The following is a 56753-nucleotide window of genomic DNA, read 5'->3' on the forward strand; positions in this document are numbered from 1 at the left end:
TCATCCTCCATGCCTGGCGCGAAGGCCAGCCCCTGTCCATCCACGGCTGGGTCTATTCCATCGCAAATGGTCTGGTCACCGATATGAATATCTCGGTGCGCAATCTGGCCGAACGCGAGCGCCTGTTCGGAATCTAATCCGCGAGCCAGTCTTCACAGCGCAGTCCGTCAACCCGGCGAAACTCACCCAGATTGCCCGTGACCACGATCAGGCCGCGACTGCGGGCGTGACCGGCGATCAGCACATCATACCCGCCGATCATGCGCCCCTGCCGTTCCAGAACCGCACGGATATCTGCGGCATGATCAGCGGCAGCGGCATCAAACGGCAGGACGTCGAGGCGGCTGGCGAAATTTTCCACCGCCTGACGATGGTCCAGCGGACGGGCAGATTTCGCCGCCCCATACAAAAGCTCGTTCAGAACGATGGTCGAGAGACACATGCCCGCGGCTTCGGCATTGAAACGCTCGCGCAAGGCCGCGGGCCGATCACGCAGCACGCGGATACACAGATTGGTATCGAGCATATAACGTAGCATCAAAAGCTTTCGCGCGTTTGAAGCGATGGCTGCTCGCGTTCCGACAACTCTATGCCTTTCGCCGCAAAGAAATCGTCCCAGACGGCATTGGCGGGTACGATAATCCGACGCTGGCCTTCACGCAGGATGGTGACTTCGCGAACGCCCTCCGGAAAGGCGACATCCTTCGGCAAACGGACGGCCTGTGTGCGGTTGGACTGGAACAGCGTGGTCTGGGTCATAACGGCCTCTTGGATATACGCATTATATATACAAAGTGCGTTCGATGCAAACTATTCGGAGGGCACGTTCGCCCGCAATTCCTCCAGCCACACGGTCGCTGTCGAATCCGACGGGGCGCGCCAGTCGCCCCGCGGGCTGAGCGCCCCGCCGGAGATCAGTTTCGGACCATTGGGCACGGCCGAGCGCTTGAACTGTGAAATCGTGAAAAAGCGGAACAGGAAGACCTCCATCCACTTGCGGATATCGGCGATGGCATAGGCGCGGCGGTCGGCTTGCGGATAGTCGGGTGGCCAGTCGCCGGCGGCCCCATCCTTCCACGCCTGATACTGGAGAAAAGCGATCTTGGAGGGCTTCAGGCCATAGCGCGTCAGATAGTAGAGCGTAAAATCCTGTAGCGGATAGGGGCCGACCTTGTCTTCGGTGCGCTGAGCCTGACCGTTCTGTACCGGCACCAGTTCCGGCGAAATCTCACGCTCCAGCACCGAGCGCAGCACACGCGCGGCCTTGGCATCGAACTCGGTGCGCGCCGCCCAGCGGATCAGGTGCTGGATCAGGGTCTTGGGCGCGCCGCAATTGACATTGTAGTGGCTCATATGGTCGCCCACACCATAGGTGCACCAGCCGAGCGCCAGCTCGGACAAATCCCCCGTGCCGACGACAAAGCCGCGATGTTGACCGGCAAGCCGGAACAGAAAGTCGGTACGCAGCCCTGCTTGTACATTCTCAAACACCACATCATAGACAAGCTCACCCTGACCATAGGGGTGGCCAATATCCATCAGCATACGTTTTGAGGCCGGTCGAATGTCGATTTCTTCCGCCGTGACGCCTAAGGCGCGCATCAGCTTATGCGCGTCGGATTTCGAGCCTGAGGTCGTGCCGAAGCCCGGCATGGTGTAGCCGCGGATCTGCGAGCGAGACCGCCCCAGACGGTCAAAGGCCTTGCATGCCACGATCAGGGCATGGGTGGAATCGAGCCCGCCCGACACGCCGATGACGACGCTTTCCGATTGCGTGCTCTCAATGCGACGCATCAGACCGTGCACCTGTATATTGAAGGCCTCAAAACAGTCTTCGTCAAGACGGTCGCGGTCATTGGGCACGTAAGGAAAGCGGTCTACCGTGCGATAAAAATCGGTCAGGCTATGCGGCTTATGATCGAACAGACAGGTTTGTACCGTTTCCGTCGCGCTGAACCGGCGCGCATCGGCGAAGGTCGCCGTGCGCAGGCGCTCCTGTGCAATGCGCTCCACATCGACATCGGCGAGTGTCAGGGTATCGCTGGCGAAGCGCTCCCCTTCGGCCAGCAGCGTCCCCAGTTCATAAACCAGCGATTGCCCATCCCAGGCGAGGTCGGTCGTCGATTCCCCCGGCCCGGACGCGCTGAAGGCATAGGCGCACATCAGGCGCTCCGATGTCGCCTCGCAAATACGCTTGCGCACCCGCGACTTACCCACCGTCACGGGCGAGGCTGACAGATTGACGATCACGGTCGCCCCGGCCAACGCCAACCGCGTCGAAGGCGTGTCCGGCGACCACATATCCTCGCAGATTTCAACGCCCAGCGTAAAGCCCGCATCCCCGCGCGCCTGAAACACCTGATGGCTTGTCACCGGCACCGGCACCCCACCGATTTCGAGTTGGGTATTCAGCGCGTGACCGCTGGCGAACCAGCGCTTCTCATAAAACTCGCGATAGTTGGGCAGAAAGGTCTTGGGCACCAGCCCCAGCAGAGCGCCTCCCTGAATCACCGCCGCGCAATTATACAGCGCGCCTTCGATCCACAGCGGTACCCCACAGACGACAACGGCCCGCCAGTCTTGCGAGGCGACAATCAGGGCCTCCAGAGCCGCCTTCGCCCCCGCCTGAAGCGTCTGTTGCAGGAAGAGGTCCTCAAGCGTGTAGCCGGTCAGGCTTAATTCGGGAAACAGGACGACGTCCGCCCCGGCTTCATCGGCCTTGTGCGCCAGTTGCACGTGCTCGGACATATTCGCCCTGGGGTCGGCAATGTGCACATTGGGCGTTGCACAGGCGATCCGGACAAAGCCATGCGAAGCGGGCGAATAAAAGTTTTTGCTGGAATTTGCCATTTCTACCTAACGTGACGAACGCCTATGAGCCGATATAGGCGCTTTTTGGAAAAACTGACACACCTCATTTCAGCAAATGCGCGTAAATTCGATAATAAGCGACACTGGCGATCTCCAGATTTGAAATAATAGTTTCATCTGAAATTTATTATGACATTCACGACCCTTTGGTTCCTTTTTGACTTGGGTTCCGGGGGATGGGTCTGATATGGGAACACACCTGTCATCGTGTGTGTCCGTCATGAGCCTCAATCTGGAAACGATCCAAGCCGCCGCCAGCCGGTTAAAGGGTCACATCGTCGAAACCCCCTGCGCCTTTTCGCAGAAGCTGAGCGCGCTGACGCGCACCCAGTTGTGGATCAAGTACGAGAACCAGCAATATACCTCGGCCTTCAAGGAGCGCGGCGCGCTGAACAAGCTGGCGACGCTCAGCGCGGATGAACGCGCGCGCGGCGTCTATGCCGCCTCGGCTGGCAATCACGCTCAGGGCATTGCCTATCACGCTCAGCGGCTCGGTATCCCCGCCACCATCGTCATGCCGCACGGCACCCCCTTTGTGAAAGTACAGAAGACTCAAGGCTACGGGGCGCGTGTGGTTATCGAAGGCGCGACCTATGACGATGCCTCGGCCCATGCTCAGACCCTGTGTCGGGACGCCAGCGCCGTCTATGTGCACCCGTTCAACGATTACGAGGTGATGGCCGGACAGGGGACGCTGGCCATCGAAATGCTGGAGGCCGTGCCGGACCTCGACGTGCTGCTGGTGCCCATCGGCGGCGGCGGGCTGATTGCCGGTATGGCGACGGCGGCCAAGGCGCTGAAACCCTGGATCAAGATCATCGGCGTCGAAGCGGCCATGTACCCCTCCTTCGCGGCCAGGCGGCGCGGCCTGAACATGCCGACGGGCGGTTCGACCATCGCCGAAGGCATTGCCGTGCGCGAAGTCGGCGAACTGAGCTTCGCCGTCGCCAATCCGCTGGTCGATGATGTGCTGGTGATTGATGAGGCCGATTTTGAGCGCGCCATCGCCGCCTTCGTCAATGTCGAAAAGACCGTGGCCGAAGGGGCCGGTGCCGCGGGTCTGGCCGCCGTCATGCGCTATCCGGAAAAGTTCGAGGGGCAAAAGGTCGGCCTGATCCTGTGCGGCGGCAATATCGACATGCGCCTGCTGGCCTCGGTGCTGCAACGCGAGCTGGTGCGCGAAAAGCGGCTGGTCACCTACCGCATTCTGGGCGACGATCGGCCGGGCATGTTGTCGCTGATGGCGGATGTGATTTCGCGCAAGGGCGGTAACATCGTCGATGTGGCGCACAATCGTCTGGTGCTCGACGTGCCCGCCAAGGGTGCTGAGTTTGACATACTGGTGGAAACGCAGGACGCGCGCCACGCCCATGAGATCGCCGATGGCCTGCGCGCAACGGGCTATGCGCTGAGAATGGAATAGAGGATACGCAATGGTTTCGAACTGGATAAGACCGGTCTGTCTTTCTTTGATGCTGGCTTCAGCCATCTCGCTTACGGCCTGTAACCGCAGCGATCCGGCCGCCGAAGCGGCGGCAGAGGCCAATATAAAGGCGGGCGAAACCTTCCTGGCGGAAAAGGCCAAGGAACCTGGCGTGCAGAAGCTGCCCAAGGGGCTGCTGTATAAGGTCATCACTCCGACGACCGATCCCAATGCGCCCAAGCCCACCGTGCGCGACACGGTGAAAATTCATTATGAAGGCCGCCTGATCGACGGCACCGTGTTTGATTCCAGCTATGACCGGGGTGTACCGGCGGCCATGCCGCTCGATGGTCTGGTCGAAGCGTGGAAGATCGCCGTACCTCAGATGAAGACGGGCGAAACCTGGGAACTCTATGTTCCCGCCCAACTCGCTTACGGCGAAACCGGGGCCGGCCCCATCCCACCCAACAGCGTGCTGGTCTTCAAGATTCAACTGATCGGTATTCAGCCTTAAAGATTGCCAACCTTAAACTGGCTTCGCCGCCGCGCGCGCCGACATCAGGACCGAGCCTACGGCGGTCATGGTGTCCGGCGCGGCGTCGTTGGCGCAGGCCGCAGCGACCGTGCCTGTCTTCGCATCGACCAGCACCTCGCCGTACCACATCGTGTTCGACCCATTGTGCCAGAGCGCGCCGTCCGGACGCACCACCCAACCCAGCGCGTAATTGTCGCCAAAGTGCGGTGTGTGCAGCGCGTCCCAGCTTTCGCCTTTCAGCAGGCTCACCGGACGATCCCGGTGGGCACGCAGATAGAGCAGCATATCCGCCATCGACATATGCACTCGTCCCGCCGGCCCAAGCGCTACAGGATTGTCGGTGGGCAGGCCCGGCCCGACCGGCATGGGTTTGCGCTTATGACCATTGACGGCGTGGCCCAGAGGCTGATCCACCTGACCCGGACGCCCCGGCGCGCCGAACCCGGCGTTGGTGAGGCCCAGAGGCGTGAACAGCTCTGTCTGGATAAGAGTTTCCCAGCTTTTGCCGCTCAGTTGCTCCAGCATGGCACCCGCAATGATATAGCCATTATTGGCATAGACGTTTTGCGCGCCCACCGGGCCAACCGGCTTTTGCTTCAAGGCCGCCAGCGCCCATTTGCGCCGCTCCGCGCGCGGGTCAGGCAGCGGATCACGGCTATAAAAGACCATGTTGATGCCGTCGAGATTGGGCTGAAGCCCTGCACGGTGGCTCAGCAGATGCAGCAGGGTGGCCTCACGATAGGCCGCTGGAACGGGGCTGCCGCGCTCATCCAGCACTTCGCCTACTTTGGTCGTCCATTTAATCGCACCGGCATCGACCAGACGGGCACACAGGGTCGCCGTCATCGACTTGGTGATCGAGCCCCAATGCCATTGGTCTTCCATCTGCACGGCGATCTCGTCTTCGCTGGAGCGCGCCCCGGCGGCGAAGATTTCGCTTTGTGTGCCACGTGACCACGCGGCCGCCATGCCGGGCGTATAGGCCGCCAGCCGCTTGTCGTTGAGCAGTTCGCGCATCAGCGGCGGATAGGCGGGCTCTGGCGTCGCTTCGGCCACCTCGCCGCGCGTGAAGCGCAGCGGCAGGGGGGCGCCCTGCGTAAAGGTGCCGTCGATATGGCGCTCATCCGTCAGCGCCCCTTCGAAGGTCGCCTTGATCGCGGCAAAGGCCAGTTTGATCCGCTCGCCCTCAATGGCGACGCGGGAAGCCGGGATGCGCGCATTGCCCTGATCGACACTGAACAAGGTCACCCCCTTGGCGTCGATTTCCAGCCGCAGGGTCAGGCGTACCGCCCCTGCCGCAAGCACGCCCGTCCAACGCCCAAGGAACGGGTTGTCGGCCGCCAGTGCGCGCGTTCCCGCCATCAGGCCAAAAGCGGTCATCAGCGATTGCATCTGCCGGCGTGTCATCATCGGAAATCCTCCCCTATGCGTACCAACCATAAAGAATTGCGGCATGGGGTCGCTACTGAAATAATTGTAATGCAGCCCCCTTTGACAAAGGCTAGACTGAGACCATGAACACGCAGGCTGATCTTATCATCGTTGGGGCCGGTATGGCCGGTATGACCGCGGCTCTGGCTCTGGCCAAAGGCGGCCTGAAACCGGTACTGGTCGAGCGGCAACCCCTGTCCGAGCAGGTAGAACCGAGCTTTGACGGTAGGGCTTCGGCCATCGCCTATTCGTGTTTCCGCCAATGGCAGGCCCTGGGCGTCGGTGACGCGCTGGAACCCCTGGCCTGCCGCATGGACGAGATTATGGTCACCGACGCCCACCTGCCGGGGGCTTCGACGCAGCGACCGTCGCCCTTCTTTCTGCATTTCAATGCCGGAGAAATCTCCGATCGTTCGGGCAACGAGCCTCTGGGCTATATGCTGGAAAACCGCCACATCCGGGCGGTCTTGTACGAGGCCGTGCAAAAGGCCGGTATCCGCGTGATCTGCCCCGCCAACGTTACGGCGATCGAGGAAACCGCCACCCGCATCCACCTGACCCTCAGCACGGGTGAGACCCTGTCCGCCCCCGTCGCCGTGGCGGCCGAAGGGCGTAAATCAGGCCTGCGCGAACATGCGGGCATCCGCACCATCCGCCGCGACTATGGCCAAAGCGCCGTTGTGGCGACGGTGAAGATGCAATACCCGCATAACCACGTGGCCTACGAGTATTTCCTGTCGTCAGGCCCCTTCGCCATACTGCCGCTAACCGATAATCGCGCCTGCCTCGTCTGGTCGGAAAGCCATGCCAAGGCCAAGGCGCTATTGGACGTACGCCCCGAGCTGTTCCACGCCCACCTGATGCAGCGCTTCGGTGATTTTCTGGGTGAGGTCGAACTGACCGGCCCGAAATTCATCTACCCGCTGTCGATGGCGCTGGCCGAGCACATGTATCGCGGGCGTATCGCGCTTCTGGGCGATGCGGCGCACGGCATCCACCCTATTGCCGGTCAGGGGCTCAATTTGGGCCTCAAGGACGCCGCCGCCTTTGCCGAGGTCGTGATTGAAGCGGCGCGGCTGGGCGAAGACTTGGGTTCGGAATTGGTGCTGGAACGCTACGCCCAATGGCGGCGTTTTGAAAACGTCTCAACCTCGATGATCATGGACGCCTTTGTGCATCTGTTCTCGAACAACAATCCGCTGGTGCGGCCGCTGCGCGATCTGGGCATGGGTATCGTCAACAATATCGCTCCGGCGCGACGCTTCTTTATGGAAGATGCCGGTGGCGCGACCGGCGACCTGCCGAAGTTGTTGCGCGGCGAATTGGTTTAGGTTTTCCCGATCACACCGGCCAGCAGGCGCGCTTCCGCAGAGCGCGAAGACCCGGCGCGCCAGATCACCACAATATCGCGATAGGCGTGGTCGGAGCGCAGATGGCGGATGGCCACAGACGAGCGTTCGACCAGTCCGGACTCCACCGCCATTTCGGGCAGGAGCGAGACGCCCAGTCCCGCATCGACCATCTGCACCAGCGTATTGAGCGAGGTGGCCGCAAAACCGCCATTGAGGGCCTGATTGACGTCGCTGGCGCCCGGCGCATTCCATTGGCAGGCCGCAAGCGCGTGATCGCGCAGGCAGTGCCCGTCTTCGAGCAGGATCAGCTCGGCCGACTTCAGCGCCTCAGGCTCGACCTCAGTTTGCTGCGACAGGGGATGGTCCTTCGGCATGACCGCCAGTATCTCGTCCTTGCAGATAAAGGCATGGTCGAGCCCACTCAGGTCATACGGCAGGGCAATCACCGCCGCATCGAGACTGCCACTTTTCAGCGAGGCGATCAGGCGCGAGGTCTGATCTTCGCGCAGGAACAGCCGTAACTGCGGAAACTCCTGCCTCAGCTTCAAAAGGGCCTGCGGCAGTAAAAACGGCGCGATGGTGGGAATGACCCCCAGACGGAACCGCCCGGCCAGCGGCCGATTGGCCCCCTTGGCGGCCTCCACCAGATCTTCAGTGCGCGCCAGTATGTCCTCAGCCCGACGCAGCACATCTTCACCGATGGCGGTCATGATGACCTGCCCGCGCGAGCGGTCGATCAGGCGCACCCCCAGTGCTTTTTCAAGCTCGGCAATGCCGGAAGACAGGGCCGGTTGCGACACAAAGGCGGCTTCGGCGGCGGCGACGAAACTTTTGTGCTCATTGAGCAGCTTAAGGTACTGGAGCTGGCGCAGGGTCGGTAACATGCCGACTATATAAGCAATTTTTATTTAAATCGCAAATTTCCGACATCGGCCTTATGCAATAGACCTGATGGCATAGTGAAAACTTAGCTCACGGGTGTCAGGGTCGCCTAGATCATAATGATCTAGATTTTTGTTTTGCCCCTCGCCGGGCGGTGGCTTGCGCCACTTTGGCCGCCGCCTCAATGGCGGCTTGAGCGGAATGATTCTATTTGAAATCATTCCGCTCTAGATTGAAAGGAGGCGTCGATGTCAGACCGCTTCGAGCAGCAATCACAGTCCCTGTTGGATTATGCCGAACCGCCAGCAGAGCCGCTTCTGGCGCGCCCGTTGAGGGAGACAGACACGTCTGCCCCACAAATCTTTCCTATCAAGAAACAGAAAGTCAGGCCTAAAATCAAACTTTCTGTGGCTCGAAACGGCGGGCCTGATCGACCAGCATAATCGGCACGCCGGAACGGATCGGGAAGGCCAGCCCAGCGGTTGGCGACAGCAGTTCCTGCGCGACCTTGTCGTAGGTCAGAGGACGCCGCGTCACCGGACAGACCAGCGCTTCGAGCAAGCGCGGGTCGATTTCCGAGGTGTCGGGAACGGGCGAGTCGCTGGCCGGGGTTTCGATTTCAATTTCAGACATGCGCTTCCCTCTTAGCTGAACAGCAGTGACGACAGCTTGCGACGCCCGGCCTTGGTGATGTCGGACATCTGCCCCGCAGCCGCGAAAATCTTGAACAGGTACTCGCGCGCCTTCTGGTTTTCCCAGTCGGGTTCGGCCTTGATGATAAACAGAAGCTCATCAATCGCCGCGGGCAGTTCGCCCTGCCCCGCCAGACCGCGCGCCAGATCGTAGCGCGCCGCGTGTTCAGCGGGGTCGGCGGCCAGACGCGCGCGCAACCCGTCCAGTTCCGTCGGCGCACCATCAGCCAGTTCGAGCGCTGCACGCAGGCCCTGAATATCGGCATCTTTCGCATCCGCCGGAGCCTGATCGAGCACCGCCCTGGCCTGTTCCGGCTGTCCGACCTTCATATACATCTTCGCCACACCGGCGATAGCCTTCAGATTTTGCGGGTCCTGATCCAGCACGAAGGAATAGGCCTCCATCGCGCCGCCCAGATCCCCCTGCTCCAGCGATTGCGCCGCCAGCGCCAGCGCGTCGTCAATCGACGGTGCACCATCATCACCACCGACGCCCAGCTTTTCGATAAAGGCCTTCAGCTCCGATTCCGGCTTGGCACCCATAAAGCCATCAACGGGCCGCCCGCCCACAAAGGCATAGACGGTCGGAATGGACTGCACGCGCAACTGACCGGCAATGACCGGGTTCTTGTCCACGTCGATCTTGACCAGCTTCACCTTGCCATTGGCCTCAGTGACGACCTTTTCCAGTGCCGGGCCCAGTTGCCGGCACGGCCCGCACCACGTCGCCCAGAAATCGACGATGACCGGCACGGTCTGCGAGGCTTCGAGCACGTCGGTCACAAAGGTGGCGTCGGAACCGTCGATAATGTGGGGGCTTAAGGCCATGATCTGCTCAACCTTTTTTCTGTATCGTCTTCCTACTCAGGATGGGAAGCGAAGGCAATCGGCGCAAGGCATCGCGCCCGAATTATTCCGGGGTCGGTTCTCGTGAAAGCTCTCTGGGTGGCTCACCCGGCGCTTCGCCCAAGGGCTCCGGATCGCGGAAGGCTTTGAGCGGCAGTTCCGGGATCAGGGCGGTGGCCAAAAGCCCCAGAATCGACACCAGAAAGCCTGCAAACATCACGCCTTTGATGGCATCCGAGATCGTATCGCGCACCACCGGATCTAGCGGTGCCCGGCCGCCCGTCCCTTGAACAGACGTTTCTGTCTGACTGGCCAGCGCCATGCGTTCCAGTTCCGCCAGAGACAGGACCTGCTCATGCGCCGCGTTGGCCTTCGGGGCCATGACCATCAGATTGTGGGTCAGGACCGCACCGAAGACCGCCACCCCGATGGTCGAACCAATCTGACGGAAGAACTGACCGGCGCTGGTCGCCACACCCAGCTCGCGTCGTTCGACGGCGTTCTGAACCGCCAGATTGAACAGGCTTTGTGCCGGCCCCAGATCAATCCCGATCAGGGCGACACGCCACACCACGTCCCACACGCCGGCCGTGTTGGGAAGCGTTGCGAGACACAGGGCCCCAAGAGCCGTCAGGGCCGCCCCACCCAGCATGATCAGGCGATACTTGCCGAACCGGTGCACCAGAAGACCGGACAGGGTGGCCGAGGCAATCAGGCCTACGGTCAGCGGCATAAGCGCCAGTCCCGAAGTCGTGGCCGACAGCCCCAGCGCCAGTTGCATCAGCAGCGGCAGGAAGGAGACCAGACCCATAAAGGCCATGAAGATCAGCACCGAGGCCAGATTGGCGCTGGCGAAGGTGCGGTTACGGAACAAGGACAGGGACAGGATGGGGTTTTCGACCCTGGCTTCAACGACCAGAAAGGCGATCAGGGCAACCGCCGCACCGATAAACAGGCCCAGCACCAGCGGCGAGGTCCAGCCATCCGTTCCGCCCAGACTTAGGCCCAACAGGAAGGGAAGAAAGGTCGCCAGCAACAGAATGGCACCGGCAAAGTCGATCTTGCCCCCCGTGCGATGCAGCAGCTTGGGCGTCTTGACCAGAATCATGAACAGGGCCAGCCCGGCCAGCGGCAGGTTGATATAGAAGACCCAGCGCCAGCCCGCTATGGGCAGACCGAACAGGTGGACCGTGCCCATATCGGTAAAGAAGCCGCCGATCAGCGGGCCTACCACGCTGGCAATCCCGAAGGTCGCGCCGAACAACCCGCCCAGCTTGGCACGTTCGCGCGGCGGGTAGAGGTCAGCGATCACCGCAAAGGCCGAGGTCATCAGCGCGGCACCCCCAAGCCCCTGAATGGCCCGAAAGACGATCAGTTGCACCATACCGCCGCCCAGCAGAGGCAGGTCGCCAAACTCTCCGGCCATACCGCACAGGCCCGACCCAATAATGAAAATCACGACGCCGATGACCAGGATCGGTTTGCGACCATAGATGTCCGACAGCTTGCCATAGATCGGCACCATGACGGTCGAGGCCAGAAGATAGGCCGTCGTCACCCAGGCGTAGAGATCGAGCCCGGACAAATGCGCCACGATGCGCGGCATGGCCGTGGAGACGATGGTCTGATCAAGCGCCGACAGCAGAAAGACGATCATCAGCGCAATGACCGTGACCCGGCGCTCGGCAGGCGAAAAGGTTTGCGGCGTATCCATGCAGCCCTCTGATGTGCGTTCCACACACCATACCGGCAGTCAGAGCGATCGCGCTACTGCAATCGTTTCGATTCACTCAGGAAGCACGCCAGCGCCTTCTGCGCCGCGGCCTCTGTGGTCAGAGCGGGAGAGCGCAGGCGGTCGTGAAAGACAGGCCGGGCGTGCGGCCCTTTCAGGGGTGCCGAAAAAAGCTCAAGCCAGCGTAGCCCGGCAAAGACGGGCTCCTGCTGAGGCAGGATCAGGTTCGGGCTATCGAGTCGTATCCGCGCCAACAGATGCCAGGTATCGGGGCCGTCGCCGCTGTCGTTGCGCACCACCGTCAGGTTCTCAAAGTCATCGGGGGTAAAGTGCCGCTGCAAGCGGTGCCGCCCGCGCGTCACGGTCAGGGTGAAACACCCCGGCCGGATCTCCCACTGTTCATCCGGAGACAGCGCGCCAAACACCACAAAGGCCAGCCCGACCGAGAGACCACCGGCTATAATGAAACCGAAGAACAGGGTAAGCACCGACAGAGGCCAAAGACCCCGCCCCAGCTCAAGCACCACCATCACACAGGCAAAAAGGCCAACGCCTGTCAGCATCAAGCGGATAAAGACCGGCATAGGTCCACCGAGGCGGATCATCTCTTCCGGCTCATCGGGGCTTCGTGCATCCATGCTTTTTCATAACATGGATCGGTGAAGGAACCGCGACCAAACGTGGTTAATCAGCCCTGCATATCCAGCGAATAACCGGCGGAACGCACGGTGCGGATCGGATCATAGTCGGTATCGGCATTGAGCGCCTTGCGCAAACGACCGATATGCACATCGACCGTGCGGGCTTCGACATAGACGTCGTTGCCCCACACGGCATCGAGCAGCTGTTCGCGGCTGAAGACGCGCTTGGGGTGCTGCATCAGATAGTCGAGCAGCTTATATTCCGTCGGCCCCAGATGCACGTCGCGGCCCGAACGCTGCACGCGGTGCGACAGACGGTCGATAACGATTTCGCCGAAGATGACCCGGTCTTCCGACAGACCCGGACGGATGCGACGCAGGACGGCGCGGATGCGCGCCACCAGTTCGACCATCGAAAACGGCTTGATCACATAGTCATCGGCACCCGTATCGAGGCCCCGGATGCGGTCGGTTTCTTCCGAGCGCGCCGTGAGCATGACGATGGGCAGGTTGCGTGTCTCGGTCTGGGCGCGCAGGCGGCGCGTCACTTCAATCCCCGACACCTTCGGCATCATCCAGTCGCAGACCAAAAGGTCCGGCTGACGCTCATTGATCATCATGAGGGCTTCGTCACCATCAATGGCAACCCCTACTTCATAGCCCTCTTTTTCGAGGTTATATTGCAGAAGCGTGGACAGGGCGTCTTCGTCTTCGGCGATAATGATGTAGGGTTTTACGCTCATGACAGTTCCTGATGGCCCCTATAGGGTGGACATTTTCGGGCGATCATCGACATAGTCTTCGCCCGTGATTTCGTAATGGATGTGTTCGGCCATATTGGTCGCGTGATCGCCGATCCGCTCCAGATTCTTGGCCATGAAGAGAATATGGGTGCAGGCCGAAATGGTGCGCGGATCACCCATCATGTAGGTCAGAAGCTCGCGGAACAGCGCGTTATAGTGCTCATCCACCTCGGTGTCCGACGACCACACAGCCATGGCCATGTCGAGCTTGGCGGCCTTGTAGGCATCCAGCACATCGCGCAGGCGCGACGACACCAGCTTGCCCATGCGTTCAATCGAGCGCGTCAGCGGCGACATCGGTTCGGCCTCGGCAATCACCAGCGAGCGCTTGGCGATGTTTTTGGCCAGATCACCCGTGCGCTCCAGCGAGGTGGCAATCTTCATCGCCGCCACCGTCTTGCGCAGGTCTGCCGCCATGGGCTGACGCAGGGCGATTAGACGGATGCACTTGCGTTCGACATCACGCTCCAGCTCGTCGAGCTTACGGTCCCGTTCAATGACGCTCTGCGCCAAGGCCACATCACGGCGCGCCACGGCTTCGACCGCGTCAGCGACCTGCGCTTCGGCAAGCCCGCCCATCAGCATCACTTCTGCGCTGAGCTGGTCGAGTTCTTCGCCGTAGGTTCTGACGATGTGATTGTTCATGACGTAAGGTTCCTTAGCGAAAGCCCATATGTTGAATTTGTGACAAGCTTATTACACCATGCCGCTCACAGCGGCAAAACTGTCATTTTTCGCTTAGCGCGCGTTCACAAACCCAACCGTCGGGCTTTCCTTATAGCGGCCGGGCTGAGGGAAGCAGGCGGTGAAGCTGGTATAGGTCTCAACCGGTCCGGTGGGGGCGACATCGAGCCCGCCATAGGGCAGAAGGTCCTTATCCGCCAGAGCCGAGGGTTTGGCGACGGATTCGACCCCAAGCGCCCCGCGGTGGCGATTGATAATGTGCTTGACGATGGCCAGACCCAGCCCCGTGCCCAGACGGTCGCCCGACTTCTGGCCCTCTACGCGGTAGAAGCGTTCGGCCAGTCGCGGCAAAAACTCGCGACGAATCCCCGGCCCGCGGTCGGTGACGCGCACCACCGTGTACCAGCCCCCGCGCTGATCGGGTCTGAGCAGCACCAGCTTGGCCGCCGCCGGATCACGTGCGCCAAAGGCCTCTTCGAGGGTGCAGTCATTGAAAATTTCGATGTCTATGGTCGAACCGGCCGGAGCGTATTTCAACGCATTATCCGAAAGGTTTTGCACGACCTGCAACACCTGATCGCGGTCGGCGGTCAGGAAGTACTGGCCCGGTGGCGGCCCGCTGAGGGAAAGAGAGACGCCCTTTTCCTGCGCCAGAATGCTGAGGCTGTCCATCACGTCACGGGCGCACAACGAAATGTCCGCTTCCCCGGACGGCGGTACGTGTTCGTTCATTTCGATGCGGCTAAGAGACAGAAGGTCCTGTATCAGGCGCCCCATGCGGTCGGCCTGCGACGCCATGATGTTCAGGAACTTGTCCCGCGCCTTCAGATCATCCTTGGCGTGACCGCGCAGGGTTTCGATAAATCCGGTCAGGGACGCCAGTGGCGTGCGCAATTCATGCGAAGCATTGGCGAGGAAGTCGGCGCGCATCCGCTCGATGCGGCGGATATCGGTCTCGTCGCGGATAACCAGCAGGGCCAGACGGCGCAGCCCGCCTTCGGTGACCGGCAGGGGCGAAGTCCAGGCACGCCAGAACTTGTCCTGAGCGCCGGAGGTTTCAAAGACCGTGTCGCGTTCGATATTGCCGAACAGGGCTTCATCGACGGCCTCCAGCACTTCGGGATAACGCAGAGAGGAGACGAGCAGACCACCCTCCTTGGCGATACCGAAGGCTTCGACGGCCGCCGTATTGGCAAAGACGATCCAGCGGCCGGCGATATCATTGGGCTCAATGCCCGACACGATCATCACCGGATCAGGAATGGCGCGCAGCACCTCCTGAAAGCTCGGGCCTTCCGGTTGCACGCGCACGCGCTCCGGAACCGGCACCACATCGGGCACGACGGCGTTTTTGTGGCGTTGCAATTCGCTATAGGTGACCAGCAGGCTCACGGCCAGAATGCCCACCGCCACCCACACCAGCCACTGCGCGCCCGGTGACATCAGGGCAAGCGTGATCAGGACCAGAAGGCCCAGAACCAGAGGCAGAAAGATGCGCTTGCGGGGTTGCGCCGCCATATATGTCGGCTCCTGATATTGCGGCGCCCATAAGACCCCGGCGTGCGTTAACAACCTGTTATCCATCAAAGGTCTCCACCCCGGTTTTTTATGGGCAGGACCTAAGCTGATTTGAAGACAGAGGCGTGACAGGCTGGTTAAAAAGCCGGATGGTTTTAGGGCCGGGTCTGCCCGCTGCCGCGCACCACGTATTTGAAGGTGGTCAGTTGCTCGGCCCCCACGGGACCGCGCGCGTGCATCCGGCCGGTAGCGATGCCGATTTCCGCCCCCAGTCCGAATTCCCCCCCATCGGCAAACTGCGTCGAAGCGTTCCAGATGACGATGGCGGAATCAACTTCATTGAGGAAGGCTTCGGCGGCTTCCGGGTCTTCGGTGATGATGGCCTCGGTGTGCTCGGTGCCATAGGTGCGGATATGCGCGACCGCTTCGCTCAAGCCATTGACCACTCGCACGGCCAGTATCTTGTCGAGATATTCTGTGCGCCAGTCGTCCTCGGTGGCCGCCGTCATCGGTTGGATGGCGCGCGCCGCTTCGTCACCGCGCAGTTCGCAGCCTTTTTCGATCAGGGCCAGAGCGATACGCGGCAACAGGGTTTCGGCCACCGCCTTGTCGATCAGCAGGGTTTCAGTCGCCCCACACACCGAAACGCGGCGCATCTTGGCATTCAGAACGATAGAGACAGCCTTGTCTGCATCGGCCTCGGCGTGGACATAGGTGTGGTTCAGCCCTTCGAGGTGGGCCAGAACCGGCACGCGCGCTTCGGCCTGTACCCGCGCGACCAGTGATTTGCCGCCGCGCGGGATGATCAGATTGACCGCCTCATTCAGACCGCCCAGCAACAGGCCCACAGCGTCCCGATCCGCCGTCGGCACCAGTTGCACGGCGGCGGGCAGATCGGCCTCGGCAAAGGCCTGTTCAAAGGCGACGAAGATGGCTTTGGCCGAGTTCAGCGCTTCGGACCCGGTGCGCAGGATGGCCCCGTTGGAGGAGCGGATACACAGGGCCGCCGCATCGGCGGTCACGTTCGGGCGCGATTCATAGATGATGCCGATAACGCCAATGGGGGTGGACACGCGAGCAATATCGAGCCCGTTCGGGCGCTCCCAGCGCGCCAGTTCCTTGCCCACCGGATCGGGCAGGGCCGCCACCTCTTCGAGGCCCTTGGCCATAGCCTCTACGCGATCCGGGTTGAGTACCAGACGCTCGACCATTGCGCTGGACAGACCCTTCTGTGAGGCAGCCTCCACATCGGCCGCATTGGCGTTCAGAATAGCGTCCCGCTGGGCGCGTATGTGTTTCGCTGCGCTGAGGATCAGTTGCGTGCGCGCCTGCGGCCCCGCCAGACGCAGCGCCTCAGCCCCCGCCTTGGCCTTGGCGGCCAGATCGGTCATCAGTTGGGTCAGATTGTCAGCGGTGTCCATGCCGTTTCCCGTATTTGTCAGTTCTATGAGCGCTTTAGCACTACGGCAAAGCTGTCGTTCTGCGTTGATCTTAAAGCCTGCCCGTAACTTTCGAGATCAAAACCCGGTAAAGCCGTGAGCGTGCCAACCCAATGCACTATGCCTTCCGCTTTCGAGGGCAATGTGAGATCACCACCCGGATAGACGATATGGTAAAAAAGATCGTCTTTCCAAGGCCCTTGATTGGTCCTGATCATCGTGACCGCTTCAATATCAGACCAGCGGACGGTGGCTTTCTCGAAGCCTTCGGTTAATACCTTGAAGCCCTCCTCGGCTGAAACAATCACAATCGGATGTGGCGGCTTTTCTTTGCGGCTTCGAGCAAAGCTCATCCGGATCATGAAGACCAGCATCAGCGTTAAAAGCAGCCACCCACCCCATTTAAAAATGAAAGCGAGCGAAGGCCATCGTGCAAACAGTTCCCCCCAGTCCATCGCTCACACCATCACCAGATCGTCACGATGTATGACCTCATCCCCCGACGTGTAGCCTAAAACGCCTTCTATGTCGCGGCTCGCCCGGCCCTTGATGGCGGCGATGTCGTCCGAGCTGTAGGCCGCGATACCGCGCGCCAGTTCGCGCCCATCGTGCAGAACCGACACGCTGTCGCCCTTGTCAAACAGGCCTGCGACCGAACTGATGCCCGACGGCAACAGAGATTTACCCGAAGCGAGTGCTCTGGCGGCTCCGGCGTCGATATGGATTTGCCCCGCCGGCACCACCGTCCCGGCGATCCACGCCTTATAGGCCGCCCCCGATGAGCCTTGCGCGGCAAACAGGGTGTAGCGCGCCCCCTGACCCAGCGCCGACAAGGGCCGCAGGGCCTGACCGTTCATGATGGTGGTCGAACAGCCCGCCGCCCCGGCGATGCGCGCCGCGGCGATCTTGGTCGCCATACCGCCCGTGCCAACACCGGCAGCGGCATTGGCTCCCCCGGCCATGGCTTCGATGTCCGGCGTGATGGTTTCGACCACAGCGATATGTTCCGCTGAGGGATTATTGCGCGGATCGGCGGTATAAAGCCCGTCAATATCCGAGAGCAGGACCAGCGCCTCAGACCGCACCAGCATGGCCGCCCGCGCCGCCAGCCGGTCATTGTCGCCATAGCGGATTTCTTCGGTCGCCACCGTGTCGTTCTCATTGACGATCGGCACGACGCCCAGCTTGAGCAGGGTGTCCGCCGTTTCGCGGGCATTGAGCCAGCGCCGGCGACGTTCGGTATCCTCGCGCGTCAGCAGGACCTGTGCGACCTTGATGCCGTGTTCGGAAAACACCTCGTCCCAGGCGCGCATCAGGATCGGCTGACCTGCCGCCGCCGCCGCCTGCTTACGATCTAGCGGCAATTGCCGCGTGGTGAGCCCCAGATAACGCCGCCCCAGGGCACCTGCCCCGGAAGAGACGATCATCACCTCCACCCCGGCCTGACGCAGCCGCGCCACGTCTTCGGCCAGACCGCGCATCCAGAGCGTGTTGGCCGCACCGGTTTGCGGATTGACGATAAGGGCCGAGCCGACCTTCAGCGTCACGCGCTTCGCCTGCGCGATATGCGCCGGAAAGTCCGATTTTATGGCCGCGACCGTCATGGAAAGTCTTTTCTCAGGCGTCTGAAAATGATAGGCCCGCCGCGAGTGTTTTATCGCGGGCGAAACCCTTGCGCCTATTAGCGGACAATCCCTTCGCGAAGCAAGAAGGGTTTGAATGCTTTTAAGAAATGGTAACAAAATGAACTATATCGGCACGCGCGGTTTCAAAGATCAACGCAGCTTTGCGGGCGCTCTGCTCGACGGTCTGGCCCCCGATGGCGGGCTCTATGTACCGCAGGCGTGGCCGACACCGGATTTCGACCTGTCCGCCGCCTCGAATGGCGGCTATGCCGACCTGACGGTGAAACTGCTCAGGCTGTTTGGCGTCGGTGTTCTGGGTGATCAGGCGGTCAAGGCGGCGGCTCAGCGCACCGAAGACGCTTTTCTGCGCGATGGGGCCGTGCCTCTGACGCGACTGGAAGACGACCTTTATCTGCTCGAACTGTACCACGGCCCGACCCACGCTTTCAAAGACATGGCCATGCAGATGATGGCCCCGCTGACCGATGCGGCCCTGTCGCAACGCGGCGAAAAGCTCACCCTGGTGACCGCCACCTCCGGTGATACGGGCGCGGCCGCCGTACGCGCCTTTGCGGGGTCTGAGCACGTCAAACTGATCGTCTTCCATCCGCTGGGCCGCGTTTCGCCCGTTCAGCGCCTCCAGATGACGACGGTTCAGGCCGACAACGTGCTGAATGTCGGGGTGAAGGGCGATTTCGACGACTGCCAGAAGATCGTCAAGGCGCTGCTGTCTGAGCCGTCTTTGAAGGCTCAGGGTCTGATCTCTTCGGTCAATTCGATCAACTGGGGCCGCCTCTTGGGGCAGGTGCCCTACTATCTGGCCGCCGCGGCCCATTCTGGCCTGACCAAGCCGGAATTTGTCGTGCCGACCGGTAATTTCGGCGACGCCTTCGCCGGTTGGGTGGCGCGCCAGATCGGCGGCAATGTCGGTCATCTGCACGCCGCCGTGAACCGCAACGACGCCCTCAATCAGGCCATCAATAATGGTCGCTATGTGCGCCGTCAGGCGGTTGAAACCGCCTCCGTCTCGATGGACGTGCAGGCGCCGTCAAACTTTGAGCGTCTGGTGTTTGAGGCTTCCGGCCGTGACGCGGACGCGACGCGCGATCTGTTCGATGTCTTTGGGCAGTCGGGTGAAGTGGCATTGTCCGGCGATCTGCAAGAGGCCCTGAAATCTGAAGTTTCAGCCTCGACCGTTTCCGAAGAACAGACCAGAGCCACCATCAAGCAGGCCTATGAGCGCTGGGGTCAGGTCATCTGCCCGCACACCGCCGTGGCGCTTTCGGCAGCCCTGACCCGCCGCGAAACCGGCGAGGCCACGGGCGGACAGATCGTTCTGTCCACGGCACACGCGGCCAAGTTCCCAGCCTTTGTGACCGAGGCGCTGGGCTTTGAGCCCAAGGCCCCTGACGCCATCACCGATCTCTATGGTCTGACGGAAACCCTGACCGAAATGCCCGCCGACGTCGCCGCCGCAGTGACAACGGTGAAGGCCTTTATCGAGTGGATCGATTAGCTTCAATTTTCAGGGGCTGACACCCGGTAGCCTCTGGCGCGCAGCTTTTCGAGCACGCCGCCCTTGCGCAACAACTGGCCTAAGGGCAGGACGGCTACCGTTTTGCCGGGTTTGTTCAGGGCGTCACTGACCGAACTAACGGAGTCGGTAATGCTGCGATTGAGCGTCGCCGTGGCGGTGGGCGATCCCGATAGGCATTTCATCAGGACCGAGCCCTGATAGAGGCTGCGCAGCGTCGGAATATCGCCTACAGACCAGGCCTGAGCGGCGCGCGGTGCCCGATCCATATCGAAGTCGATATCGTCCAGCGTATAGCGCAGACAGGCTTCGCTCGCCTCTTCGCTCATGGCATTGACCGCCTTGAACAAGGGCCCGCTGTCGTAACGCCCGGCCGCGCGCGCCGACACGCCGGCCGTGCGCGCCAGACGCCTGATCGTCGTCAGCGGCTCGTTCTCACTGAGGCCATATTTTTGCAGCACCTCACGGCGCAAACGCGCCCCGGCCCAGACCGGTTTGTCTTTGGCAAAATCCTTTGTGGAGACACCTGCCCGGCGCGCCGTGGCCTCATAACGGGCATAGAGATCAGCGGTCAGAGCGTCTTTCAGCCGACCGCCACCCGGCAAACCCTTGTTGCGCATCAGGGACCATACGTCGCCGGGGCCCGTGCTGTTGTCCGGTGGTGTGATCAGGCCATTGGCCCCGCGCAGGGCATTTTCTATACGCGTCGTCTTCCACACCTGCTTTTTAGGAAACACCGGCAGCACGCCGATAATGATGACCTGACTGTCGTCATCCGACACGCGCCACAGGGCCGGACCGACCGCCGCCCGGCCCCGCACCACGACCTCATCCGCCCAATCCTCCTGCGCCGAGACAGCAACAGGGAGGAGTAAGACGCAAAGGCTCAGCAGAAAAAGACGCAACGTTTTCATACGTCGAATAGTGGCGCGATTTGGCAACAGTTTTGTAACGATTGGGGTTCAGACCTCTTCCTCGTCAACAACCGCTTTAAGCAGAGGCAGGTCCTTCTGTAGCGTGATCCATACCATGCTGTGCGCGACGTTCCCGTAATCGTGGCGATAGATATTTCCCGAACCCGCAATCTGTTTCCAAGGCAATTCAGCATGGCGTGCTTTTAACTCATCTGACAGTTTACGGCTGGCTTCAGAGATAATCTCCAGACAACGCACGACCGCGTAATAGCTTTTGAGATCTGCCGCAAAGGCCGTTTCATCCAATCCTTCAACAAAGCTAAGGGCGAGACCAATATTTTCCGCGATGTCGGCCAGTGCCTGCCGTTCGCGTTCAGAACGCATAGACCGCTTCCCGTTCTATGGCTGGCCGTACAAGGGCCTTCAAGTTCACCGAATTGGCGACATCCACCGGGACAGTGAACAGGGACTGGATAAACTCCACTATGCCCACATACTCAAACACGCCGAGGCGGGCCTGCGGATCAAGGTCCACCAGAATGTCGATATCGCTGTCTGGCCTTTGGGCATCTCGCGCGACGGATCCGAACAAGGCCGCACGGCGCACCCCAAGCCGTTCCAGCTCCGGGCGATGGCTCTGCAACACCGAAATGACCTCGTCACGCTTCATAGCCCAAGCATAACGCAACGGAGTAAAAATAAAACCCCGCCTCAGTTTGAACTGAGACGGGGTCACATACACCCAATTCCGGGGGCAGGGGCGTGCCCCTGCTACTTCACGCCCAGCTTCTTTTGCAGGTCCGACGATGAGGTCGTGTACTGGAAGCGCAGCTTCTTGTCCGGGAAGACGTAGCGGAAGACGGCCTGCGCCGCCAGAGCGCCTTCGTGGAAGCCCGACAGGATGAGCTTCAGCTTGCCCGGATAGTAGTTGATATCGCCGATAGCAAAGATTTGCGGCGTCGAAGTCTCGAACTTTTCCGTATCCACCGGAATCAGATTTTCGTGCAGGTTAAGGCCAAATTCCGCTACGGGCCCCAGCTTCATGGTCAGGCCGAAGAAGGGCAGGAAGGTATCGGCGTCGATGTGGATTTCCTGGCCGTCATTGTCTTCGATGGTGACGCCGGTCAACTTGTGGCCCGTTTCACCGGACAGGGCTGTGGCCTGACCGATGATCAGGTCCATCTTGCCCTCTTCGACCAGCTTGCGCATCTGCGCCACGCTGTGCGGAGCGGCGCGGAAGTCGTCGCGGCGGTGCATCAGGGTCACGCGCTCGGCAATGGGTTGCAGGTTGAGCGTCCAGTCGAGCGCCGAATCACCGCCGCCTGAAATGACAATGCGCTTGCCGCGGAAGGCTTCCATCTTGCGCACGGCGTAGTGCACGCCAATGCCGGCCCCAATGTTTTCAAAGCCATCAATGCCGGGGATGGGCGGCTTTTTGGGCTGGAACGAGCCGCCGCCAGCGGCGATCAGGATGCAGCGTGCAATGACCGACGTGCCCTGATCGGTCGTCACCTTCCACTTGGTCGTGCCGTCATCCTGCTCAAGCTTTTCGACGGCCACAGCCATTTCACCGAGGTGATATTTGGCCCCAAACGGCGCGATCTGTTCCAGCAGACGATCGGTGATTTCCTGACCCGTGATGATTGGCCATGCCGGAATGTCGTAGATCGGCTTTTCCGGATAAAGCTCGGCGCACTGACCGCCCACCTTGTCGAGAATGTCGATCAGGTGCGCCTTGATATCGAGCAGGCCCAGTTCGAACACGGCGAACAGGCCCACCGGGCCCGCGCCGATGATCACGGCATCGGTTTCCCAGGCCTGACCGGCTTCGAGGACTTCGATAGCGGGGGACGGGTGCGCGTCACTCATTTTTGTCTCCGGAACGCAAAGATTAGATTTGTTAAACGATGGATGCGCTATATAGAGCGCTGGGTTTAGATTGGATAGTTTTCAATGTCGCGTGACCGTCTGCCGCCGCTGTCGGCGCTTCGGGTGTTCGAAGCCGCCGCGCGCCACGAAAGTTTCAAGCACGCCGCCGAGGAGTTGTTCGTTACACCCGGTGCCGTCTCTCAGCAAATCCGCCTGCTGGAAGAGCATGTCGGTGTCGAGCTGTTTGTGCGCGACGGCCGCCGTGTGGTGCTGAGCGACGCCGGTAAGGCTTCCTCGATCATCCTCAAAGAAGCCTTTGAAAAAATGTTCGAAGCGACGCGCATCATGCGTCAGACGCAGCAAAAGGGCCGCGTCACCGTGTCGGTGGCCCCCAGCTTCGCGGCCAAATGGCTGATGCCGCGTCTGGGTGATTTTTCGGCCGCCAATCCGGACATCGACGTGTGGGTGTCGGCCGATATGGCCCCGACCGATTTCGCGGTCTCGGACATTGATCTGGCCATCCGCTACGGCACGGGTAATTACAACGGGCTGAATGTCGAGCACCTGCTCGAAGAAGCGGTCCTGCCCGTCTGCTCGCCCGCCTTGTATGAGGCCGCGCCGATCCGCAAGCCTGCGGACCTGGCGCACCACACGCTGTTGCACGACGTCTCCTCTGACCTCGATCCGTCCGATCCCGACTGGGCCATGTGGCTCAAGGCGCACGGTGCCGATGAGATTGACGCCTCGCGCGGGCCGCGCTTCAACCAAAGCCATATGGTGATCGAAGCGGCCGTCGCCGGACGCGGCGTGGCTCTGGCCAAGCGCACCATTGCCGAGGCCGATCTGCGCGCCGGTCGTCTGCGCGGCCTGTTTAACGAAAAAGATGCGCCGGTCAGCTTCGGCTATCATCTGGTGTGGCCGCAAACGCGCGAACCGTCGATGGCGCAGGTGCGTTTCATGGACTGGCTGCGGGCACAGGCGCGTGATCTGGGCCACGCCTCCGCTCAGCCGCAGGACAGACCGGTCTTTGCCGCGCAGGGAATCTAAATCCCTCCGGTTCACCCCTCGCTCCACGGCGGGACGGGCAGGCCTTTGGATTTCAGGAATTCGGCGTTGAAAATCTTCGAGGCGTAGCGGTTGCCATAGTCGCACAGGACGGTGACGATGGTCTTGCCCGGCCCCATCGCCTTGGCCATCTTGATCGCGCCGGCGACATTGAGCGCCGCCGAACCGCCGACCAGCAGGCCTTCGTAGCGGTCAAGATCATAAAGTACCGGCAGCCACTCTTCGTCAGCCACCTGACAGGTGAAGTCCGGCGTCAAACCTTCCAGATTAGCGGTGATGCGTCCCTGACCGATGCCTTCGGTGATCGAGGTGCCTTCGGATTTCAGTTCGCCCGTCGTGTAGTAGCTGAACAGGGCCGCGCCGAACGGATCAGCCAGACCGATCTGTATCGCCGGATTGAACGCGCGCAGCCCCAACGCCATACCGGCCAGCGTACCGCCGGATCCGACCGAGCAGATAAAGCCGTCGATCTTGCCGTCGGTCTGCGCCCACACTTCGGGAGCGGTGCCGTCGATATGGGCCTGACGATTGGCGACATTGTCAAACTGGTTGGCCCAGATGGCCCCGCCCGGTTCCGTCTTCGCCAGTTCTTCGGCCAGACGCCCGGAATAACGGACATAGTTGTCCGGATTGGAATAGGGGACGGCATCGACCTCGATGAGCTTGGCGCCCAACATGCGGATGGCGTCCTTCTTTTCCTGCGCCTGCGTGCGCGGAATGACGATGACGGCCTTATACCCCAGCGCATTGGCCACCATGGCCAGACCGATACCGGTATTGCCCGCAGTGCCTTCGACAATCGTGCCGCCGGGCTTCAGCAGGCCTTTCGCCTCGGCATCCCGGATGATCCACAGAGCGGCGCGATCCTTGATCGACTGCCCCGGATTGAGGAATTCCGCCTTGCCATAGATGTCGCAACCGGTCTCTTCCGACGCGCGTTTGAGGCGGATCAGCGGCGTATTGCCGACAAGGTCAAGTACGGAAGAAACGGTCCTGGCCACGAAACAACTCCTGTTTTCGCCTTTGCGCCTATGAGATTTAGTCGCCAATCCCAAGCGATAGATTCTTACCGGCGGGTTTAGCGCGACTTACAGATCGGCGCGGCCCCTTATAGGGCAAGGCTTTGAGGATGGTCAATCTTCGGACCACGACGCGAATGACGCAGGGCCCTATATGAACGGCCCTATTGTCGAAAGGGCGTCGCATTGCGTATAGGCTTGTCCCCTCGCCTGAGCATCAGAGCGAGACAAGACTTTAGAGGCATTCGGGCACATGGCCGTTTTCACCAAGGTATCTCTGGAAGAGGCCCGCGCCTATCTGAGCCGGTATGAAATCGGTGACCTGATCCATCTGGAAGGCATAGAGGAAGGCGTTTCCAATACCAATTTCAAGGTCGAAACGACGACCGGCCTCTATGCCCTGACCCTTTTTGAGGCCGCGACGCCCGAAAAAGACCTGCCCTATTTCATGGACTACACCCTGCATCTGGACCGCAAGGGCTATCCGGCGCCGGGGCCAGCCATCATGACAGACGGGACGACGGTCGGTCGCATCAATGGCAAGCCGTGCGCCCTGATCAAGTGGCTGCCCGGTCGCTGGCCGCGCAATCCGGATACGCGGCACGCCACCTCGGCCGGTCAATATCTGGCCAAGCTGCACGCCGCAGGAGCGGATTTCCCCCAGACCCGCGAAAACAGCATGGGCATTGCGCACTGGGATGCCCTGATCAGCCGTTGCGAACCGCGGGCGGTGCAATCGGCGCGGGCCGAAGCCGTGCTGGCCGATTTCCGCGACGAAGTGGCGTGGCTGAAAGCGCGCTGGCCCACGGATCTGCCGTCGGGGGCTATCCATGCCGACTATTTCACCGACAATGTGCTGATGGACGATGAGGGGCAGGTCACAGGCGTGATCGACTACTACTACGCCTGCACCGACGTCTACGCCTATGATCTGGCCGTGGCGCTGAACGCCTGGGGCTTTACGCCGGGCGGCCAGCCCCTGCCCGACATGATCTCCGCCTTTGTGCAGGGTTATCACGATGAGCGTCCTCTGTCGGAGGCCGAAATCGCGGCCCTGCCGCTGTTCGCGCGCGGGTCTGCCGTGCGCTTCACCCTGACGCGGCTCTATGACCTGCTGAACCATGATCCCTCGTGGGTGGTGAAGCCAAAAGACCCGGAAGCCTTTTACCGGCGGCTCGATTACCATCGCTCCATTGCCGCAGGTCAGGCCTATTTCTGAGTATTGACGCCCTCATGGAGGCGTGAGACCACTGGTTGGTGCCGGGTAAACCGGAAGGGTGGGAGACCGTCGCCATGATACTGAGTGTGTTGGCCGCGCTGCTTTTGGCCTCAACGCCGGCTAAACCCGTCGCCGATATTCCGCCGCCCCAGACCCATGGCGTCTTTGTCGACAAGGGGGCCTGCCCCGGAGAAGCCTGCGGTTTGTCAGGTAAGTTGCAGTGGACGCGGCCCGTCCCGGTTTATGATCGCCCCTCTCCCAAGGCGCGCAAGATTGGCTCGCTGCGCGCCAATGAATGGGCGGACGTCGTCGAGCGGGAGTTCCATTACCCTCCCCTGCGGGGTGTCGTGGTCGAGCCCAATAGCCAAGCCAACGAACTCGCCAAGGGCGATGTCGTTTACATCATTGGCTATTCGGGTGAGGGCTGGCTGGTACTGTGGCGGTCCGGGCAGCGCTTGGGCTGGGCTGAGTCTGACATAGAGCCCGGTCTTGCCGAAATCGCCTGGGACCCGGTTCCCCAAAACCGCCCTGAGCCGGTCATGTGGCTCAAAATCAAGCGGGCCAAAGGTACCACGGGTTGGGTCAATGACCTGACGGGCGTGCGTTGTGCGGGCATGATCCGTGATGACGGTTGTCCGCCGCTGCCGTAAACGGCCCGACAAGCTGAACACCCGAAAATATGAACCACAACGAGCGCGCAAAGCTCGTGCGGTGCGTTGTCCTACCTTGCCTGTCCCGTACCTCTTGGTATTCCATTCGTGAATGCCTCATGTCGTTGATACACATGAAAAATTCTTGTTTCTTCAACAGCCGGATGCGGTTAGCATCTTCGGCCGTTGGCATAGGTTGACACCCACCCAAGGACGTGAGATGCCTTAAGACAACCGGGGAAACACCGGGGGGAGGGAAAAATGATTAACAAACGTCAGTGTCTGGCAGGACTATCGAGTCTTGCTTTCGCCGCATCGTCCGCGCACGCAAACGAGATTTCAGTACCGATCGCGGTCACCCGATCACGGCGGATAATGACCAGCCTCACCATCCACGACCAGGGGCCATTCTACTTTGTAGTAGATACCGGCGCTTCTAGAAGCTATATCCGTCCGTCCCTAGCCCGCAAGCTGGGCCTGCGGCGGGTTGAGGGTATGCGCACATCCGGCCTTGGCGGTAGCGCTTACACCCAAATCTACGAGGCAACGGATGTGGTCTTCGGCGAGAGCTTTCGCGTCAAGGCCATGGCCATGGGCGGACTGGAGATGCTCGAAAGCAGTGATTACGAGGGCCTTCTGGCGGCTGGCTTTCTGACGGGTGTACCCAGCCAGCTCGATTTTGAAGCCTCGCGTATTCGCTTCCAGTCCGGTAGCGATAAATTTGACATTACCGGGTATCATCCGTGGCCCAGCCGCCGTGAGCAGAAGGGTGCGGGTGAAAAAATCTATGTCGATGTCATGATCGACGGCATCAAGGCCGATTGCTTGCTCGATACAGGCTCACCTCCGGCCCTTATTTTGCATCCTCAGTTTGTTAGAAAGAACAAACTGTGGGACCGCTATGCCCATCCTCGGGAGCAACCGATCAAGGGCATACATGGCGACACCACCAAATCGCGCTATGTGCACGCGGACTCGCTGGACATAGGCGGATTTCCGATAAAGGGGGCCCCCGTGACCCTACTTGACCCACAAGCTAACAGCGGTTTTGGTCTGGATGACGGGATTATCGGTATGGGCGCTATCGGCCGCTTCAATCACATCTTCGCCAAAGAGGGTCTGCTCGTTAAACCCAACCGTTATTTCGACAAGGTGGAACCGCTTTTCTCGGCGTGAGCAAAGCCGCTTTCTCTTTTCTTTCCGGGTGCAAGGCGTATATGTAAACCGTGCGCTTCGACGATCGTTTTCTGGAAGAACTGAAATCCCGCTTGCGGCCGTCTGAGGTCATTGGCAAGGCGGTCAAGCTGCGCCGCAATGGCCGCGAATGGGTCGGCCTGTCGCCCTTTTCCAAGGAAAAAACACCCTCCTTCTACGTCAATGATGAGAAGGGGTTTTTCCATGACTTCTCTTCCGGCAAGCATGGCGACATCATCTCCTTCCTTCAGGAGACGGAGCGTCTGAGCTTTGTCGAAGCCGTCGAACGGCTGGCCAGCGAAGCGGGCATGGCCCTGCCGGTGCAGACGCCGCAGGCGGCGCAAGCCGAACAGAAGCGTCAATCGCTGAACGACTGGATGGAACTGGCGGCCCGCTGGTTTGCCGCCCGTTTGCACGATAACACGCCGGGCGCCAGGGCCGCGCGTGACTATCTGAAAAAGCGCGGCCTGTCTGAACAGGACGTCGCGCATTTCGGTCTGGGATACGCGCCCAAGGAGCAGACGGCGCTGAAAGATGCGCTGGTGCAGAAAGGCGCCAAGGTTTCCGAACTGGTCGAATGCGGCCTGCTGATCGAGATCCGGCCCTCAAACAGCGAAGCGGTAGGGCAACCTCAAAACTACAAGGCCCCCTATGACCGTTTTCGCAACCGCCTGATGTTCCCCATCGAGGACGCGCGCTCAAAGATCGTCTCTTTCGGCGGGCGGGCGCTCGATCCCGACGAAAAAGCCAAATATCTCAACGGGCCGGAAACCCCGCTGTTCCACAAGGGGTCGCTGCTGTACGGCCTGCCCAAGGCATTGAAAATCCTCGGCTCCAGCCAGACGGGGCCGGAACTGGTCGTGGTCGAAGGCTATATGGACGTGCTGGCCTGTCAGCGGGCGCAGATCGCCGCCGTCGCGCCGCTGGGAACCGCGCTCACCGAAGAACAGATCGACATTTTGTGGCGTCGACACCCGGAGCCCACCCTGTGCTTCGACGGCGACAAGGCCGGTATGCGTGCCGCCAACCGGGCGCTGGACCGCGCCCTGCCCAAGCTCAAGCCGGGCAAGTCGTTCAAGGTCTGCCTGATCACCGGCGGCAAGGACCCGGACGACGTCCTGCGCGAAAAGGGCGCTTTGGCGCTGCGCGAATCCCTTAGCGAGACCCAGCCCTTTGTCGAGGTGCTGTTCAAACGCGAACTGGAGCTGGAGCCGCTCGATACGCCGGAGCGCAAGGCCGGCCTGCGCAAGCGGTTGCGGGCACTGGCGGCGCAGATCGAGGACAAGGACCTGGCCGACTCCTATCGGCAGGATCTGATGGCGCGCTACGACGCCCTGTTCCAGCGTCAGCCACAAACCTTTCAGCCAGGGTTTCAGGCCGGTTTTCAGGGCGCACAGGCCCGCGGGCGCTTTCCGCGCCGCGACGCGCAAGGCCGCCTGATCGAGCCACCGACCATCGCCACGCCGGAAGGTCAGCAGGCCGCCCGCGCCCTGTCGAAAGCACTCGATCCGATGGCCGCGGCACTGGCGCAGGGTCTGCTCGATCATCCCGACTGGATGTTTGACCATATGGAAGCGCTGGAATCCTATGGACTTGGCGACCCGGCGCTTGACGGACTGGTTCGCGCTCTGGTCGCTTTAAGTTTTTCCACAAGCCCCCTTGACTCAGGCGCTGTGAACCGCCATCTGCAAAATCAAGGTTTCGGCGCATTGTTGAGCGAGATACAAAAGGCGGCCCTCAGATCGGCCTCGCCAATCCTCGCACAGGACACAACTCTCGCAGATGCGCAGGCCGGCTGGATCAAAGCGTTCAATGCGTTCGCGCGTTTGACGGCCTTGGATCGTGCGTTGAAGGCAGCCCGTGACGACGCTTCGGCAGAATTTGATGCTGAAATTTTCGTCCGGACCAAGCAGGAACGCGACAGTTTGCGCAAAGCCTTGAAAAGCGGACAAATTTTTGAAGCGGAAAGCGACGTCTAGGTTAAGACTTCGTTGATCTTCTTCGTAAATATAGGTTTGGTGCGGCAAAAATGCCGCATCTGGTTCCAAGGTCTCATGACGGCTGCGTCATGGGCGGAGAGATAGATGAGCACAGCGACGGACAAACCCGAAGCCGATACGCCCTCTGACGGCCCCCTTCTCGACCTGACCGATGCCGGCGTCAAGAAATTCATCAAGAATGCGAAGGCCCGCGGCTACGTCACTATGGACGAGCTGAACAAGGTGCTGCCGTCCGAAGAGTTTACTTCGGAGCAGATCGAAGACACCCTGGCTATGCTCACCGAGATGGGCGTGAATGTCGTCGATTCTGAAGAGGAAGCGACGGAGGGCGGCGAAATCGCGGTCCGCGAGGAAACGGGCGGCGTGGTCGTCGCCGAAAAGACCTCGTCCTACGACCGCACCGATGACCCTGTGCGCATGTATTTGCGCGAAATGGGCTCGGTCGAGCTTCTGTCGCGCGAAGGCGAAATCGCCATCGCCAAGCGCATCGAAGCCGGTCGCGACACCATGATCCGTGGCCTGTGTGAATCGGCCCTGACCTTCGAAGCCATCATGATCTGGCGCGAAGAACTGGAGTCGGGCCGTATCCTGCTGCGCGAAATCATTGACCTCGAAGGCACCTATGGCGGCGGCCCGTCGGAAGGCCCGCCTCCGGGAGCGCTGGATGACGACGCCGAAGAAGAGGACGCCGACGCGCCGATCGCCATGCGCGCGCCTGAGCCGGTTGTGAAGGCCCCTGAGCCGAAACCGGAACCCAAGCCGGAGCCCAAGGTTGAGGCCAAAAAGCCGGAGCCGAAAAAGAAGGCGGATGGCGACGACGAGGACGACGACGACTACGTCCCGATGGATGAGGAAGAGAAGAAGCCTCAGCCGGAAGAAGAAGAGGAAGACGATTTCGACGACGGCGCCGGGCCTTCGGTGTCGGCGATGGAATCGGAACTGCGCGAAGGCGTGATGGCGACGCTGGACGCCATTGCCGGTGAGTTTGAAACCTATCGCAGCCTTCAGGAGCGCATTCTGGGCGCGCGCCTCGAAGGGTCGCCCGTCGATCCGGCGGATAAGGTGGCCTATGACGAGGTCACCTCGGCGATCACCCGTCACCTTAAGACGCTGAAGCTCAACAATCAGCGCATCGAAGCGCTGGTCGAACAGCTCTATACGATCAACAAGCGCCTGATGTCGCTGGAAGGCCGCCTGCTGCGTCTGGCCGACTCCTACGGCATTTCCAGACAAGAGTTTTTGCAGAACTACTACCACCGCGAGCTTGATCCTCAGTGGACGGACAAAGTGCGTGAGCTGGGCGTGCGCTGGCAGAAGTTTGCTGATAACGAAGCCGGTCCCATTGGCCGTATCCGCGCCGACATCATTCAACTGGCCACCGATATGGGCGTGGCCGTCGATGATTATCGCCGCATCGTGCAGACGGTACAAAAGGGTGAGCGCGAGGCCCGTCAGGCGAAGACGGAGATGGTCGAGGCCAATCTGCGTCTCGTTATCTCGATCGCCAAGAAGTACACCAACCGCGGTCTGCAATTCCTTGACCTGATTCAGGAAGGCAATATCGGCCTGATGAAGGCCGTCGATAAGTTCGAATATCGCCGCGGCTACAAGTTCTCGACCTACGCCACCTGGTGGATTCGTCAGGCCATCACGCGCTCGATTGCCGATCAGGCGCGCACCATCCGTATCCCGGTGCACATGATCGAGACGATCAACAAGATCGTCCGCACCTCGCGTCAGATGCTACATGAAATCGGCCGCGAACCGACGCCGGAAGAACTGGCTGAAAAGCTGGCCATGCCACTGGAGAAGGTGCGCAAGGTTCTGAAGATCGCCAAGGAGCCGATCTCGCTCGAAACCCCCATCGGGGACGAAGAGGATTCGCACCTCGGCGACTTCATCGAAGACAAGAACGCCGTCCTGCCTATCGACGCGGCGATCCAGTCGAACCTGCGCGAAACCACGACGCGCGTGTTGGCGTCGCTGACGCCGCGTGAGGAGCGCGTGCTGCGGATGCGCTTCGGCATCGGTATGAACACCGACCACACGTTGGAAGAAGTGGGTCAGCAGTTCTCGGTGACACGCGAACGTATCCGTCAGATTGAGGCAAAGGCGCTGCGCAAGCTGAAGCACCCCAGCCGCTCGCGCAAACTGCGCTCGTTCCTCGACAGCTAACGGGGTCTGGGGCCTGCGGCCCCAGATCTTCTACCAAAGAAAAAGCCTCGCTTCCTAAGCGAGGCTTTTTCTTTGGTTACAGGGTTTGTGGGGTCACATGATGCTTACTTTGGCCCCACACCCTTAGCTGGGCCATGTATCCGGCGACAGAGCCAGCACGTCACCCGCCAGATAGAGCGACCCACAGATCAGCACGCGCGCAGGGCCGTTGGTGATACGCGCCACAGCATCGGTTACGCTTTCCGCGACGGTCGCCGCAAAGCCGCTTTGGGCCGCCCTGGCAGCCAGCTCGGCGGGCGGGATGACGGCATCAGACGAAAAGCCGACGCAGGTAATTTTGGCTTCAAGCCCTTTGAAATGCGCGAAAAATTCGGTCGCGTCTTTGGTATTAATCAGCCCACAGATCAAATGCAACGGCTTGGGGTCACGCACTTGGAGCCGGTCGATATGGGCGCGCAGGGCCCGCGCCGCGTGCGGATTGTGCCCGCCGTCGAGCCACAGTTCCGAGCCTTCCGGGAGCGCCGCCACCAAAGGTCCGGCTTTCAAACGCTGCATCCGCGCGGGCCAGACGGCGCCTTGCAAGCCCTGATCCATGGCCTCTGACGACCAGCCCATCAGTCGCGCCGCCTTGATGGCCAGAGCCGCATTGTCAATCTGGTGCGCGCCGGGCAGACGCGGCAGGCTGAGGTCGAGCAAGGCGTCTTCGTCCTGAAAAACGAGGCGCCCGTTTTCTTCGTGCGCTTCAAATCCTTGGCCTGCCGTATAGAGCGGACTGCGCGCCTTGAGAGCGGCGCGTTCGATGACGGCTTCGGCTTCATCGGCCTGATGCGCGCTGATGACCGGGCAACCGGGTTTGATGATCCCGGCCTTCTGCTTGGCGATAGTGCTCAGGTCATTGCCCAGAAAGGCCTGATGGTCGTAGTCAATGGGCGTAATGATACTGATCTTCGGTGCACGGATAATATTGGTGGCGTCCAGCAGACCGCCTAACCCAGTTTCGAGCAGCAGCACATCGGCTTCGACCTCCGCAAAGGCCAGAAAAGCGGCGGCGGTTGTCGCTTCAAAAAAGGTCAGGGGCCGACCCGCATTGGCTTTTTCCACGCGATCCAGCACGTCCGCCAGATAATCGTCCGTAATCAGAGTACCGGCCACACGGATGCGTTCGGCGAAGCGCACCAGATGTGGCGAGGTATAGACATGAACGCGCAAACCCTGCGCCTCGGCTATGGCCCGCAGCAGAGCAAGGGTCGAACCCTTGCCGTTCGTGCCGGCCACATGGATCACCGGCGGCAGACGATCCTGCGGATTGCCCAGCGCTTCGCACACCCGCAGCATTCGATCCAGCGTCAGGTCGATCTTCTTGGGGTGAAGCGCTTTGAGCCGCTCCAGCGGTGCATCGAAGGGCAAAAGTCGGTCGGTCATACCGCCCCTTTAGCATCTCTACCTGACTTAAGTGAGGGCTTTCGCCACGTCCCTATCAGGACGGTATATCAGTAAATAGATAGCCACACTTAACATGCCCAAAAGACAACTGACTATCAGAGCCACTCCTGCGCCCTGATAAAGGCTATAAATGGCCATCAGCAGAAAGGGTGCGGACGGCGCTACCGCGTGAAGCGACAGATCAGGCTTCTGATCCATCTTAACAATCCATTGGAAGAGCAATTGTAATAGCGCCATAAAGACAAAGAATATGACCGCCAATACACCACAGAGAATTATCAATCCTCCGAGCGTATCCAATATCTGACCGTAAACTGTGAGAAAACTCCCCTTACGTCCATAGGCGTCCCACAGGCTCCACGAAAGGCATGTACCAGAAATTACTCCGGTCACTGCTGAACTGGAGGCCAATGCCAGAAGCGAACGTAATATGCGGCTTATCACAGGCTCCCCCTCGTCATCTGCACCCGCTACGGGTGCAGGGTCAATGACCCTGCCGGCGTTTGCCATCCATCAGCATGGACATCAGCGCCCCCAGCACTTCAGGAAGCTCCGCACGCGGAACAACACGATCCACCATGCCCTTATCCACCAGATACTCGGCACGTTGGAAGCCTTCGGGCAGCTTTTCGCGGATGGTGGTTTCAATCACGCGCGGCCCGGCAAAGCAGATCAGCGCGCCCGGTTCCGCCAGATGGATGTCGCCCAGCATGGCGTAGGAGGCCGACACGCCACCCGTGGTCGGGTCGGTCAGGACAACGATATAGGGCAGTTGTGCGGCCTTCAGTTCCTGAATGGCCAGCGTCGTGCGCGCCAGTTGCATCAGGGACAGGGTGCCCTCCTGCATGCGCGCCCCGCCCGAAGCCGTGATGGCGACCATAGGCACTTTGCGCTCAACGGCGTAGCGGCAGGCAGCGATAAAGGCTTCACCGGCCGCCATGCCGAGCGAACCGCCCATAAAGGTAAAGTCCTGCACCAGCACGACGCAGGGCACGTCCGACACCTTGCCATAGCCGATCTGCATGGTGTCCTTGGCACCCGACGCCTCACGCGCGGCCTTCAGGCGCTGCGCATAGGGCTTGCCGTCGGAAAAATGCAGCGGGTCTTCGGGCACGGCGGGCGTATCGAGCGCTTCATATTCGCCATTGTCGAAGGTGAAGGACAGGCGCGTCTGGGCGTTGATGCGCATGTGCCGACCGGTCGGCGTCACCCACAGCGACGCTTCGAGGTCGGGGCGGTAGATCATCTCGCCCGTATCGGGGTCCTTGACCCACAGGTTTTCGGGCGTTTCACGCTTGGACACAAATTTGGAGACGCCGGGGGCAATCTTGGCGAGCCATCCACCGCTGTCGCGGCGGTCCGTGGGTCGGGCGGTATTCGTCAAGGCGCGTCTACTCTTGGCTAATTTATCGGCAATGGCCATGTAAGGTCACTAACTCCGGGGGCGCTCAAAAATCTATGCGTTTTTTCTGAGGTGAGCCGTGCCAATAAAGGGTTAACGAACCCTTTCATTCACCAGCTTCCACAGTTTGAGGGCCTAGTTTCTCGCGTTACGGACAGCCTGAGCCAAAAGGCTCGCGGTTTCCAGCACTTTTGTGCTGGATGGGGAATTTTCAAGTAAAGATTTCGCTATTGCGTCCACCAGCACCGAGCCGACAACGCTGCCATCGGCGATGCGGGCCACTTCGGCGGCGCGCTCCGGCGTCTTGATGCCGAAGCCGACCACGACGGGCAGGTTGGCGACCTCCCGCACATGGGCCACGGCCTCACGGATACCTTCGGCATTGACTTCCTTGACGCCGGTGACACCGGCCACCGAGACGTAATAGACAAAGCCCTTGGTACGCTTCACCAGCGTTTTCAGACGGTTGTCGTCGCTGGTCGGCGTGATCAGGCGGATCAGCGCCACATCGGCGGCGTCCAGCGCGTCAATCAGACGCTCGGCCTCTTCCGGCGGACAATCGACGACGATGACGCCATCGACGCCCGCCTTCGCGCAGGCTTCGGCAAAGGCCGGATAGCCCATATTCTCAACGGGGTTCATGTACCCCATCAGAATCAGCGGCGTTTCGGCGTCCGATTCACGAAAGCGTGAAGCCAGGGCAAACACGTCGGCCATCTTTGTCCCGTTCTTCAGCGAACGTTCGGCGGCGAGCTGAATGATCGGACCTTCGGCCATCGGGTCGGAGAAGGGGAAGCCCAGCTCGATAATGTCGGCCCCGGCCTCCACCAGCCCTTTCAGCAGGTCGAAAGAGGTGTCGAGGTCCGGATCGCCGGCCATGATGTAGGAGACAAAAGCCGCCCGGTTCTCCGCCTTGAGTTGGGCGAAGCGGGCGTCGATACGCGCGACTGACACGGTTAGAGATTCCCCATTTGCTGACCGAGCGCCTTGGCGACGGTGAAAATGTCCTTATCGCCCCGACCCGACAGGTTGAGCACGATGACGCCGCCCTTACCGACCTCCTTGGCCAGATCACCCAGGCGGGCAATGGCGTGCGAGGATTCGAGCGCCGGAATAATGCCTTCGAGGCGCGAGGTGAGCTGGAACGCCTCCAGAGCCTCTTCGTCGGTGGCATAGACGTAGCGCGCGCGGCCCGTATCGAACAGGTGCGCGTGTTCCGGCCCAATGCCCGGATAGTCGAGACCGGCCGAGATCGAGTGACCTTCGAGAATCTGACCGTCCTCGTCCTGAAGCAGGTAGGTGCGGTTGCCGTGCAGCACGCCCGGACGGCCGCCATTCAGCGAGGCGGCGTGCCCGTTATAGACATCCAGCCCGTGACCGGCGGCTTCGACGCCGACAATCTTCACGCTCTCATCGTCGATGAAGGGGTGGAACATGCCGATGGCGTTCGAGCCCCCGCCGACGCAGGCGATCACAGCGTCAGGCAGGCGGCCTTCGGCCTCCAGAATCTGCTGGCGCGTCTCCTTGCCGATGATGGTCTGGAAGTCGCGGACCATTTCCGGATAGGGGTGCATACCTGCGGCGGTGCCGATCATATAATAGGTGTCGTGGACATTGGTGACCCAGTCACGCAGCGCCTCGTTCATGGCGTCCTTCAGCGTACCATTGCCGTTGGTCACCGGGTGCACCTTGGTGCCCATCAGTTGCATACGGAAAACATTGGGCTTTTGACGCTCAACGTCCAGCGCGCCCATATAGACCGTACACGGAAGATCGAACTTGGCGCACACGGTGGCCGAGGCCACGCCGTGCTGACCGGCTCCGGTTTCGGCGATGATGCGCGTGCGGCCCATGCGGCGCGCCAGCAGGATCTGACCGATGCAGTTATTGATCTTGTGCGCGCCGGTGTGGTTCAGTTCCTCGCGCTTGAAATAGATTTTGGCACCACCAAAATACTCGGTCAGGCGCTCCGCCAGATAGAGCGGGCTGGGGCGACCGACAAAATATTTGAGAAGATGGTGGTACTCCGCCCAGAAGGCCTCATCCTGTTTCGCCTGCGCCCACGCTTCGCCCAGTTCGAGAACGAGCGGCATGAGGGTTTCGGGGACATAGAGCCCACCGAACTCGCCGAAGCGCCCCTTGGCGTCCGGCATATTGTAGCGATTGGTCAGGATGGCGTCATCCACGGTGAAAGGTCCTTCTGGATTAAAGCTCTTTTACGGCCTTAAGAAACTGAGAGATCAGTGCTGCGTCTTTTAGTCCCGGTGCCCGCTCAACACCAGAAGAAACATCGACCATCTTCGCTTTCGACTGCGAAACCGCCTCGGCGACGTTCCAGGGGGTCAGCCCCCCGGCCAGCAGCCACGGGCGTGACGACGGGTGGCCTTCCATCAGCGTCCAGTCGAAACGCGCCCCGACCCCACCGGGCAGGGTGGCATCCTTCGGCGGCTTGGCATCAAACAGCAAATGCTCAACCACGTCTTCATAAGGCGCGGCGGCGAGCACATCGGCGCGGCTTTCGACGCTGATGGCCTTGATCAGCGGAATGCCAAAGCGCGCGCGGATATGGCGGACACGCTCCGGGCTTTCATGGCCATGCAACTGGATCAGGTCGGGCCGAACCTTTTGCATGAGGGCCTCAAGCAGCGCATCGTCCGGATCGACCACAACACTGACGCACTGCGTTTTTTTATTGATGTGGGCAGTATAGGAAGTCGCATTTGCAATCAACTGCGCCATGCGATCCAAGTCAAGATGCCTCGGGCTTTTCGGAAATGAGATGAAGCCCAACATGCCAGCGCTGTCATCTATCGCAATGCGAGCGCTATCATCATCCGTTATTCCGCAGATTTTCGCCTTAATCGTCATGAAACGCCTTGATTTTCGTACCAGATGCGCCGAGCTTTAAGAAAAATCAAGAATTAGGACGCTAATTCTCGACTCACATAAAATGCGCCGGATAAACGGCGTACCGTACAGGGGATAGTATATGACCGCCGTTCTTTTGAGCGACCTCTCCAATAGTGCCCACATGAAGCTGGCGCTGGTAACGCCGGGGGCGCGCCCGACAGAGGCTACGCTTTATCCATGCAAGTCGATCGAAGAATTCAACGCTTCCATAGTCGATTTCCTCGAAGCCAACAACCAGCCTGAGCTGATGGCTGCCGCGGTTTCGGCCTGCGGCTGGGAGGTGGATGGCGGCTTTTCCATGCCCAACCACGGCTATCGCATCGACCGGCAGCACCTGCGTGAGCTTCTGAACATTCAGCGCCTGCACGTCGTCAATGACTGCGTGTGCAAGGCGATGGCGGTGGATCGTCTGTTCACCTCCGAACTGTTCAAGGTCTGTGGCGGCGAAGGCGAGGACGGGCAGGTCCGCGCCCTTGTCGGGGCCGGACGCGGCCTTGGGCTGGCGGCCATTATCATGGATGATCTGGGACATCCGACGGTGTTGCCCTGCGAAGGCGGTCATGCCGATCTGGCGGTGACCACGCCGCGTGAAGCCCAGGTGTTTGAACACCTTGAGCGCAAATACGGCCACGTGTCGCGCGAACGCGTCGTCAGCATACAGGGCCTAGCGGAAATCTACGAAATTTTAGGACAGGTGGACGCTGGCGACAACCGCCGCGTCAATGCTTCCGAGGTGGTCGCCCTCGCCCATACCGGCGATGCGCGGGCGCTTGAAGCCGTGAGCCTCAGTCAGGGCTTTCTGGCGGCTATGGCGTCCGACACGGCTCTGATGCTGGGGGCACGCGGCGGCATCTATCTGGCCGGTGAGTATGTGGAACTGATCAGCGACCTGATCGACTGGCAGGGTTTTGAGGCGCGCTTCACTGATAAGGGACGGCTGCGTGGCTATATGCAGGACATACCGGTCTATCTCATCCGGGCGCGTGATCTGGAACTGATCGGTCTGACCACCCTTTTTGGGTAAAAGAAAAGGCGCGGAACTGACCGCGCCTTTTGACTTATTTCTTCTTCAACTCTTCAAGAATACCGGCCAGCAGATCCTTTTCCGAAGGCCCCGGATCAGCCGCAGGTGCAGCGGGCGGCGGGAAGAGGCGGTTGATCGCCTTAACCACCATGAAGATGGCCGCACCGATAATCACAAACTGAATCAGCGTGTTGATGAAGATGCCGTAGCTGATGGCCACTTCGGGCGTGTCACCCACGGCGGCTTTCAGGACCAGCTTGAGGTCCGAAAAATCCACGCCGCCGGTCAACAGACCGATAGGCGGCATGATGATATTGTCCACAAGCGAGGACACGATCTTGCCGAACGCGCCGCCAATCACGACACCGACCGCCAGGTCGATGACATTGCCGCGCATCAGGAAGGTTTTGAATTCCGAAACAATGCTCACGGGCACCCCCTCTGTTTATGTGTTTATTTTATTCGTTGTCGTCGCCCGACAGGTTCAGGCGTTCGCGCAGTTCCTTGCCGCTCTTGAAAAAGGGCACGTGCTTGGCGGGAACCGAGACGGCTTCACCGGTGCGCGGGTTACGCCCCACGCGCGCCGGACGTGAGCGTACCGAAAAGGCCCCGAAACCGCGCAGCTCGACCCGGCCACCCTTTTCGAGCGTCTCGATCATGGATTCCAGAATCAAATTGACGATCCGCTCGACGTCTTTCTGCGTCATATGCGGATATTCGGACGCCAAACGCTCGATCAGTTCCGATTTTAACATCTTATCCCCCGAACACAGGTTCGAAATATATAGGCGTCCGGTGATCCACGGTCTGAATCTTATGACCACGTTGCAACGCAGCCGGACACCCGCCAGCACATCATCTTGCGAGCATGATCGAAAACGAAAGCCGCTTCAAGGGGTTGTTTCAAAAATTAATAGCCGCTGAGACGAAATGTATACGAAATATGCGCTCATCCGCACGATGCCGCGCCTGTGAGGCGCTGCGGCGCACAAAAAAAGCCCCCGCTTTTCAGTTCTTGCGAAGCTGAAAGGCGGGGGCCGCATTAAAGACAATTAAGTCTGAAAGGCTTACTCTTTGGTCGAACCGCGCAGGGCCGCGCCCAGGATGTCGCCCAGCGAAGCGCCGGAGTCCTGAGAGCCGTACTGCTCGATGGCCTGCTTTTCGTCAGCCATTTCCAGAGCCTTGATCGAGACGGACACCTTGCGGGCGGCCTTATCGACATTGGTGATCTGGGCATCGACGCGGTCACCCACGGCGAAGCGCTCAACGCGCTGCTCGTTGCGGTCGCGCGACAGGTCCGACTTGCGGATGAAGGCCGACACCGGAGCATCGTCTTCGCCGAACTTGACTTCGATACCGCCCGAAGTGACTTCGGTGACGGTGACGGTCACGGTCTGGCCCTTGCGGAAGGTGTCGCCCGACATCGGATCGCCGCCGAGTTGCTTGATACCCAGCGAGATGCGTTCCTTTTCGACGTCAACGTCCAGAACCTTGGTCTTGACGATGTCGCCCTTCTTGTACTTGGCGATAGCTTCTTCGCCCGCGACGTTCCAGTCGAGGTCGGAGAGGTGGACCATGCCGTCGATGTCGTTTTCGAAGCCGACGAACAGACCGAATTCGGTCGCGTTCTTCACTTCGCCTTCGATCACCGAACCGATCGGGTGCTTGGACAGGAAGTCATCCCACGGATTGTTCTGAGCCTGCTTGAGGCCCAGCGACACGCGGCGCTTGCCGGCATCGACTTCCAGCACGACCACTTCGACTTCCTGAGACGTCGAAACGATCTTGCCCGGATGGACGTTCTTCTTGGTCCACGACATTTCCGAAACGTGCACCAGACCTTCAACGCCCGACTCCAGCTCGACGAACGCGCCGTAGTCAGTGATGTTGGTGATGCGACCGGTGAACTTGCCACCGACCGGGTACTTGGCTTCGACACCGTCCCACGGATCGGATTGCAGTTGCTTCATGCCCAGCGAGATACGCTGCGTGTCCGGATTGATCTTGATGATCTGGACGCGGACGCTGTCGCCAACATTGAGGACCTGCGACGGATGCGACACGCGCTTCCACGACATGTCGGTGACGTGCAGCAGGCCGTCGATGCCGCCGAGGTCAACGAACGCACCGTAGTCGGTGATGTTCTTGACGACGCCGTCACGGATTTCGCCTTCGGCCAGCTGACCGACCAGCTCGGTGCGCTGTTCGGCACGGGCTTCTTCGAGGATAGCGCGACGCGACACGACGATATTGCCGCGCGGACGGTCCATCTTCAGAATGGCGAAGGGTTGTTCCTTGCCCATCAGCGGGGCGATGTCGCGCACCGGACGGATATCGACCTGCGAACCGGGCAGGAAGCCCGAAGCGCCGTCCATATCGACGGTGAAGCCGCCCTTGACGCGGCCGACGATGGTACCCATGACCGGCTCGCCACGGTTGAAGATGGCTTCGAGGCGGGTCCAGGCTTCTTCGCGACGGGCCTTCTCACGGCTGATGACCGCTTCGCCCATGGCGTTTTCGACGCGTTCCAGATAGACTTCGACGGTGTCGCCAGCCTTCAGATTGGCCGCCGCTTCGGCGCCGAATTCCTTCAGCGAGATGCGGCCTTCGGTCTTCAGACCGACATCGACGATAACGAAGTCCTTTTCCAGGCCGACGACCAGACCGTGTACGACCTGACCTTCGAGCATGTCGCGGCCGTGCAGGGATTCTTCCAGAAGGGCCGCGAAATCGTCACGCGACGGATTGTAATCGCTCATGTAATCTCAGTTTGGGTTGGCGCTGAGGCGTGGCCGTGACGAAGACGGCGACGTCGGACAGGAACGGCGAAGCGCACGGCTTCGGCCACACGGACAGCGGCTTTTGAAGGGGAATGTCACATGCCGGATGCCCGGGTAGGGTTTCCGCAAAGCGCCGTTCGTGATCCTGCCTGATAAAAGAGCGCCGGTGAGATTGACCCTTCTAAAAAGAGCCGCGGCGGTCCTTCACGATGCGTCGCGCATGTTCGATAGCCGCCTCTATACCTAAATCGGTCGTATCAAGCAAGACGGCATCGTCAGCCATGGACAGCGGGGCCGAAGACCGCGACGAGTCGCGTTCATCGCGCAGCCGGATATCGGCCAGCACATCCTCATAGGCCAGATCGGGATTAATCTTCACCAGTTGCAGCCAGCGGCGATGGGCGCGCACCTCGGCGCGGGCGGTGACGAAAATTTTGACCGGCGCATCGGGCGCAATTACCGTGCCGATATCACGACCATCGAGCACAGCCCCACCCAACTGATGCGCGAAGTCGATCTGAAAGCGTTTCAGGGCGTCACGCACTTCGGGAATGGCGGCCACCTGCGAGGCCCATTCACCCGCCTCGCGGCCGCGCAGGTCAGGATTGTCGAGCGTTTGGGTATCCAGCGTCTGCGCGATGGCCACCAGTTGCGGCACGTCTTCGAGCGTGAGCCCCTGCTGCGCCCGCAAAAACCCGACGGCGCGATAGATCAGACCCGTATCGAGCATCGGCAGACCATAGTCCTGCGCGATGACCGACGCCAGCGTCCCCTTACCGGAAGCCGCGGGACCGTCGAAGGCGATGATGAGGGATTGCGTCATAAGGGCCGCTTTTAGATAGGCCAGACAAAGCCCGCAACCCCCTTCACTCGCCTACCCTCAGGATAAACCGGCATACGGAAGGTCATAAAAAGGGGCAAAATGCCGAAAATCCGTTTTGACAGGCGCGCGATCTGGTGGCAAGGGAGGCCAAAGCTTTATAGTTTTCCACTTTATGAGGACGCTCCGTGGCTGATCCCGCCCTTGGCACCAAACAGATTTGTCCGAATTGCACGGCCAAGTTCTACGACCTGAACAAACGTCCGGCCCACTGCCCCAAATGCGCTTTCGAGTTCGATCCCGAAGAAGCGCTTCGTACCCGTCGCACCCGCGTCCGTCCGGTCGCGCCGGACGAGTATGAAATGGACGATGAGGCCGAAGATCAGGTCAAGGGCAAGACCCCCGGCGAAGAGGACGAAGACGAAGAACCGGAAATCATCACACCGGAAATCGACGAAGTCGTTGCTGATGACACGCTTCTGGCCGACGAAGACGATGAGCTTGATCCCGCCGATCCGGCCCGCGTCGCGCCCGATCCGGTCGATATGGACATCGAAGACGCCGACCTGGCGGACGACGATGCCGATGACGTGCCCTTCCTCGAAGACGATGAGGACGACACCTTCGACGAAGACATTGAAGGTCTGCCCGGCGAAGGCAACGAAGACGATATCTGATCGTCCGTCACAGGATAGAAAAAGCCGCGAAGTTTGCGCTTCGCGGCTTTTTTCATGGCACGCGCCACCCCTCTTCACGGACCTGTGAAAAAATCCAAAAAACTTCGAAAAAGCGCTTGCATGTCAAAATGCCTTGTCCTAGAAGTCGCGACCTCAGCGGCGGCAACGCCAACGAGACCATCGAAATGAGATGGGGCTATAGCTCAGTTGGTAGAGCGCTTGAATGGCATTCAAGAGGTCAGCGGTTCGACTCCGCTTAGCTCCACCATTAAAAAAGGCTCTCCCTTGGGAGAGCCTTTTTTAATGGTTTCGTCAAAAGACAGGGTAATACCAACGCATCAGGTCGCCCCTCCACCTGCACCATTCCCTCTCTTCTTTTTACGCTCTGGCGCTTAAGCCTGATCCTTCCCATCTCTGACTGAAGGAGGCCACCATGAGCCAAATCATCGACAACACCGCCCAAAGCCGTTTTGAACTGAGCCGCGACGGGCACATCGCCTATGCCGACTATCATCTGAACGGTCAGGTGCTGCACATCGACTACGTCTTTGCGCCGCCCGAACTGCGCGGCACCGGAGCCGCAGGCGATCTGATGAAGGGCATTGTCGCCCATGCCCGCGGCATGGGCCTTAAGGTGCATCCGATCTGCGGCTATGCGGTCGCGTGGCTGAAACGCTCATCGGAAAGTCAGGACGTGCTGATCTAGCGCCAGCGCAGAGACAGCATTACCGCCCGTCGGTTGTCATAGCTCAGCACACCGTCGGCGGTGCGCTGAATAGGTATATCCGCGTCCAGCGCGTTATCAACGCTCAGGCGAACGCTCAAATCGTCTGTCACGGGACGTTCAGCCATTAGACGCAGCTTGGACGCCGGAGACAGGCGCTGCCGGTTGAGGTCGTCTTCAAAAGACTCGCCAATAAACAGCCAGTCGGCACTGAGCCGCGTCCGGTCCAGCTGATAATCGCCCCCCACCGACAGCAGATAGGCCGGGGCCTGCGCCGGACGCTTGCCCTTAAGAGCCGGATCGCCACCCCGCAACTGCGCCTCCGTAGCCGTGCCAGAAAGGGTGAGGGTCAGACGCTCAGCCGCCTGCCAGCGCGCCGACAGTTCCAGTCCCGTGGCCCGCACATCACCGGCGTTCTGACGCTGCCGCAACACGCCACCCGCCGGGATAAAGCCCGCCGTCGGGAAGGTACCCGGTCCAAAACCCACAGTAATATTGCTGATCGGATCGCGCAAACGGTTATGGAACAGACCCACATCGACGCTTAGCCCGTTCACCGCGTAGCGCCAGCCGGCTTCGATGCCGCTCAGCGTTTCCGGTTTCAGAGCGCTATTGGCTTCGGTGACATCATTGCCGACGCGAAAGGGGCGATAAAGCTCATTCAAAGACGGCGGCCGAAAGCCATTATAGACCGCCGTGCGCCACTGCTGAGCGCCTACTTGCCGCGTAAGACCCAGACGGGCCGACACCACCGTCGCTTCCGCCTCTAAAGGACGCAAATCCAATACGGACGCCCCCGTGCTCAGGTCGCTTTCGCGGCGAAACCCACGGGTCGCCCGCCAGTTATCGGCGCGCACCGCCCCGGTCAGGCTGACCGTATCGAACCGCCGCGTGCCCTGAACATACAGTCCGCTCAGGTCGGTGCGTCCGCCCGCTTCGCGATAGCGCGTGGCCACACCGCTGACATAACGAAAGCGCTCGCGCGCCTCGCCTTCGCTGCGGCGGGTATCGACCCCCACCTCCCACTCGCCGCTATCGCTTTCACGACGCCAGGCGGCATTAAACCCATAGCCTTCGGCCGGCGTGGCGAACTGATCATTGGCCACAGTTGTGCCCGCACGCCCGCTCAGGACCGACACAGAGCGGTTGGAGAGGTCGCTGTCGCGATACCAGAGCTGAAGCCGGTAGCCGACGCCTGTCTCTGCGGTGGGGCGGGTCAGACTGAGGGCGTACTGATGACCCCTGGCGCGCGCCGTGGCCCCCGACAGGCCCGTATCGCGGCGGCTGTCGTAACGCCCCGCCATTAGGGTCAGATCGTGCCCCCCCGCTTGACCGCGCCACGTCGCCAGTGTGGCCTCATCCTCACCGAAGACGCCTTCATCCGCCGCCCCGCGCTGGGCGCCACGCACAGCCGCATCCCCGTATCGGCGGGCGCGGCTGTAGTGCAAGGCCAATCCACCCACTCCGCCATTGATCTGAGCGCCCCAGCTTCCGCTGTCGCCCCAATCCAGACCGCCCGACACGCTGGTCTGCGGCGGCGCGAGGTCGAGGTCAACAACGCCCGTCAACGCTCCGGCCCCATAGGCCCCGCCACCTGCCCCACGCACCGCGCGGGCCCGGTCGATAGCGTCTGCCGGTAAACTGGCCCAGATGACCCAGCCGCCGAATGGGTCGTTCTGCGGCACACCATCCAGCGTCACCAGCGCCCGCCCCGCCCCGGACGGCGCTATGGCCCGCAAGGACAGGCCCTGAATGGTCGGATTGGCGCTCAGGCTGGATTGCCGACGGAACAGGGAGGCCTGCGCTTCTGCCTTCAGGGCCTCATCCAGACTGCTGGCGGCATCTATGGCCGGTTTGCCAACGCTGAGGGTCGAAAAGGCGGCATCCCCGCGAAACGGCCTGAGCCGTCCGCGCACGACGATCTCAGCTTCTTCCGCTCCGGTCGGGGCCGCCAGAGACAGGCCAAGCAGCCACCCCACAAAGACCGTCATCGCCTTATACCTCCCATATATCCCACTCGCACGGTTCCAAAAAGCCGCAGATAAACGGTTGCAACGCAGCATTAAACCCGCACCCAGAGGATATAGGGCGGTGCAGATGGCTTTACAGGGTGGGCCGAATGAATTTATGGTAGCCCTACCGCACCGCCAAAAAGCAAAAACATATCCGAGGATTACCGCATGGGCCAGATGATTGAACTCACCCGCCCCGATGGGGGCACGCTGTCGGCCTACCGTTCGGAAGTCGATCCGGCACGCGCCAGCGTCATCGTATTGCAGGAATGGTGGGGCCTCAATGATCATATCAAGGCGATTGTCGATCGTTTTGACGCCGAAGGCTTCAACGCCCTGGCACCTGACCTCTATCACGGGCGCGTAACGAAGGACGCCGATGAGGCCAGCCACATGATGAACGGCCTCGACTTCCCCGGCGCGGTGCATGAGGATATTGCGGCGGCTTTGGCCTATCTCAAGGACATCAATGACAAGGTGGCGGTGATGGGCTTCTGCATGGGCGGGGCCCTGACCATTGCCTCCGCCGCACGCCTGAGCGGGTTTTCCGCCGCCGTCTGTTTCTACGGCATTCCGCCGCGTGAATTTGCCAAGCCCGGCGATATCGCCATCCCGTTTCAGGGCCATTTCGGCAAGAAGGACGATTGGGTCACGCCGGAAGTCGTGGCCAAGATCGAAAGCGACATGCGCGCGGCCGGTCGCCATCCGGAGCTTTACAGCTACGACGCCGATCACGCCTTCTTCAACAAGACCCGCCCGGAAGTCTATGATGAAGACGCCGCCGATCTGGCGTGGGAGCGCACCATCGACTTCCTCGGAGACAATCTCTGATATCTATTGAGGGGCCATCTGAGCGCGTCGCGCCGTCAAGGCCGAACCTCCGGACGCCAGTACCACAAGCGCAATGGCCAGCCATTGCTGCGGGCTTAGGGCCTCGTGCAGCAGGATCAGGCCGGACAGGGCGGCCAGAGCCGGTTCCAGACTCATCAGGATGCTGAAGGTGCGCGCCGGGATGCGTTTCAGCGCAAACATTTCCAGCGTATAGGGCACCGCGCTCGACAACAGCGCCACCATCAGCCCCGTCAGCAGTATCTGCGGCTGAATCAGGGGCGCGCCAATGGTGATCAGGGCCAGAGGAAGGGTGATAAGGCAGGAAAAGGCCACACCGAAGCTGACGGCCTGCCCTTCGGGCACGCGCTGGGCGACCTTTTGCCCCAGAAGGATGTAGCTGGCCCAGCCGACCCCGGCGGCTACTGCCAGCGCCACACCAATAGGATCAAGCGCTCCGCCGCCCGCGTGAGGCAACAAAAACCATAAGCCCGTGGCGGCGCAGGCCACCCAGACGAAATCCAGCGGCCGGCGTGAACTCCATACCGCGACGCTGAGCGGGCCCATAAATTCGATGGCGACGGCAATGCCCAGCGGGATGCGCTGAAACGACAAGTAAAAGCACAGGTTCATCAGGCCAAGATTGAGCCCGAAAACGATCAGCCACTTCCACGCCGAGCGCGGCGGCCAATTCCGCCACGGGCGAAACAGCGCCATCAGGAAGATCGCCGCCAGCGTCTGACGCAGGGCCGTCGCCCCCAGCGGCCCCACGCTGCTAAACAGCGACTTGGCGATACCGGCGCCGAACTGAAACGACAACATGCCGCCGATGACGCCGATAATGGCCCACAGGGTGTAACGTCCGGCCGCTCCCTCAGTCATGTGCGGGGCGTCCCAGGCGCTCACCGACAAACAGGACGACGCGCCCGATCAGCACGCTTACCGTCATGACCGCCACAATCGGCGTCAGGGTTTGCGCCTGAAGCGCCGACACCACCGCCGATACCAGTGTCGCCAGACCGATCTGGGTGAAGCTCATCAGGGCCGAGCCCGAACCAATGTCGCGCGTTAGGCTGCCTATGGCCGTGGCCGACGAATTGGGACCGATAAAGCCGAGACAGGACAGAATAAGGAACAGCAGGGCGACCGTACCCCACACATTCAGCCAGCCGTTGGCCGCTGCCAGCAAAAAGGCCAGCACGAACACGCACTGCACGCTCAGGGCGACGCGCAGGATCTGTTTTGAACTGTATCGGCGGTTGACGAAGACATTGAGCTGGCTGGAGCCGATAAAGCCGACGCTGAGCCCCGCGAAGATCAGACCGTAAATCTCCGGCTTGATATGGAAAATCTCCATGAAAATGACCGGCGAGGCGGAGACGTAGATAAACAGGCTGCCAAAGGAAAATCCGCCCGCAAACAGATAGGTGACAAAGGCAGGATTGCGGTAAAGACCCAGAAAGGTGGTCAGGATCGGCAGGGGCTTAAGCGATACGGTCGGATCAGCGGGCTTGCCATCGGGCAACACCGTCAGCACCAGTACGAGGATCAACCCCACAATCGCCGCCAGAAACGCGAACACCCAATGCCAGTCGAGCCAGGTGGTGACCAGCCCGCCAAGCGTCGGCGCCAGCAGCGGTGACACACCGATGGTCAGGATGATCAGCGAGATGATCTTGGCCGTATCCTTGGGCGGAAACAGGTCGCGCACCAACGACATGGCCGCCACCGATGCGGCGCAACCGCCCAGCGCCTGAAATAGCCGCAGCCAGATCAGCACGTCGATATTGGGCGCAAACACGCACCCCACCGAGGTTAGAACGAACAGGGCCAGCCCGGCATAGAGCGGCGGTTTGCGGCCATAGCGGTCCAGCAAGGGGCCATAGATCAGCGGCCCCAGCGCCATACCGGCGAAATAGGTCGAAAGCGACAGGCCGACGGCGGCGCTGCTGGTGTGGAAATCCGCCGCGATCTGACCAAAGGCGGGCAGATACATGTCGATGGCGAAGGGGCTGATGGTCGAAAGCGCGCCCAGCGTAAAGATCACCAGAAACGGATTTTTGAGCGCCGGCGGCGCGGCTTCGGGAGCGTACATGACACACACACATAACGGGAAGTAGCGGCGGTAATGGCTGTACCCCGTCAGCGGGTCAAGTTATGTCATTAGAACGGCGGTCAACAAATGTAACCCTTATACCTTTAGCGCCAGATGCACTTCACCGCGGATCAGGCCCGCAAAGCGTTCGCGGTCCAGCGCCACAATCGGCATCTTGCCGTCGTAAAGCTCCTCGACGATCAGCCCCTCGGCCTCGCACAGGTCAAGCACATCGGTGAGGAAATCGGCCTTATAGTGTCCCTTGGCGCAGCCGAAGGTGGACAGGCGCGAGCCATAGTCCTGCGCATTCTGCCCCAGCACGTGCTCGATCAGCTTCTTGCGCCCGCGCGGGCTATTGAAGCGATAAAGCGCTGACATCAGCATCTGCGCGGCTTGCGTGGCATCGACCACCGGCGCACGCGACAAACAGTTATCGCAGGTCCCGCAATTGTCGCCCGCCGCTTCGCCGAAATAACGCCGCACGCCTTTGCGGCGACACTCCGGGTTATGGACAAAGCGGAAAAAATCCAATGCCTTCTGCTTTTGAACAGACAGGTCAGTCCCCGTCTCGTTTTCACGCATCGACAGCCGCCGCAGCGACCAGCCGAGATCGGTCGAGCTATAGAGGCAGACGCCCGACGCCGGTTTACTATCACGCCCGGCACGCCCCACCTCCTGCCAGTAGGCTTCCAGCGAGGAGGGCGGATCGGCATGGATGACAAAGCGCACATCGGGCTTGTTGATGCCCATGCCAAAAGCGATGGTCGCCACCATGATCTTGGTGCGATCGGCCAGAAAATCGTGCAGCCGCTCGTCGCGCACCTTGGCGGGCAGGCCGGCATGATAGGCGTCCGCCTTGAACCCTTCCGCCGACAATTGCCGCGCCAGCTTTTCGGCCCCGTCGCGCGATCCGGCATAGATGATGCCGGACGCATTCTTTTGCCGCCGCAGCATGTCGAGGATCATCTTCTGGGCGCTGCCCGTGCGCCGCATCAGGCGCAAACTGAGGTTCGGGCGGTCGAAACTGTCGATGACCTCGGCGGCATTTTCGATATGCAGCGCTTTTTTGATATCGGCGCGGGTGTGCGGGTCCGCCGTGGCGGTCAAAGCCAGTGTCGGCACCTTACCGAACAGGGCTTTCAGCTTCCCCAGCGCCCGGTATTCAGGGCGGAAGTCGTGGCCCCACTGCGACACGCAGTGCGCTTCATCAATCGCGATCAGATTGACCGGCAGGCGCGACAGCTTGTCGAGCACGAAGCCCTGAGTGAGCGCTTCAGGGGAGAGGTAGAGGAGGTCGATTTCGCCGTCTTGCGCGCGGTCCCATAGCTGGTAACGCGCCTCCATCGACAGGCTGGAATCGAGCCGTTCGGCGCGCACACCCTTCTTGACCAGTGCCTGCACCTGATCCGCCATCAGCGCAATCAGCGGCGAAATAACCAGCCCGAAGCCCGGTCGCATCAGGGCGGGAATCTGATAGCACAGGCTCTTGCCACCCCCGGTCGGAAGGATGGCCAGCACGTCCTCGCCATTGAGGATGGCCGCGATGACGCGCGCCTGCTGCCCGCGGAAATCATCATAATGGAAAACGCTTTTCAGCGTCTCGCGCGCCGCGCGCACCCGCTCCAGACCGGGGCCCGACAGGCCGTAAGCGGCCTCCGGTACAGGGTCATGAGGGTGATCGAAAAGCATCGGGCGGTCCGTTCATCTGAATTTTGGCCCCTTTCCTATAAGCTGCTTCGGGGGACAGGACACAAGAGCCAGCGGTGTTTTTTTATCGCCCTTAATTTTGCCGGAATTGCCGGTCATGTGTCGCACGGGGACGACCATGACAGGATGAAGTGTGCCGCCATAGGCGCGGCACGGAGAAATCAGGCGTCGGATGTGCAAATATAAGGGACGCGCGCCGCAGGCTTTGATATATCCTTAACGAAATCTTTGCATGAAGCATAAGCGAAACACCGCTTGCCCGGTTAGGCAATAGCGGTGTCGTGGGGATAATGTATGGCTCTCGCCTTTGATATGAAGCGTCCGCCCGTGAAGGCTATCCTGTACTGGTTAATGGTATTCGCCGTCTGGGCGGTGATTTTCGCCGTCGGCTTTATCGCGTTCTTTTCGCTGGACCTGCCCGATACCTCGTCGCTGTATAAGACGGACCGCGCGCCCTCCATCACCTATCTGGATCGCTCCGGCGCGCTGGTGGCCGTGCGCGGTTCGCAGTTTGCGCCGCCGGTCGATATCGACGAATTGCCGGACTATGTGCCCGCGGCCTTTATCGCCATCGAAGACCGCCGCTTCTATCATCATTTTGGCTTCGACCCCATCGGTGTGGGCCGCGCCCTGATCCGCAATGCGACACGCAAGGAAGGTGCCAATCTGGCTGGCGGTTCGACCATCACGCAGCAGTTGGCGCGTAATCTCTTTCTGTCCAACGACCAGAATGTGAAGCGCAAGGTGCAGGAACTGATCCTGTCCGTGTGGCTGGAGATGAAGTTCACCAAGAAGCAGATCCTGGCCCTCTATCTCAACCGCGTGTGGTTCGGCGGCGGCGCGACCGGCATCGAAGCGGCCGCTCAGCGTTATTTCAACAAACCGGCGAAGGACCTGACCATCGGCGAAGCGGCCATGCTGGCTGGCATGATGAAGGGTCCGTCGCGCTATTCACCGCTGTCGGACAAGGACCGCGCCATTCGCCGCACCGAGATCGTGCTGAACGAAATGGTAGAGGCCAAGGTCATCACGCCGGAACAGCGCGCCGACGTGTTCAAGACCGGCATCAAGGTGTCGCGTACGCTCGCCACCGAACACGCGCAGTATTACGTCGATTGGCTGCAATCGGAGATCGGTCAGATGATCGACCTCAGCCAGCTCAAGGACGATATCATCGTTGAAACCACGCTCGACCTGCCGATCCAGACCGACGCTGAACGCGCCGTCAAGGCGATGATGGAGCGCGACGTCAAGAAGAAGGTGGAGCAGGCGGCGCTGGTCTCTATCGACGGCGAAGGCCGGGTGCGCGCCCTGATCGGCGGCGTCTCCTATTCCGACAGCCAGTTCAACCGCGCCATCGACGCCAAGCGTCAGGCGGGTTCGGCCTTCAAGCCCTTCGTCTATCTGACGGCCATGGAAAGCGGTCAGTTCCGCCCCGATACGCCTGTGGTGGATGAGCCCGTCACCATCGACGGCTGGACGCCCGCCAACTACACCAACAAATATCTGGGCGACATTACCCTGACCACAGCGCTGGCGCAGTCGATCAACACGGTCGCCGCGCGTCTGGCCGATCAGGTGGGGCGCTCCAATGTGGCCGCGACAGCACGCCGTCTGGGCATCACCTCCAAGATCAATACCGATCCGGCCATGGCGCTCGGCACCGCCGATGTGACCCCGCTGGAAATGGCGCGCGCCTATGTGCCCTTCTCCAATGGCGGCTATAAGGTCGCGCCCTATGGCATCGTGCGTATCCGCACCACCAAGGGCAAGGTTCTGTATCAGCATAGCGCAGCGGACAGCCGGACCCTGGTGATCAACAACCCGGCGCTGGGCTATATGAACCAGATGATGCGCGAAGTCGTGCGCTCAGGTACAGGTTCGGGTGTTCGCCTGTCACAGTTCGATATTGCCGGTAAGACGGGCACGACTTCGGATTACCGCGATGCGTGGTTCGTCGGCTATACGGGGGGCTTCACCACCGCCGTCTGGGTGGGGCGCGACAACAATTCACAAATGGCCAAGGTGACCGGTGGCGGTACGCCGGCGGCCATCTGGCGCGAATACATGTCGCGCGCCCTGACGCGTATCAAGGTTTCGACCATTCCCACCGGGACGGGTACGCTCGATACGGGGGCGACCACAGCCGTCGATGACTTGCTTGGCACAGCGACCAGCGCCGAGGCCCCAACGGTGACCATCGAACCTGCGCAACCGGCGAAGACGGAAACCCCGCAAACGCTCGATGAAGTGTTTGAAGACGCCCAAAAGGACTCTCAGAAGCGCAATCCCTAGATCATTATGATTTCTGGTAGAAACATAATGATCTAGATTTTTGTTTAGCCCCTCGCCGGGCGGTGGCTCCGCCACCTTGGCCGCCGCCTCAATGGCGGCTTGAGCGGAATGATTCCATTTGAAATCATTCCGCTCTAAACACCTGACGCTGACCAAACAACGCCCGAAAACGCTCAAGGGTTAACGGTTTTAAAATACCGTTAACCCTTTTGCTTTTGCCCTATGGTTTTCAACTGTGGAAGACCGCTTTTTCCTGCAAATTTGTCATAAATACCCGCCGCTGTTCAGAGGTTGTTTAACCTTTGACCGCAGAATCCCGGATATCGCAGGCCATAGCCTGTTGGAATCATTAAGGTTTGGGTAAGGATCAATGAAAGCGGCTCTGGGCCTAGGATCGGCGCAATTCGGATGCGACTACGGCATCTCGAACCTGCGCGGCCGCGTGTCCGAAGACGAGGTCCGCCAGATCCTGCAATACGCGGCCCAGTGCGGGCTGAAGGCCATTGACGTCGCCCCGTATGAAGGCGATGTCGAACGCATACTCGGCCGTTGCTGGCCCTTCCCCTCACCGTTCAAGCCGCAAATCCGCAGCGTGCGCGCCGAAAGAGGGCTCGACTGGGTCGAATCCCGCCTGAAGCGGTCGGTCGAGCATATGGGGCTGGCCCGCGTCGGCGTCGGCATGATCGACGATGCGGCCGACCTGATGGGCCCACAAGGCGATGCCCTGTGGGCGCGCATGGAGAAGCTGAAGGCCGACGGCCTGTTTTCGCGCATCGGTATTTCGGCGCGTTACGAAGATTCACCTGTGGCCCTGGCCAAGCGCTTCAAGCCCGACCTTATTCAGGTGCCGACCTCAATCCTCGATCAGCGACTGGTGCGCGAAGGGGCTCTGGAAGCGCTGGCCGGCATGGGCATCGAGGTGCAGGTACGCTCGGTCTTCCTTCAGGGCCTGTTGTTCACGCCGCGCGAAGCCCTGCCTGCCAATCTGCAACCGCTGGGCCCGCAATTGTCGCGCATCCGTCGCCACCTGCTGGAAACCGCGACCGACCCGCTGCACGCGGCCCTCAGCTACGCCCTGAACCTCAAGGGCGTGTCTTCGGTGATCGTCGGCGTCACCTCGGCCGCCGAACTGCGCGCCGTCATTGCCGCCTCGGATCGACCACGCCCGGACCTTGCCTGGCACGCCTTTGCCATCGAAGACCCGATCGCACTCAACCCGGCGCTCTGGCACGCCGACCTCAGCGACGACCCACGCCTGCGCGAACGCCGCTCGGTCATCTGCGCCGCTTAAAGCCTGCCTAAGAGCATTTTTGCGCTGACAAACACATCGCCGAGCGCTTCTTTCCGTGCGGTCGCGCGCCCGCGCGACGTTCGTGCTTTTCGTGGTTAGACCCCCGCCCTATATACACGCTCCGTACCCTTTGTTGTGAGCGTCGTCCCTATGCCCGAACTGCCCGAAGTCGAAACCGTCCGGCGCGGCCTGACGCCTGCGCTGGAGCACGCGCGGCTGAGTGGCCTGCGCCTGCATCGGCCCAATCTGCGCTATGCCTTCCCGGAGCGCTTTGCCGAACAACTGGAAGGGGCGGAAATACTGCGGCTGGAGCGCCGCGCCAAATACCTGCTGTTCCACCTCGATACGCAGGCCGTTTGGGTCACCCACCTCGGCATGACCGGACGGTTTCAGGTCACCGACATCGACGGGCAGAGCCTTGCGCTGGATGGCAACTATTACCACGCGGTGCGGCCTGATCCCAAACACCTGCACGTTCAGGTGCTGGCCACCAAAGGCGGCGTGACGCGCCTGATCGACTTCTATGACCCGCGCCGCTTCGGCTTCATGCTGTTATTGCGCCCTGACGAACTTTACGCGCAAGGCTGGTACAAGGGGCTGGGCCTCGAACCCCTGTCCGACGCCCTGAACGCCGACGCCTTGCACGCCCTGTTCAGCCCCCGCCGCACACCGCTGAAAAGCCTGCTGATGGATCAGACGCTGATTTCGGGGTTGGGCAATATCTATGTCTGTGAGGCCCTGTGGCGGGCCGCCCTGTCGCCCGACCTGCCCGGCGACAGGCTGAGCCACACCAAGGCAGCTGAGCTGACCCTGGCCGTGCGTGAGGTGCTGGAAGAGGCTGTCGCGGCGGGCGGCTCCTCGATCAGCGATTTCGCCTCGGCTTCCGGCGAACTGGGCTATTTTCAGCACCGCTTCCGCGTCTATGATCGCGAGGATGAGCCCTGCCTGCGGCCCGGTTGCGGGGGCACCATTGCCCGCAAAACCCATTCTGGGCGCTCGACTTTTTATTGTCCGGCGTGCCAGAAAGGTTAAGGAGATCGGATGAGGCGAAAAAAGAGTCGTTCTGTGGATGATTCTTGGCCCGAAAGCGTTGACCTGCCTGCGCCCTTCGGTTATATCCCGCCCCCTTGAAATTCGTGTCGCGGCCCCCTTTAGAAGGCTGGCGCCGCGGCTCCCTTAACTTATCGTCCCCTGAGGTGATGAATGGCAAATAATCCCGGCGCAAAGAAAGCGATCCGCAAGATCGCCCGCCGTACCGAAGTCAACAAGGCGCGCCGTTCGCGCGTCCGTACCTACGTGCGCAAGTTCGAAGAAGCTCTGGCCGCTGGCGATGCCGCCGTTGCCAAGACCGCCTTCATCGAAGCGCAATCCGAACTGATGCGCGCCGTGTCGAAGGGCGTGGTGCACAAGAATACCGGCGCCCGCAAGGTGTCGCGTCTGGCCGCCGCTCTCAAGAAGCTGGCTGCCTAATTTCCTTTTCCTGATTACAACAAGCATCAGGCACTGAGCAATCCGCTCCGTGCGCTGATGTTTGTTGTCTTTGGGACTGTGATGCGTCCGGACGATCTTGCTGAGCATCCGGGCTTTGGTTTTCCCAAATCTTTCAATGACCTGACATCTTTGCCACCTTGTGGTGAAGCGTCTTTTTGCGCTTAAAAGTTTTTTAACCCCTGCGTCAAAATGACAACGTCTTAACGGTTCGTAAATTTCTCCTTACCGGGGAAGACGTTATCAGAGTCAACAGAAATATCAGCGCTGGTCAGCAAATATCCTCGTTGACCTGACCGCCGGGAAAGCTAAGGTGAACCCATCTCGCCTTTCCATCCCAATACGGATGAAACGGTGGTGCCGGGCAATGCCTTGCACCAAACGAGAGTCTGTTGCCAAAATTTCACAAAACCAATGACTTAGGTTTTGCCGGAACGCGGATCAGATCGGGGGTGGACACAGCCTGACACTGGTTAAGGTGTGAACGCCAAGGGTTTTTGTAACCGGAGGCGGCTCTCCCTCTTCGGGTGTCAGGGGCTCTCTCAGAGCCTGTGTCAGCCCGTCTGAAGCCGTCGCCGCATAGCGTAAGAGTTGGGGAAAAATGATCGGGGCTTTGATAACATGCCAGGCGTAAACAACTGGTCGCCGATCCAGCCTGAAATGGTATGGACTAAGGTCGCATCCGCGCTTCGTCATGAACTGGGAGAGGGGCCGTACAACTCCTACGTCGCGCCGTCGGCGCTGCGACAGAACCCGCTGGGCGACCCGGTGCTGGTGACGCCGACGCTCTATGCCCGCGACTGGTTCGCCCGCAATGCCCTGCGCCGCGCCAACGAGCTGTGGGCGCAACACGATCCGGACCACCGTTCGCTGGAGCTGAAATCGCGCGCTGAATTCGATGATCAGTCGAAGGCCGCCCCCGTGACACCGGTAACCCGCGTGGATAGCGCCGAAAGTGCGCCCCCGCCCTCCGCCATGGCCCCTGTGGTCAATTTTCACGACGCCGCGGCCCGCGTGGCCGGTCTTCAGGAACGCCTGACGTTCGAGACCTTTGTGCCCGGTCGTGGCAATGAATTCGCCTATACCATGTCGCGTCAGGTGGCCACCTGGGCGGATGGGCACTTTAACCCGGTCTTCTTCCACG

53 protein-coding genes and 1 tRNA gene (2 of these 54 cut by a window edge) are annotated in these 56753 nt (G+C 60.8%); 21 read left to right on the forward strand and 33 right to left on the reverse strand.

Annotated elements, in window-relative coordinates; all coding sequences use genetic code 11:
- Positions 1-137, forward strand: partial view of a carbonic anhydrase gene (locus ACK8OE_RS04985; RefSeq protein ID WP_126422363.1) — the 3' portion only. The gene continues 484 nt to the left of window position 1, outside the view; the window shows 137 of its 621 coding nt (coding positions 485-621); its start codon lies off the left edge, out of view; the stop codon is at positions 135-137.
- Here the strand turns inward: ACK8OE_RS04985 and vapC are convergent.
- The 3 genes from vapC to ACK8OE_RS05000 are packed head-to-tail and all read right to left on the reverse strand — an operon-like array spanning position 134 to position 2850.
- Complete coding sequence (gene vapC, locus ACK8OE_RS04990; protein WP_410271654.1) at positions 134-538, reverse strand: tRNA(fMet)-specific endonuclease VapC; 405 nt, start codon at positions 536-538, stop codon at positions 134-136. The genes ACK8OE_RS04985 and vapC overlap by 4 nt on opposite strands.
- The gene (gene vapB / locus ACK8OE_RS04995) at positions 538-759 is read right to left on the reverse strand and encodes a type II toxin-antitoxin system VapB family antitoxin (RefSeq protein WP_126422359.1); all 222 of its coding nucleotides are present in this window, start codon (positions 757-759) and stop codon (positions 538-540) included. The genes vapC and vapB overlap by 1 nt, the downstream gene beginning before the upstream one ends.
- A gap of 51 nt (positions 760-810) precedes the next feature.
- Positions 811-2850: an NAD(+) synthase gene (locus tag ACK8OE_RS05000; protein ID WP_410271655.1), complete on the reverse strand. Its 2040-nt coding sequence runs from the start codon at positions 2848-2850 to the stop codon at positions 811-813.
- A 241-nt stretch (positions 2851-3091) separates the two neighbouring features.
- Between ACK8OE_RS05000 and ACK8OE_RS05005 the strand changes: the two genes are divergently transcribed.
- Together ACK8OE_RS05005 and ACK8OE_RS05010 are read left to right on the forward strand one after the other, a co-directional pair.
- Positions 3092-4294 carry a threonine ammonia-lyase gene (locus ACK8OE_RS05005; RefSeq protein ID WP_410271656.1) on the forward strand — a complete coding sequence of 401 codons (1203 nt, stop codon included), beginning with the start codon at positions 3092-3094 and terminating at the stop codon, positions 4292-4294.
- A 49-nt stretch (positions 4295-4343) separates the two neighbouring features.
- The gene (locus ACK8OE_RS05010) at positions 4344-4808 is read left to right on the forward strand and encodes an FKBP-type peptidyl-prolyl cis-trans isomerase (RefSeq protein WP_410271657.1); all 465 of its coding nucleotides are present in this window, start codon (positions 4344-4346) and stop codon (positions 4806-4808) included.
- A 12-nt stretch (positions 4809-4820) separates the two neighbouring features.
- Here the strand turns inward: ACK8OE_RS05010 and ACK8OE_RS05015 are convergent, their stop codons facing one another.
- Positions 4821-6239 carry a serine hydrolase domain-containing protein gene (locus tag ACK8OE_RS05015; RefSeq protein ID WP_410271658.1) on the reverse strand — a complete coding sequence of 473 codons (1419 nt, stop codon included), beginning with the start codon at positions 6237-6239 and terminating at the stop codon, positions 4821-4823.
- A 104-nt stretch (positions 6240-6343) separates the two neighbouring features.
- On the opposite strand from ACK8OE_RS05015, the gene ACK8OE_RS05020 reads away from it, so the two are divergent.
- Positions 6344-7591, forward strand: a complete 1248-nt coding sequence (locus ACK8OE_RS05020) for a UbiH/UbiF/VisC/COQ6 family ubiquinone biosynthesis hydroxylase (RefSeq protein WP_410271659.1) — start codon at positions 6344-6346, stop codon at positions 7589-7591.
- On the opposite strand, the gene ACK8OE_RS05025 is transcribed toward ACK8OE_RS05020, so the two are convergent.
- The 11 genes from ACK8OE_RS05025 to proB all read right to left on the reverse strand — a co-directional run bounded on the left by ACK8OE_RS05025 (position 7588) and on the right by proB (position 18453).
- On the reverse strand, positions 7588-8496 hold the full coding sequence (locus tag ACK8OE_RS05025) for a hydrogen peroxide-inducible genes activator (protein WP_290797009.1): 909 nt from the start codon (positions 8494-8496) through the stop codon (positions 7588-7590). The two genes, ACK8OE_RS05020 and ACK8OE_RS05025, sit on opposite strands and share 4 nt — an antisense overlap.
- A gap of 394 nt (positions 8497-8890) precedes the next feature.
- Positions 8891-9127: a Trm112 family protein gene (locus ACK8OE_RS05030; protein ID WP_410271660.1), complete on the reverse strand. Its 237-nt coding sequence runs from the start codon at positions 9125-9127 to the stop codon at positions 8891-8893.
- An 11-nt stretch (positions 9128-9138) separates the two neighbouring features.
- The gene (trxA, locus tag ACK8OE_RS05035) at positions 9139-10014 is read right to left on the reverse strand and encodes a thioredoxin (protein WP_410271661.1); all 876 of its coding nucleotides are present in this window, start codon (positions 10012-10014) and stop codon (positions 9139-9141) included.
- Positions 10015-10096: 82 nt separating this feature from the next.
- Positions 10097-11746, reverse strand: a complete 1650-nt coding sequence (locus ACK8OE_RS05040; protein WP_410271662.1) for an MDR family MFS transporter — start codon at positions 11744-11746, stop codon at positions 10097-10099.
- Positions 11747-11799: 53 nt separating this feature from the next.
- On the reverse strand, positions 11800-12402 hold the full coding sequence (locus ACK8OE_RS05045; protein WP_410271663.1) for a hypothetical protein: 603 nt from the start codon (positions 12400-12402) through the stop codon (positions 11800-11802).
- A 50-nt stretch (positions 12403-12452) separates the two neighbouring features.
- Positions 12453-13148 (reverse strand): phosphate regulon transcriptional regulator PhoB, encoded by a 696-nt coding sequence (gene phoB, locus ACK8OE_RS05050; protein WP_126422343.1) that lies wholly within the window; start codon positions 13146-13148, stop codon positions 12453-12455.
- Positions 13149-13166: 18 nt separating this feature from the next.
- Positions 13167-13853 carry a phosphate signaling complex protein PhoU gene (phoU, locus tag ACK8OE_RS05055; RefSeq protein WP_410271664.1) on the reverse strand — a complete coding sequence of 229 codons (687 nt, stop codon included), beginning with the start codon at positions 13851-13853 and terminating at the stop codon, positions 13167-13169.
- A gap of 93 nt (positions 13854-13946) precedes the next feature.
- Positions 13947-15410: a sensor histidine kinase gene (locus ACK8OE_RS05060; RefSeq protein ID WP_410271665.1), complete on the reverse strand. Its 1464-nt coding sequence runs from the start codon at positions 15408-15410 to the stop codon at positions 13947-13949.
- A gap of 155 nt (positions 15411-15565) precedes the next feature.
- Complete coding sequence (locus ACK8OE_RS05065) at positions 15566-16831, reverse strand: glutamate-5-semialdehyde dehydrogenase (protein WP_410271666.1); 1266 nt, start codon at positions 16829-16831, stop codon at positions 15566-15568.
- 23 nt (positions 16832-16854) lie between these two features.
- Positions 16855-17304: a hypothetical protein gene (locus tag ACK8OE_RS05070; protein WP_410271667.1), complete on the reverse strand. Its 450-nt coding sequence runs from the start codon at positions 17302-17304 to the stop codon at positions 16855-16857.
- A gap of 3 nt (positions 17305-17307) precedes the next feature.
- Positions 17308-18453, reverse strand: coding sequence for a glutamate 5-kinase (proB, locus tag ACK8OE_RS05075; RefSeq protein WP_410271668.1), 1146 nt, complete (start codon positions 18451-18453; stop codon positions 17308-17310).
- A 139-nt stretch (positions 18454-18592) separates the two neighbouring features.
- Between proB and thrC the strand changes: the two genes are divergently transcribed.
- Complete coding sequence (gene thrC / locus ACK8OE_RS05080; RefSeq protein WP_410271669.1) at positions 18593-19990, forward strand: threonine synthase; 1398 nt, start codon at positions 18593-18595, stop codon at positions 19988-19990.
- 2 nt (positions 19991-19992) lie between these two features.
- Here thrC and ACK8OE_RS05085 read toward each other — a convergent pair whose 3' ends face one another.
- The 4 genes from ACK8OE_RS05085 to ACK8OE_RS05100 all read right to left on the reverse strand — a co-directional run bounded on the left by ACK8OE_RS05085 (position 19993) and on the right by ACK8OE_RS05100 (position 22791).
- Positions 19993-20832, reverse strand: coding sequence for a TraB/GumN family protein (locus ACK8OE_RS05085; protein WP_410271670.1), 840 nt, complete (start codon positions 20830-20832; stop codon positions 19993-19995).
- A gap of 138 nt (positions 20833-20970) precedes the next feature.
- A complete protein-coding gene (locus ACK8OE_RS05090) occupies positions 20971-21306 on the reverse strand; it encodes a DUF86 domain-containing protein (protein WP_410271671.1) in 336 nt (111 codons plus the stop codon).
- Positions 21296-21592 carry a nucleotidyltransferase family protein gene (locus ACK8OE_RS05095; protein ID WP_410271672.1) on the reverse strand — a complete coding sequence of 99 codons (297 nt, stop codon included), beginning with the start codon at positions 21590-21592 and terminating at the stop codon, positions 21296-21298. The genes ACK8OE_RS05090 and ACK8OE_RS05095 overlap by 11 nt, the downstream gene beginning before the upstream one ends.
- Positions 21593-21693: 101 nt before the next feature.
- Entirely contained in the window at positions 21694-22791 is a 1098-nt protein-coding gene (locus ACK8OE_RS05100; RefSeq protein WP_410271673.1) for an NAD(P)/FAD-dependent oxidoreductase, read from the reverse strand.
- A gap of 84 nt (positions 22792-22875) precedes the next feature.
- Between ACK8OE_RS05100 and gcvA the strand changes: the two genes are divergently transcribed.
- Positions 22876-23838 carry a transcriptional regulator GcvA gene (gcvA, locus tag ACK8OE_RS05105; protein ID WP_126422323.1) on the forward strand — a complete coding sequence of 321 codons (963 nt, stop codon included), beginning with the start codon at positions 22876-22878 and terminating at the stop codon, positions 23836-23838.
- Between the two features lie 11 nt (positions 23839-23849).
- Here gcvA and ACK8OE_RS05110 read toward each other — a convergent pair whose 3' ends face one another.
- Complete coding sequence (locus ACK8OE_RS05110) at positions 23850-24857, reverse strand: cysteine synthase A (protein WP_410271674.1); 1008 nt, start codon at positions 24855-24857, stop codon at positions 23850-23852.
- A gap of 271 nt (positions 24858-25128) precedes the next feature.
- On the opposite strand from ACK8OE_RS05110, the gene thrB reads away from it, so the two are divergent.
- The 5 genes from thrB to rpoD all read left to right on the forward strand — a co-directional run bounded on the left by thrB (position 25129) and on the right by rpoD (position 32113).
- Positions 25129-26094: a homoserine kinase gene (gene thrB / locus ACK8OE_RS05115; protein WP_410271675.1), complete on the forward strand. Its 966-nt coding sequence runs from the start codon at positions 25129-25131 to the stop codon at positions 26092-26094.
- Between the two features lie 74 nt (positions 26095-26168).
- Positions 26169-26744: a hypothetical protein gene (locus ACK8OE_RS05120; RefSeq protein ID WP_410271676.1), complete on the forward strand. Its 576-nt coding sequence runs from the start codon at positions 26169-26171 to the stop codon at positions 26742-26744.
- Between the two features lie 261 nt (positions 26745-27005).
- Positions 27006-27920 carry an aspartyl protease family protein gene (locus ACK8OE_RS05125; RefSeq protein WP_410271677.1) on the forward strand — a complete coding sequence of 305 codons (915 nt, stop codon included), beginning with the start codon at positions 27006-27008 and terminating at the stop codon, positions 27918-27920.
- Positions 27921-27970: 50 nt separating this feature from the next.
- Entirely contained in the window at positions 27971-29917 is a 1947-nt protein-coding gene (dnaG, locus tag ACK8OE_RS05130) for a DNA primase (protein WP_410271678.1), read from the forward strand.
- 105 nt (positions 29918-30022) lie between these two features.
- A complete protein-coding gene (gene rpoD / locus ACK8OE_RS05135; protein WP_410271679.1) occupies positions 30023-32113 on the forward strand; it encodes an RNA polymerase sigma factor RpoD in 2091 nt (696 codons plus the stop codon).
- 123 nt (positions 32114-32236) lie between these two features.
- Here the strand turns inward: rpoD and ACK8OE_RS05140 are convergent, their stop codons facing one another.
- From ACK8OE_RS05140 to ACK8OE_RS05160, 5 genes are all read right to left on the reverse strand, one after another.
- Positions 32237-33535 carry a bifunctional folylpolyglutamate synthase/dihydrofolate synthase gene (locus ACK8OE_RS05140; RefSeq protein ID WP_410271680.1) on the reverse strand — a complete coding sequence of 433 codons (1299 nt, stop codon included), beginning with the start codon at positions 33533-33535 and terminating at the stop codon, positions 32237-32239.
- Between the two features lie 505 nt (positions 33536-34040).
- The gene (locus tag ACK8OE_RS05145; protein WP_290799482.1) at positions 34041-34979 is read right to left on the reverse strand and encodes an acetyl-CoA carboxylase carboxyltransferase subunit beta; all 939 of its coding nucleotides are present in this window, start codon (positions 34977-34979) and stop codon (positions 34041-34043) included.
- Positions 34980-35093: 114 nt separating this feature from the next.
- Entirely contained in the window at positions 35094-35912 is an 819-nt protein-coding gene (gene trpA, locus ACK8OE_RS05150) for a tryptophan synthase subunit alpha (protein WP_126422304.1), read from the reverse strand.
- Between the two features lie 2 nt (positions 35913-35914).
- Positions 35915-37111: a tryptophan synthase subunit beta gene (gene trpB / locus ACK8OE_RS05155; protein WP_126422998.1), complete on the reverse strand. Its 1197-nt coding sequence runs from the start codon at positions 37109-37111 to the stop codon at positions 35915-35917.
- Positions 37112-37163: 52 nt separating this feature from the next.
- A complete protein-coding gene (locus ACK8OE_RS05160) occupies positions 37164-37826 on the reverse strand; it encodes a phosphoribosylanthranilate isomerase (RefSeq protein ID WP_410271681.1) in 663 nt (220 codons plus the stop codon).
- Positions 37827-37947: 121 nt separating this feature from the next.
- Here ACK8OE_RS05160 and ACK8OE_RS05165 point away from each other — a divergent pair, with 121 nt between their 5' ends.
- The gene (locus ACK8OE_RS05165; protein ID WP_410271682.1) at positions 37948-38892 is read left to right on the forward strand and encodes a glucokinase; all 945 of its coding nucleotides are present in this window, start codon (positions 37948-37950) and stop codon (positions 38890-38892) included.
- 34 nt (positions 38893-38926) lie between these two features.
- On the opposite strand, the gene mscL is transcribed toward ACK8OE_RS05165, so the two are convergent.
- The 4 genes from mscL to cmk form a co-directional block, all read right to left on the reverse strand.
- Entirely contained in the window at positions 38927-39322 is a 396-nt protein-coding gene (gene mscL / locus ACK8OE_RS05170) for a large-conductance mechanosensitive channel protein MscL (RefSeq protein ID WP_126422298.1), read from the reverse strand.
- Between the two features lie 28 nt (positions 39323-39350).
- Positions 39351-39647, reverse strand: coding sequence for an integration host factor subunit beta (locus ACK8OE_RS05175; RefSeq protein ID WP_013479844.1), 297 nt, complete (start codon positions 39645-39647; stop codon positions 39351-39353).
- 312 nt (positions 39648-39959) lie between these two features.
- Entirely contained in the window at positions 39960-41651 is a 1692-nt protein-coding gene (gene rpsA, locus ACK8OE_RS05180) for a 30S ribosomal protein S1 (RefSeq protein WP_410271683.1), read from the reverse strand.
- Positions 41652-41853: 202 nt separating this feature from the next.
- Positions 41854-42495 (reverse strand): (d)CMP kinase, encoded by a 642-nt coding sequence (gene cmk, locus ACK8OE_RS05185; RefSeq protein ID WP_410271684.1) that lies wholly within the window; start codon positions 42493-42495, stop codon positions 41854-41856.
- 185 nt (positions 42496-42680) lie between these two features.
- Between cmk and ACK8OE_RS05190 the strand changes: the two genes are divergently transcribed.
- From ACK8OE_RS05190 to ACK8OE_RS05200, 3 genes are all read left to right on the forward strand, one after another.
- On the forward strand, positions 42681-43169 hold the full coding sequence (locus ACK8OE_RS05190) for a TIGR02300 family protein (protein ID WP_410271685.1): 489 nt from the start codon (positions 42681-42683) through the stop codon (positions 43167-43169).
- A 192-nt stretch (positions 43170-43361) separates the two neighbouring features.
- Positions 43362-43437 (forward strand) — tRNA-Ala (locus ACK8OE_RS05195).
- 165 nt (positions 43438-43602) lie between these two features.
- Positions 43603-43875 carry a GNAT family N-acetyltransferase gene (locus ACK8OE_RS05200; RefSeq protein WP_410271686.1) on the forward strand — a complete coding sequence of 91 codons (273 nt, stop codon included), beginning with the start codon at positions 43603-43605 and terminating at the stop codon, positions 43873-43875.
- Here the strand turns inward: ACK8OE_RS05200 and ACK8OE_RS05205 are convergent.
- Complete coding sequence (locus ACK8OE_RS05205; RefSeq protein WP_410271687.1) at positions 43872-45884, reverse strand: TonB-dependent receptor; 2013 nt, start codon at positions 45882-45884, stop codon at positions 43872-43874. The two genes, ACK8OE_RS05200 and ACK8OE_RS05205, sit on opposite strands and share 4 nt — an antisense overlap.
- A gap of 189 nt (positions 45885-46073) precedes the next feature.
- On the opposite strand from ACK8OE_RS05205, the gene ACK8OE_RS05210 reads away from it, so the two are divergent.
- Positions 46074-46736, forward strand: a complete 663-nt coding sequence (locus ACK8OE_RS05210; RefSeq protein WP_126422286.1) for a dienelactone hydrolase family protein — start codon at positions 46074-46076, stop codon at positions 46734-46736.
- A gap of 3 nt (positions 46737-46739) precedes the next feature.
- Here the strand turns inward: ACK8OE_RS05210 and ACK8OE_RS05215 are convergent, their stop codons facing one another.
- The 3 genes from ACK8OE_RS05215 to ACK8OE_RS05225 form a co-directional block, all read right to left on the reverse strand.
- Positions 46740-47615, reverse strand: a complete 876-nt coding sequence (locus ACK8OE_RS05215; protein WP_410271688.1) for an EamA family transporter — start codon at positions 47613-47615, stop codon at positions 46740-46742.
- Positions 47608-48828, reverse strand: coding sequence for a multidrug effflux MFS transporter (locus ACK8OE_RS05220; RefSeq protein WP_410271689.1), 1221 nt, complete (start codon positions 48826-48828; stop codon positions 47608-47610). Before ACK8OE_RS05220 ends, ACK8OE_RS05215 begins: the two co-directional genes overlap by 8 nt.
- A gap of 96 nt (positions 48829-48924) precedes the next feature.
- The gene (locus tag ACK8OE_RS05225; protein WP_410271690.1) at positions 48925-50517 is read right to left on the reverse strand and encodes a RecQ family ATP-dependent DNA helicase; all 1593 of its coding nucleotides are present in this window, start codon (positions 50515-50517) and stop codon (positions 48925-48927) included.
- Positions 50518-50829: 312 nt separating this feature from the next.
- Here ACK8OE_RS05225 and ACK8OE_RS05230 point away from each other — a divergent pair, with 312 nt between their 5' ends.
- From ACK8OE_RS05230 to dnaA, 5 genes are all read left to right on the forward strand, one after another.
- Positions 50830-52830: a transglycosylase domain-containing protein gene (locus ACK8OE_RS05230; protein WP_410271691.1), complete on the forward strand. Its 2001-nt coding sequence runs from the start codon at positions 50830-50832 to the stop codon at positions 52828-52830.
- Positions 52831-53200: 370 nt separating this feature from the next.
- The gene (locus tag ACK8OE_RS05235; RefSeq protein ID WP_126422276.1) at positions 53201-54121 is read left to right on the forward strand and encodes an aldo/keto reductase; all 921 of its coding nucleotides are present in this window, start codon (positions 53201-53203) and stop codon (positions 54119-54121) included.
- A gap of 150 nt (positions 54122-54271) precedes the next feature.
- Positions 54272-55153, forward strand: coding sequence for a bifunctional DNA-formamidopyrimidine glycosylase/DNA-(apurinic or apyrimidinic site) lyase (gene mutM, locus ACK8OE_RS05240; protein WP_410271692.1), 882 nt, complete (start codon positions 54272-54274; stop codon positions 55151-55153).
- A 171-nt stretch (positions 55154-55324) separates the two neighbouring features.
- Positions 55325-55591, forward strand: a complete 267-nt coding sequence (rpsT, locus tag ACK8OE_RS05245) for a 30S ribosomal protein S20 (RefSeq protein ID WP_013479861.1) — start codon at positions 55325-55327, stop codon at positions 55589-55591.
- A 639-nt stretch (positions 55592-56230) separates the two neighbouring features.
- Positions 56231-56753, forward strand: partial view of a chromosomal replication initiator protein DnaA gene (dnaA, locus tag ACK8OE_RS05250; RefSeq protein WP_126422272.1) — the beginning only. It continues 911 nt past the right edge of the window; 523 of the gene's 1434 nt are visible here — the first part of the coding sequence; the start codon lies at positions 56231-56233; its stop codon lies off the right edge, out of view.

The organism is Asticcacaulis sp. W401b (assembly GCF_046503825.1).
Lineage (GTDB): Bacteria > Pseudomonadota > Alphaproteobacteria > Caulobacterales > Caulobacteraceae > Asticcacaulis.

What these genes read in the sequence shown, in the direction of transcription:
- ACK8OE_RS05060 (WP_410271665.1), bottom strand. Translation starts at nt 15,410, where the DNA reads ATGGCGGCGCAACCCCGCAAGCGCATCTTTCTGCCTCTGGTTCTGGGC.
- ACK8OE_RS05210 (WP_126422286.1), top strand. Translation starts at nt 46,074, where the DNA reads ATGGGCCAGATGATTGAACTCACCCGCCCCGATGGGGGCACGCTGTCG.
- vapB (WP_126422359.1), bottom strand. Translation starts at nt 759, where the DNA reads ATGACCCAGACCACGCTGTTCCAGTCCAACCGCACACAGGCCGTCCGT.
- thrC (WP_410271669.1), top strand. Translation starts at nt 18,593, where the DNA reads ATGAACTATATCGGCACGCGCGGTTTCAAAGATCAACGCAGCTTTGCG.
- ACK8OE_RS05020 (WP_410271659.1), top strand. Translation starts at nt 6,344, where the DNA reads ATGAACACGCAGGCTGATCTTATCATCGTTGGGGCCGGTATGGCCGGT.
- ACK8OE_RS05015 (WP_410271658.1), bottom strand. Translation starts at nt 6,239, where the DNA reads ATGATGACACGCCGGCAGATGCAATCGCTGATGACCGCTTTTGGCCTG.
- ACK8OE_RS05100 (WP_410271673.1), bottom strand. Translation starts at nt 22,791, where the DNA reads ATGAGTGACGCGCACCCGTCCCCCGCTATCGAAGTCCTCGAAGCCGGT.
- proB (WP_410271668.1), bottom strand. Translation starts at nt 18,453, where the DNA reads ATGACGGTCGCGGCCATAAAATCGGACTTTCCGGCGCATATCGCGCAG.
- ACK8OE_RS05120 (WP_410271676.1), top strand. Translation starts at nt 26,169, where the DNA reads ATGATACTGAGTGTGTTGGCCGCGCTGCTTTTGGCCTCAACGCCGGCT.
- ACK8OE_RS05030 (WP_410271660.1), bottom strand. Translation starts at nt 9,127, where the DNA reads ATGTCTGAAATTGAAATCGAAACCCCGGCCAGCGACTCGCCCGTTCCC.
- ACK8OE_RS05140 (WP_410271680.1), bottom strand. Translation starts at nt 33,535, where the DNA reads ATGACCGACCGACTTTTGCCCTTCGATGCACCGCTGGAGCGGCTCAAA.
- ACK8OE_RS05040 (WP_410271662.1), bottom strand. Translation starts at nt 11,746, where the DNA reads ATGGATACGCCGCAAACCTTTTCGCCTGCCGAGCGCCGGGTCACGGTC.
- ACK8OE_RS05065 (WP_410271666.1), bottom strand. Translation starts at nt 16,831, where the DNA reads ATGGACACCGCTGACAATCTGACCCAACTGATGACCGATCTGGCCGCC.
- ACK8OE_RS05095 (WP_410271672.1), bottom strand. Translation starts at nt 21,592, where the DNA reads ATGAAGCGTGACGAGGTCATTTCGGTGTTGCAGAGCCATCGCCCGGAG.
- ACK8OE_RS05235 (WP_126422276.1), top strand. Translation starts at nt 53,201, where the DNA reads ATGAAAGCGGCTCTGGGCCTAGGATCGGCGCAATTCGGATGCGACTAC.
- cmk (WP_410271684.1), bottom strand. Translation starts at nt 42,495, where the DNA reads ATGACGCAATCCCTCATCATCGCCTTCGACGGTCCCGCGGCTTCCGGT.
- gcvA (WP_126422323.1), top strand. Translation starts at nt 22,876, where the DNA reads ATGTCGCGTGACCGTCTGCCGCCGCTGTCGGCGCTTCGGGTGTTCGAA.
- trxA (WP_410271661.1), bottom strand. Translation starts at nt 10,014, where the DNA reads ATGGCCTTAAGCCCCCACATTATCGACGGTTCCGACGCCACCTTTGTG.
- ACK8OE_RS05005 (WP_410271656.1), top strand. Translation starts at nt 3,092, where the DNA reads ATGAGCCTCAATCTGGAAACGATCCAAGCCGCCGCCAGCCGGTTAAAG.
- ACK8OE_RS05090 (WP_410271671.1), bottom strand. Translation starts at nt 21,306, where the DNA reads ATGCGTTCTGAACGCGAACGGCAGGCACTGGCCGACATCGCGGAAAAT.
- ACK8OE_RS05205 (WP_410271687.1), bottom strand. Translation starts at nt 45,884, where the DNA reads ATGACGGTCTTTGTGGGGTGGCTGCTTGGCCTGTCTCTGGCGGCCCCG.
- ACK8OE_RS05070 (WP_410271667.1), bottom strand. Translation starts at nt 17,304, where the DNA reads ATGGACTGGGGGGAACTGTTTGCACGATGGCCTTCGCTCGCTTTCATT.
- rpsA (WP_410271683.1), bottom strand. Translation starts at nt 41,651, where the DNA reads ATGAGCGATTACAATCCGTCGCGTGACGATTTCGCGGCCCTTCTGGAA.
- ACK8OE_RS05175 (WP_013479844.1), bottom strand. Translation starts at nt 39,647, where the DNA reads ATGTTAAAATCGGAACTGATCGAGCGTTTGGCGTCCGAATATCCGCAT.
- ACK8OE_RS05010 (WP_410271657.1), top strand. Translation starts at nt 4,344, where the DNA reads ATGCTGGCTTCAGCCATCTCGCTTACGGCCTGTAACCGCAGCGATCCG.
- ACK8OE_RS05220 (WP_410271689.1), bottom strand. Translation starts at nt 48,828, where the DNA reads ATGTACGCTCCCGAAGCCGCGCCGCCGGCGCTCAAAAATCCGTTTCTG.
- ACK8OE_RS05045 (WP_410271663.1), bottom strand. Translation starts at nt 12,402, where the DNA reads ATGGATGCACGAAGCCCCGATGAGCCGGAAGAGATGATCCGCCTCGGT.
- rpsT (WP_013479861.1), top strand. Translation starts at nt 55,325, where the DNA reads ATGGCAAATAATCCCGGCGCAAAGAAAGCGATCCGCAAGATCGCCCGC.
- ACK8OE_RS05025 (WP_290797009.1), bottom strand. Translation starts at nt 8,496, where the DNA reads ATGTTACCGACCCTGCGCCAGCTCCAGTACCTTAAGCTGCTCAATGAG.
- rpoD (WP_410271679.1), top strand. Translation starts at nt 30,023, where the DNA reads ATGAGCACAGCGACGGACAAACCCGAAGCCGATACGCCCTCTGACGGC.
- ACK8OE_RS05200 (WP_410271686.1), top strand. Translation starts at nt 43,603, where the DNA reads ATGAGCCAAATCATCGACAACACCGCCCAAAGCCGTTTTGAACTGAGC.
- ACK8OE_RS05165 (WP_410271682.1), top strand. Translation starts at nt 37,948, where the DNA reads ATGACCGCCGTTCTTTTGAGCGACCTCTCCAATAGTGCCCACATGAAG.
- mutM (WP_410271692.1), top strand. Translation starts at nt 54,272, where the DNA reads ATGCCCGAACTGCCCGAAGTCGAAACCGTCCGGCGCGGCCTGACGCCT.
- ACK8OE_RS05000 (WP_410271655.1), bottom strand. Translation starts at nt 2,850, where the DNA reads ATGGCAAATTCCAGCAAAAACTTTTATTCGCCCGCTTCGCATGGCTTT.
- vapC (WP_410271654.1), bottom strand. Translation starts at nt 538, where the DNA reads ATGCTACGTTATATGCTCGATACCAATCTGTGTATCCGCGTGCTGCGT.
- ACK8OE_RS05230 (WP_410271691.1), top strand. Translation starts at nt 50,830, where the DNA reads ATGGCTCTCGCCTTTGATATGAAGCGTCCGCCCGTGAAGGCTATCCTG.
- ACK8OE_RS05125 (WP_410271677.1), top strand. Translation starts at nt 27,006, where the DNA reads ATGATTAACAAACGTCAGTGTCTGGCAGGACTATCGAGTCTTGCTTTC.
- ACK8OE_RS05160 (WP_410271681.1), bottom strand. Translation starts at nt 37,826, where the DNA reads ATGACGATTAAGGCGAAAATCTGCGGAATAACGGATGATGATAGCGCT.
- ACK8OE_RS05215 (WP_410271688.1), bottom strand. Translation starts at nt 47,615, where the DNA reads ATGACTGAGGGAGCGGCCGGACGTTACACCCTGTGGGCCATTATCGGC.
- ACK8OE_RS05225 (WP_410271690.1), bottom strand. Translation starts at nt 50,517, where the DNA reads ATGCTTTTCGATCACCCTCATGACCCTGTACCGGAGGCCGCTTACGGC.
- phoU (WP_410271664.1), bottom strand. Translation starts at nt 13,853, where the DNA reads ATGAACAATCACATCGTCAGAACCTACGGCGAAGAACTCGACCAGCTC.
- thrB (WP_410271675.1), top strand. Translation starts at nt 25,129, where the DNA reads ATGGCCGTTTTCACCAAGGTATCTCTGGAAGAGGCCCGCGCCTATCTG.
- ACK8OE_RS05145 (WP_290799482.1), bottom strand. Translation starts at nt 34,979, where the DNA reads ATGGCCATTGCCGATAAATTAGCCAAGAGTAGACGCGCCTTGACGAAT.
- trpB (WP_126422998.1), bottom strand. Translation starts at nt 37,111, where the DNA reads ATGCCGGACGCCAAGGGGCGCTTCGGCGAGTTCGGTGGGCTCTATGTC.
- phoB (WP_126422343.1), bottom strand. Translation starts at nt 13,148, where the DNA reads ATGAGCGTAAAACCCTACATCATTATCGCCGAAGACGAAGACGCCCTG.